The 55,280-nt window shown below is 49.5% G+C and carries 63 protein-coding genes, 1 tRNA gene and 1 pseudogene (1 of these 65 running past the window's edge); 32 read left to right on the top strand and 33 right to left on the bottom strand.

Features of this window, described 5'->3' with window-relative positions:
* Nucleotides 1-393: 393 nt before the first annotated feature.
* A complete protein-coding gene (locus A8707_RS14750) occupies nucleotides 394-654 on the bottom strand; it encodes a type II toxin-antitoxin system ParD family antitoxin (RefSeq protein ID WP_231948085.1) in 261 nt (86 codons plus the stop codon).
* 122 nt (nucleotides 655-776) lie between these two features.
* On the opposite strand from A8707_RS14750, the gene bcp reads away from it, so the two are divergent.
* A complete protein-coding gene (bcp, locus tag A8707_RS14755; protein WP_068818011.1) occupies nucleotides 777-1,235 on the top strand; it encodes a thioredoxin-dependent thiol peroxidase in 459 nt (152 codons plus the stop codon).
* Nucleotides 1,236-1,359: 124 nt separating this feature from the next.
* Nucleotides 1,360-1,815, top strand: a complete 456-nt coding sequence (locus A8707_RS14760; protein WP_068818012.1) for an NUDIX hydrolase — start codon at nucleotides 1,360-1,362, stop codon at nucleotides 1,813-1,815.
* Here A8707_RS14760 and A8707_RS14765 read toward each other — a convergent pair.
* On the bottom strand, nucleotides 1,807-2,574 hold the full coding sequence (locus A8707_RS14765; protein ID WP_068818013.1) for a pantothenate kinase: 768 nt from the start codon (nucleotides 2,572-2,574) through the stop codon (nucleotides 1,807-1,809). The two genes, A8707_RS14760 and A8707_RS14765, sit on opposite strands and share 9 nt — an antisense overlap.
* A gap of 309 nt (nucleotides 2,575-2,883) precedes the next feature.
* On the opposite strand from A8707_RS14765, the gene A8707_RS14770 reads away from it, so the two are divergent.
* Both A8707_RS14770 and A8707_RS14775 read left to right on the top strand, forming a co-directional pair.
* The gene (locus A8707_RS14770; protein WP_068818014.1) at nucleotides 2,884-4,635 is read left to right on the top strand and encodes a diflavin flavoprotein; all 1,752 of its coding nucleotides are present in this window, start codon (nucleotides 2,884-2,886) and stop codon (nucleotides 4,633-4,635) included.
* Between the two features lie 10 nt (nucleotides 4,636-4,645).
* Complete coding sequence (locus A8707_RS14775) at nucleotides 4,646-6,367, top strand: diflavin flavoprotein (protein WP_068818015.1); 1,722 nt, start codon at nucleotides 4,646-4,648, stop codon at nucleotides 6,365-6,367.
* 340 nt (nucleotides 6,368-6,707) lie between these two features.
* On the opposite strand, the gene A8707_RS14780 is transcribed toward A8707_RS14775, so the two are convergent.
* Complete coding sequence (locus A8707_RS14780) at nucleotides 6,708-7,817, bottom strand: squalene/phytoene synthase family protein (protein WP_231948086.1); 1,110 nt, start codon at nucleotides 7,815-7,817, stop codon at nucleotides 6,708-6,710.
* A gap of 20 nt (nucleotides 7,818-7,837) precedes the next feature.
* On the opposite strand from A8707_RS14780, the gene A8707_RS14785 reads away from it, so the two are divergent.
* From A8707_RS14785 to A8707_RS14820, 9 genes are all read left to right on the top strand, one after another.
* The gene (locus A8707_RS14785) at nucleotides 7,838-8,107 is read left to right on the top strand and encodes a hypothetical protein (protein ID WP_231948087.1); all 270 of its coding nucleotides are present in this window, start codon (nucleotides 7,838-7,840) and stop codon (nucleotides 8,105-8,107) included.
* A gap of 409 nt (nucleotides 8,108-8,516) precedes the next feature.
* Nucleotides 8,517-9,440: an acetyl-CoA carboxylase, carboxyltransferase subunit beta gene (accD, locus tag A8707_RS14790; protein WP_068818017.1), complete on the top strand. Its 924-nt coding sequence runs from the start codon at nucleotides 8,517-8,519 to the stop codon at nucleotides 9,438-9,440.
* Nucleotides 9,427-9,603 carry a hypothetical protein gene (locus tag A8707_RS29745; RefSeq protein WP_156518594.1) on the top strand — a complete coding sequence of 59 codons (177 nt, stop codon included), beginning with the start codon at nucleotides 9,427-9,429 and terminating at the stop codon, nucleotides 9,601-9,603. Before accD ends, A8707_RS29745 begins: the two co-directional genes overlap by 14 nt.
* 32 nt (nucleotides 9,604-9,635) lie before the next feature.
* On the top strand, nucleotides 9,636-10,127 hold the full coding sequence (gene psbV / locus A8707_RS14795) for a photosystem II cytochrome c-550 (RefSeq protein WP_068818018.1): 492 nt from the start codon (nucleotides 9,636-9,638) through the stop codon (nucleotides 10,125-10,127).
* A gap of 48 nt (nucleotides 10,128-10,175) precedes the next feature.
* A complete protein-coding gene (gene psbV2, locus A8707_RS14800; RefSeq protein WP_068818019.1) occupies nucleotides 10,176-10,664 on the top strand; it encodes a photosystem II cytochrome PsbV2 in 489 nt (162 codons plus the stop codon).
* A gap of 123 nt (nucleotides 10,665-10,787) precedes the next feature.
* Complete coding sequence (gene petE / locus A8707_RS14805; RefSeq protein ID WP_068818020.1) at nucleotides 10,788-11,201, top strand: plastocyanin; 414 nt, start codon at nucleotides 10,788-10,790, stop codon at nucleotides 11,199-11,201.
* 110 nt (nucleotides 11,202-11,311) lie between these two features.
* Nucleotides 11,312-11,641 carry a cytochrome c6 PetJ gene (petJ, locus tag A8707_RS14810; RefSeq protein ID WP_068818021.1) on the top strand — a complete coding sequence of 110 codons (330 nt, stop codon included), beginning with the start codon at nucleotides 11,312-11,314 and terminating at the stop codon, nucleotides 11,639-11,641.
* Nucleotides 11,642-11,806: 165 nt separating this feature from the next.
* Nucleotides 11,807-12,559, top strand: a complete 753-nt coding sequence (locus A8707_RS14815; protein ID WP_068818022.1) for a DUF3891 family protein — start codon at nucleotides 11,807-11,809, stop codon at nucleotides 12,557-12,559.
* A 100-nt stretch (nucleotides 12,560-12,659) separates the two neighbouring features.
* Nucleotides 12,660-13,769, top strand: coding sequence for an ATP-binding response regulator (locus tag A8707_RS14820; protein WP_068818023.1), 1,110 nt, complete (start codon nucleotides 12,660-12,662; stop codon nucleotides 13,767-13,769).
* A 62-nt stretch (nucleotides 13,770-13,831) separates the two neighbouring features.
* Here the strand turns inward: A8707_RS14820 and A8707_RS14825 are convergent, their stop codons facing one another.
* Nucleotides 13,832-14,428 (bottom strand): sulfite oxidase-like oxidoreductase, encoded by a 597-nt coding sequence (locus A8707_RS14825; RefSeq protein ID WP_068818024.1) that lies wholly within the window; start codon nucleotides 14,426-14,428, stop codon nucleotides 13,832-13,834.
* 115 nt (nucleotides 14,429-14,543) lie between these two features.
* Nucleotides 14,544-14,717, bottom strand: a complete 174-nt coding sequence (gene rpmF / locus A8707_RS14830) for a 50S ribosomal protein L32 (protein ID WP_068818025.1) — start codon at nucleotides 14,715-14,717, stop codon at nucleotides 14,544-14,546.
* Nucleotides 14,718-15,052: 335 nt separating this feature from the next.
* On the opposite strand from rpmF, the gene A8707_RS14835 reads away from it, so the two are divergent.
* Nucleotides 15,053-15,439 carry a hypothetical protein gene (locus tag A8707_RS14835; protein ID WP_068818026.1) on the top strand — a complete coding sequence of 129 codons (387 nt, stop codon included), beginning with the start codon at nucleotides 15,053-15,055 and terminating at the stop codon, nucleotides 15,437-15,439.
* Nucleotides 15,440-15,560: 121 nt separating this feature from the next.
* Entirely contained in the window at nucleotides 15,561-16,496 is a 936-nt protein-coding gene (locus tag A8707_RS14840; protein WP_156518596.1) for a hypothetical protein, read from the top strand.
* 16 nt (nucleotides 16,497-16,512) lie between these two features.
* Here the strand turns inward: A8707_RS14840 and A8707_RS14845 are convergent, their stop codons facing one another.
* Nucleotides 16,513-16,746 (bottom strand): hypothetical protein, encoded by a 234-nt coding sequence (locus tag A8707_RS14845; protein ID WP_068818069.1) that lies wholly within the window; start codon nucleotides 16,744-16,746, stop codon nucleotides 16,513-16,515.
* Nucleotides 16,747-16,834: 88 nt separating this feature from the next.
* On the opposite strand from A8707_RS14845, the gene A8707_RS14850 reads away from it, so the two are divergent.
* The 4 genes from A8707_RS14850 to bioF are packed head-to-tail and all read left to right on the top strand — an operon-like array spanning nucleotide 16,835 to nucleotide 19,363.
* On the top strand, nucleotides 16,835-17,203 hold the full coding sequence (locus A8707_RS14850) for a DUF1823 family protein (RefSeq protein ID WP_068818028.1): 369 nt from the start codon (nucleotides 16,835-16,837) through the stop codon (nucleotides 17,201-17,203).
* 33 nt (nucleotides 17,204-17,236) lie between these two features.
* Nucleotides 17,237-17,959 (top strand): Uma2 family endonuclease, encoded by a 723-nt coding sequence (locus A8707_RS14855; RefSeq protein WP_068818029.1) that lies wholly within the window; start codon nucleotides 17,237-17,239, stop codon nucleotides 17,957-17,959.
* Nucleotides 17,960-17,984: 25 nt separating this feature from the next.
* Nucleotides 17,985-18,206: a hypothetical protein gene (locus A8707_RS14860; protein ID WP_068818030.1), complete on the top strand. Its 222-nt coding sequence runs from the start codon at nucleotides 17,985-17,987 to the stop codon at nucleotides 18,204-18,206.
* The gene (bioF, locus tag A8707_RS14865; RefSeq protein WP_231948088.1) at nucleotides 18,203-19,363 is read left to right on the top strand and encodes an 8-amino-7-oxononanoate synthase; all 1,161 of its coding nucleotides are present in this window, start codon (nucleotides 18,203-18,205) and stop codon (nucleotides 19,361-19,363) included. Before A8707_RS14860 ends, bioF begins: the two co-directional genes overlap by 4 nt.
* On the opposite strand, the gene A8707_RS14870 is transcribed toward bioF, so the two are convergent.
* The 4 genes from A8707_RS14870 to A8707_RS14885 form a co-directional block, all read right to left on the bottom strand.
* The gene (locus tag A8707_RS14870; protein WP_068818032.1) at nucleotides 19,343-19,816 is read right to left on the bottom strand and encodes a low molecular weight protein-tyrosine-phosphatase; all 474 of its coding nucleotides are present in this window, start codon (nucleotides 19,814-19,816) and stop codon (nucleotides 19,343-19,345) included. The genes bioF and A8707_RS14870 overlap by 21 nt on opposite strands.
* An 81-nt stretch (nucleotides 19,817-19,897) precedes the next feature.
* Nucleotides 19,898-20,245, bottom strand: a complete 348-nt coding sequence (locus A8707_RS14875) for a YbaB/EbfC family nucleoid-associated protein (protein ID WP_068818033.1) — start codon at nucleotides 20,243-20,245, stop codon at nucleotides 19,898-19,900.
* A gap of 203 nt (nucleotides 20,246-20,448) precedes the next feature.
* Nucleotides 20,449-22,401 carry a S9 family peptidase gene (locus A8707_RS14880; RefSeq protein ID WP_197484781.1) on the bottom strand — a complete coding sequence of 651 codons (1,953 nt, stop codon included), beginning with the start codon at nucleotides 22,399-22,401 and terminating at the stop codon, nucleotides 20,449-20,451.
* An 82-nt stretch (nucleotides 22,402-22,483) separates the two neighbouring features.
* Entirely contained in the window at nucleotides 22,484-22,771 is a 288-nt protein-coding gene (locus A8707_RS14885) for a Nif11-like leader peptide family natural product precursor (protein WP_068818034.1), read from the bottom strand.
* A gap of 375 nt (nucleotides 22,772-23,146) precedes the next feature.
* Here A8707_RS14885 and A8707_RS14890 point away from each other — a divergent pair, with 375 nt between their 5' ends.
* Both A8707_RS14890 and A8707_RS14895 read left to right on the top strand, forming a co-directional pair.
* Complete coding sequence (locus A8707_RS14890) at nucleotides 23,147-23,983, top strand: alpha/beta fold hydrolase (RefSeq protein ID WP_068818071.1); 837 nt, start codon at nucleotides 23,147-23,149, stop codon at nucleotides 23,981-23,983.
* Between the two features lie 87 nt (nucleotides 23,984-24,070).
* Nucleotides 24,071-24,652, top strand: a complete 582-nt coding sequence (locus A8707_RS14895) for a hypothetical protein (protein ID WP_068818035.1) — start codon at nucleotides 24,071-24,073, stop codon at nucleotides 24,650-24,652.
* A 218-nt stretch (nucleotides 24,653-24,870) separates the two neighbouring features.
* On the opposite strand, the gene A8707_RS26900 is transcribed toward A8707_RS14895, so the two are convergent.
* The 6 genes from A8707_RS26900 to A8707_RS14920 all read right to left on the bottom strand — a co-directional run bounded on the left by A8707_RS26900 (nucleotide 24,871) and on the right by A8707_RS14920 (nucleotide 28,679).
* Entirely contained in the window at nucleotides 24,871-25,056 is a 186-nt protein-coding gene (locus A8707_RS26900; protein ID WP_231948089.1) for a DUF4926 domain-containing protein, read from the bottom strand.
* 19 nt (nucleotides 25,057-25,075) lie between these two features.
* On the bottom strand, nucleotides 25,076-25,756 hold the full coding sequence (locus A8707_RS14900; protein ID WP_082906372.1) for a glycoside hydrolase family 24 protein: 681 nt from the start codon (nucleotides 25,754-25,756) through the stop codon (nucleotides 25,076-25,078).
* Nucleotides 25,757-25,848: 92 nt separating this feature from the next.
* Complete coding sequence (locus A8707_RS14905; RefSeq protein ID WP_068818036.1) at nucleotides 25,849-27,483, bottom strand: dipeptide ABC transporter ATP-binding protein; 1,635 nt, start codon at nucleotides 27,481-27,483, stop codon at nucleotides 25,849-25,851.
* A gap of 38 nt (nucleotides 27,484-27,521) precedes the next feature.
* Nucleotides 27,522-28,121 (bottom strand): TFIIB-type zinc ribbon-containing protein, encoded by a 600-nt coding sequence (locus A8707_RS14910; RefSeq protein WP_068818037.1) that lies wholly within the window; start codon nucleotides 28,119-28,121, stop codon nucleotides 27,522-27,524.
* Nucleotides 28,122-28,195: 74 nt separating this feature from the next.
* A complete protein-coding gene (gene patD, locus A8707_RS14915; protein WP_156518600.1) occupies nucleotides 28,196-28,573 on the bottom strand; it encodes a heterocyst frequency control protein PatD in 378 nt (125 codons plus the stop codon).
* A gap of 34 nt (nucleotides 28,574-28,607) precedes the next feature.
* Nucleotides 28,608-28,679, bottom strand: a tRNA-Gln gene (locus A8707_RS14920).
* 188 nt (nucleotides 28,680-28,867) lie between these two features.
* Here A8707_RS14920 and A8707_RS14925 point away from each other — a divergent pair.
* A complete protein-coding gene (locus tag A8707_RS14925) occupies nucleotides 28,868-29,284 on the top strand; it encodes a hypothetical protein (RefSeq protein WP_068818039.1) in 417 nt (138 codons plus the stop codon).
* Nucleotides 29,285-29,394: 110 nt separating this feature from the next.
* Here the strand turns inward: A8707_RS14925 and A8707_RS30645 are convergent, their stop codons facing one another.
* Complete coding sequence (locus A8707_RS30645; protein WP_156518601.1) at nucleotides 29,395-29,571, bottom strand: hypothetical protein; 177 nt, start codon at nucleotides 29,569-29,571, stop codon at nucleotides 29,395-29,397.
* Nucleotides 29,572-29,605: 34 nt separating this feature from the next.
* Here A8707_RS30645 and A8707_RS30650 point away from each other — a divergent pair, with 34 nt between their 5' ends.
* Complete coding sequence (locus A8707_RS30650) at nucleotides 29,606-29,764, top strand: hypothetical protein (RefSeq protein ID WP_156518603.1); 159 nt, start codon at nucleotides 29,606-29,608, stop codon at nucleotides 29,762-29,764.
* Nucleotides 29,765-29,926: 162 nt separating this feature from the next.
* Here A8707_RS30650 and A8707_RS29755 read toward each other — a convergent pair whose 3' ends face one another.
* The 6 genes and pseudogenes from A8707_RS29755 to A8707_RS14945 all read right to left on the bottom strand — a co-directional run bounded on the left by A8707_RS29755 (nucleotide 29,927) and on the right by A8707_RS14945 (nucleotide 35,047).
* The gene (locus A8707_RS29755; RefSeq protein ID WP_231948090.1) at nucleotides 29,927-30,091 is read right to left on the bottom strand and encodes a hypothetical protein; all 165 of its coding nucleotides are present in this window, start codon (nucleotides 30,089-30,091) and stop codon (nucleotides 29,927-29,929) included.
* Between the two features lie 35 nt (nucleotides 30,092-30,126).
* Nucleotides 30,127-30,231 (bottom strand): annotated as a pseudogene (locus tag A8707_RS30655) (hypothetical protein); the annotation flags it as partial.
* 196 nt (nucleotides 30,232-30,427) lie between these two features.
* Nucleotides 30,428-32,467: a single-stranded-DNA-specific exonuclease RecJ gene (recJ, locus tag A8707_RS14930; protein ID WP_231948091.1), complete on the bottom strand. Its 2,040-nt coding sequence runs from the start codon at nucleotides 32,465-32,467 to the stop codon at nucleotides 30,428-30,430.
* 57 nt (nucleotides 32,468-32,524) lie between these two features.
* Nucleotides 32,525-32,989 carry a hypothetical protein gene (locus tag A8707_RS14935; RefSeq protein WP_082906371.1) on the bottom strand — a complete coding sequence of 155 codons (465 nt, stop codon included), beginning with the start codon at nucleotides 32,987-32,989 and terminating at the stop codon, nucleotides 32,525-32,527.
* A complete protein-coding gene (locus A8707_RS14940; RefSeq protein ID WP_068818040.1) occupies nucleotides 32,989-33,465 on the bottom strand; it encodes a CRR6 family NdhI maturation factor in 477 nt (158 codons plus the stop codon). The genes A8707_RS14935 and A8707_RS14940 overlap by 1 nt, the downstream gene beginning before the upstream one ends.
* Before the next feature lie 88 nt (nucleotides 33,466-33,553).
* Nucleotides 33,554-35,047 carry a DICT sensory domain-containing protein gene (locus tag A8707_RS14945; protein ID WP_068818041.1) on the bottom strand — a complete coding sequence of 498 codons (1,494 nt, stop codon included), beginning with the start codon at nucleotides 35,045-35,047 and terminating at the stop codon, nucleotides 33,554-33,556.
* A gap of 312 nt (nucleotides 35,048-35,359) precedes the next feature.
* Between A8707_RS14945 and A8707_RS14950 the strand changes: the two genes are divergently transcribed.
* Together A8707_RS14950 and A8707_RS14955 are read left to right on the top strand one after the other, a co-directional pair.
* Nucleotides 35,360-35,599: a hypothetical protein gene (locus A8707_RS14950; protein ID WP_068818042.1), complete on the top strand. Its 240-nt coding sequence runs from the start codon at nucleotides 35,360-35,362 to the stop codon at nucleotides 35,597-35,599.
* Nucleotides 35,600-35,643: 44 nt separating this feature from the next.
* Nucleotides 35,644-35,919: a hypothetical protein gene (locus A8707_RS14955; RefSeq protein WP_068818043.1), complete on the top strand. Its 276-nt coding sequence runs from the start codon at nucleotides 35,644-35,646 to the stop codon at nucleotides 35,917-35,919.
* Here A8707_RS14955 and A8707_RS14960 read toward each other — a convergent pair.
* Nucleotides 35,916-36,806 (bottom strand): alpha/beta fold hydrolase, encoded by an 891-nt coding sequence (locus A8707_RS14960; protein WP_068818044.1) that lies wholly within the window; start codon nucleotides 36,804-36,806, stop codon nucleotides 35,916-35,918. The genes A8707_RS14955 and A8707_RS14960 overlap by 4 nt on opposite strands.
* A 103-nt stretch (nucleotides 36,807-36,909) precedes the next feature.
* On the bottom strand, nucleotides 36,910-37,413 hold the full coding sequence (locus A8707_RS14965) for a hypothetical protein (RefSeq protein WP_068818045.1): 504 nt from the start codon (nucleotides 37,411-37,413) through the stop codon (nucleotides 36,910-36,912).
* A 142-nt stretch (nucleotides 37,414-37,555) separates the two neighbouring features.
* Here A8707_RS14965 and A8707_RS29100 point away from each other — a divergent pair, with 142 nt between their 5' ends.
* The 3 genes from A8707_RS29100 to dnaX all read left to right on the top strand — a co-directional run bounded on the left by A8707_RS29100 (nucleotide 37,556) and on the right by dnaX (nucleotide 41,750).
* Nucleotides 37,556-37,972 (top strand): Rpn family recombination-promoting nuclease/putative transposase, encoded by a 417-nt coding sequence (locus A8707_RS29100; RefSeq protein ID WP_068818046.1) that lies wholly within the window; start codon nucleotides 37,556-37,558, stop codon nucleotides 37,970-37,972.
* Between the two features lie 12 nt (nucleotides 37,973-37,984).
* A complete protein-coding gene (locus A8707_RS29105) occupies nucleotides 37,985-38,503 on the top strand; it encodes an RpnC/YadD family protein (RefSeq protein WP_068818047.1) in 519 nt (172 codons plus the stop codon).
* A gap of 67 nt (nucleotides 38,504-38,570) precedes the next feature.
* The gene (gene dnaX, locus A8707_RS30485; protein WP_068818048.1) at nucleotides 38,571-41,750 is read left to right on the top strand and encodes a DNA polymerase III subunit gamma/tau; all 3,180 of its coding nucleotides are present in this window, start codon (nucleotides 38,571-38,573) and stop codon (nucleotides 41,748-41,750) included.
* Nucleotides 41,751-42,009: 259 nt separating this feature from the next.
* On the opposite strand, the gene A8707_RS14985 is transcribed toward dnaX, so the two are convergent.
* The gene (locus A8707_RS14985) at nucleotides 42,010-43,191 is read right to left on the bottom strand and encodes a ferrochelatase (RefSeq protein WP_068818049.1); all 1,182 of its coding nucleotides are present in this window, start codon (nucleotides 43,189-43,191) and stop codon (nucleotides 42,010-42,012) included.
* A 150-nt stretch (nucleotides 43,192-43,341) separates the two neighbouring features.
* On the opposite strand from A8707_RS14985, the gene A8707_RS14990 reads away from it, so the two are divergent.
* The 3 genes from A8707_RS14990 to ilvB all read left to right on the top strand — a co-directional run bounded on the left by A8707_RS14990 (nucleotide 43,342) and on the right by ilvB (nucleotide 47,534).
* Complete coding sequence (locus A8707_RS14990; protein ID WP_197484782.1) at nucleotides 43,342-44,007, top strand: hypothetical protein; 666 nt, start codon at nucleotides 43,342-43,344, stop codon at nucleotides 44,005-44,007.
* A gap of 198 nt (nucleotides 44,008-44,205) precedes the next feature.
* Nucleotides 44,206-45,501, top strand: coding sequence for an MFS transporter (locus tag A8707_RS14995; RefSeq protein ID WP_068818051.1), 1,296 nt, complete (start codon nucleotides 44,206-44,208; stop codon nucleotides 45,499-45,501).
* Between the two features lie 197 nt (nucleotides 45,502-45,698).
* A complete protein-coding gene (ilvB, locus tag A8707_RS15000; RefSeq protein ID WP_068818052.1) occupies nucleotides 45,699-47,534 on the top strand; it encodes a biosynthetic-type acetolactate synthase large subunit in 1,836 nt (611 codons plus the stop codon).
* Nucleotides 47,535-47,586: 52 nt separating this feature from the next.
* Here the strand turns inward: ilvB and A8707_RS15005 are convergent, their stop codons facing one another.
* Together A8707_RS15005 and A8707_RS15010 are read right to left on the bottom strand one after the other, a co-directional pair.
* Nucleotides 47,587-48,405 (bottom strand): C39 family peptidase, encoded by an 819-nt coding sequence (locus A8707_RS15005; RefSeq protein ID WP_068818053.1) that lies wholly within the window; start codon nucleotides 48,403-48,405, stop codon nucleotides 47,587-47,589.
* A gap of 130 nt (nucleotides 48,406-48,535) precedes the next feature.
* Nucleotides 48,536-49,648, bottom strand: a complete 1,113-nt coding sequence (locus A8707_RS15010) for an HAD family hydrolase (protein ID WP_231948092.1) — start codon at nucleotides 49,646-49,648, stop codon at nucleotides 48,536-48,538.
* A gap of 512 nt (nucleotides 49,649-50,160) precedes the next feature.
* Here A8707_RS15010 and ppsA point away from each other — a divergent pair.
* On the top strand, nucleotides 50,161-52,674 hold the full coding sequence (gene ppsA, locus A8707_RS15015) for a phosphoenolpyruvate synthase (RefSeq protein WP_068818054.1): 2,514 nt from the start codon (nucleotides 50,161-50,163) through the stop codon (nucleotides 52,672-52,674).
* A gap of 201 nt (nucleotides 52,675-52,875) precedes the next feature.
* Here ppsA and A8707_RS15020 read toward each other — a convergent pair whose 3' ends face one another.
* The 5 genes in view from A8707_RS15020 to A8707_RS15035 are tightly spaced (at most 53 nt apart) and all read right to left on the bottom strand, a layout consistent with a single transcriptional unit that may run on beyond the window.
* Complete coding sequence (locus tag A8707_RS15020) at nucleotides 52,876-53,082, bottom strand: hypothetical protein (protein WP_068818055.1); 207 nt, start codon at nucleotides 53,080-53,082, stop codon at nucleotides 52,876-52,878.
* A 4-nt stretch (nucleotides 53,083-53,086) separates the two neighbouring features.
* Complete coding sequence (locus tag A8707_RS15025) at nucleotides 53,087-53,464, bottom strand: GIY-YIG nuclease family protein (protein ID WP_068818076.1); 378 nt, start codon at nucleotides 53,462-53,464, stop codon at nucleotides 53,087-53,089.
* A gap of 53 nt (nucleotides 53,465-53,517) precedes the next feature.
* Nucleotides 53,518-53,688 (bottom strand): GNAT family N-acetyltransferase, encoded by a 171-nt coding sequence (locus tag A8707_RS30660; protein WP_074382511.1) that lies wholly within the window; start codon nucleotides 53,686-53,688, stop codon nucleotides 53,518-53,520.
* Nucleotides 53,658-54,008, bottom strand: a complete 351-nt coding sequence (locus A8707_RS15030; protein ID WP_156518605.1) for a hypothetical protein — start codon at nucleotides 54,006-54,008, stop codon at nucleotides 53,658-53,660. The genes A8707_RS30660 and A8707_RS15030 overlap by 31 nt, the downstream gene beginning before the upstream one ends.
* A 14-nt stretch (nucleotides 54,009-54,022) precedes the next feature.
* Nucleotides 54,023-55,280 carry the 3' portion of a four-carbon acid sugar kinase family protein gene (locus tag A8707_RS15035; RefSeq protein ID WP_068818057.1) on the bottom strand. Its footprint extends 80 nt past the window's final position, so only the last 1,258 of its 1,338 coding nucleotides appear in the window; the start codon falls outside the window, past its right edge; it ends in the stop codon at nucleotides 54,023-54,025.

Here is a 55,280-nt window from a genome sequence, read left to right on the forward strand (position 1 = left end):
AGTGACTCGCCCTTTGTCCTCTCGATGACGAGTGTCAAACGGCGGGCGCTCACCGCTCATCTGCTCGACCGATTTATTACTCAGTTAGACTTGGAGCAATACTCCGGACAAAATTTGAGCAGATTTTAAGGCTCAAACCCTTATTCTGCCGTGGACAAGATCTTTTTTTCCAAGTCAGAGGCAGAGCTAACTCTGAAAAAATAGCTCGATCCTTGAACCATAAACTCTGAAAGCCTTGTGGAACCGTTCAAAAAAATGTCCGGAGTATTGACTTGGAGCCGACTGCGATTAAATCTCACCCCAACTATCCAACCCTACTGTCCTACGGCTCTATCGCTGCCTGAAATTGTCCGAACCATTGTCTAATAAAATCAATCCAAAACGATCGGAGAGCTATATTGCCATTTGTGATCGTAATTCCTGCATGAATGTTTCACCCTCGACGACTTCACCTCGATCGAGTTGAGCAATCCCAATCTCTACGTCTCGTCTCAGTTCTTCAAACCGTCTTTGGTAAGTCTGTCGCTTTTCAAGCAGCCTGATTCCTGCATCAACCACTTCGCTAACCGATGAAAATCTGCCCGTTTCAAGTTGCTGCTGGATGAAGTGTTCGGCTTCCGAAATTAGCAAAATATCCATAAGGTCACGAGTCATCTAGATTTTTTACAGTCTATCAATTCCTGTCGGTTGGGTGCGCCCAACCGATTAAAGACCCCAAGATCGGGCATAATCCCCAGCAAACTACAATAAGCCTACTCAATACTGTTAGAAAGTTTATGGCTCTCGAAATTGGCGATGCTGCACCTGATTTTAGTTTGTCCGACACCCACGGCAACCGGGTGCAACTTTCGGACTTAAAAGGCAAGCGCGTCGTGCTTTACTTCTACCCGCGTGACAGCACGCCGGGATGCATCAAAGAAGCCTGTGGTTTTCGAGATGCTTACGCAGAGTATCAAGCGCAAGATGCGATCGTGTTGGGCATCAGCACCGACGACGCAAAATCTCATGCAAAATTTGTGACGAAATATGGTCTGCCGTTCCCGCTGCTGTGTGATCAGGGCGGAAAAGTGGCGGAAACCTATGAAAGCTATGGCTTGAAGAAGTTTATGGGCAAAGAATATTTGGGAATCAGTAGAAATACGTTTGTCGTCAGTGCGGATGGTACGATCGAGCAGATCTACAAAAAAGTCAAGCCAGAAATTCACGCAGCTCAAGTTCTGAGCGATTTATCCTGATCGAGATCATATTCTGGGATCTTTTAAGATGAACTGCTCTACTTTTGAGATTCAGAACGATGGGCTTCTCGATCGGGCTGTGGTTCGTTTCTGCCTCTATAGTTTTGTCGTAACTTTTTAATCCATGCAGCGGTTGTGGCACTTTACTCAAGCTGTTTTAGGGATCATCTTTCGCCATCCCATCACAGGCACTAGCATTATTCCCATCTTGCCCGATGGTCGAATTGTGTTGATCCGTCGTCGCGATAATGGGCTGTGGAGCCTACCCGGCGGCATGGTCGATTGGGGCGAAAATATCCCCACTGCCGTGCGGCGAGAATTGACGGAAGAAACGGGACTAGAGTTGGCTCAGATTCGTCGCCTCGTGGGGGTTTATTCAGCGCCCGATCGTGACCCCCGCATTCACTCAATCTGTGTCGTCGTCGAAGCCGATGTTCAGGGAACAATGCAGATTCGCGATCCGCTCGAAGTCTCTGATGTGCAGGCATTTGACCCCGATTCAATTCCTGAAGGTCGTCTGGCTCACGATCACCGACAGCAGTTGCAAGACTACTTTAAGGGGCAAACCACGCTAGACTGAGCGCTTTCTAATTGATCGCAGTCCCCAAACCCATAAATTTGAGTCAACGATCATCTGACTTGCAAGTTTTGGCGATCGCGGCTGCATACATCTATCCAGAAGATGACCGTCTCCCCCCGTGAAGACGATGACGCTTTGAGGAAACCGGGTTTGCCAATCTTCGATAAAACTTTGAACGCCCGCTAAAACCGTGTGCAGAATGCCGCTCTGAATCGCCTCGATCGTGGTCATCGCCCAACGATCGGGCAACGTCATCTCCTCGATCACAGGCAACGCAGAGGTTTTTTGCCCCAACATCCGAAACTGTAGCTGCAACCCTGGTAAGATTGCCCCGCCTACAAACCGCTGTTGCTCGGCTCCAGTAAACGTCAGGGCTGTGCCGCCATCAATGACTAAAATCGGAGAGCCGTAAGTCTCGATCGCGCCCCAAACCGCCAAAGCCCGATCAACACCCAAGGTAAAGTAAGTGTTTTGGAGCGGAATCTGATCCAGCGCGATCGTCCTGAGGTGGGGATACGTCTCCCACAGTTGTGCCTGTTCAGCCACCACGGATACGATCCAGAGTTCGGGTAGCACCTCCCAAGTGGGCAAATTTGCTGGAGAAACGTCCTCAAAAGTGAACCGACTCTCAGTCAGCAACTCAATTGTTTCTATTGAACAATGAGGGGTATTCCAGGTTCGTCGCAGCGTGTCATCGGTCATCCAAGCCCAGTGCAACCGAGAATTTCCGACGTTCAACGCCAGCCAATTTTGAATCATACCAAATTAACCAACAAACCCGACCCCGTAGAGACGTTTCGGTGAAGCGTCTCCCAAACGATCGTGCCATAACCGACCCTCGATCACATTCAAACATCGAAAACATCTCCCCGATCGTCCCACCCTCGATCGCCTTCAGAAACCCAAAGGGTTCCCCATTTCCTCTATTACTTTGATAGAGAAAGTTCTGGGTATAACATTTTTTGATAGGTACCTTTACTTATTAGAACTTTACAAAGTCGCGTTTTCTAAGGGAAGATTAGAATCAGAGGGAAATATAATTTCACAAAACGTTGTCGGGAGGCAATTATGGTAGCACTCATTGATCGCGCAAGCGCTAGCCAGCCCGGTCGTCCTTTGCGACGGCTGACCATTCAGACCGTGGATGTTGTAACCGACACGACGACCCTACGATCGCTCGATTGGGATCGCGATCGCTTCGACATTGAGTTTGCCTTAGAGAATGGCACCACTTACAACTCGTTTCTAATTCGGGGCGAGAAAATTGCCCTCGTCGATACCTCTCACGAAAAGTTTCGTCAACTCTATCTCGATGCCCTGCAAGGGCTGATTAACCCTGCTGACATCGACTATCTGATTATTAGTCACACCGAACCCGATCACAGCGGATTGGTGAAAGATGTTCTGCAGCTTAATCCTGAGATTACGGTGGTCGGCGCGAAAGTTGCGATTCAGTTTTTAGAAGAACTCGTGCATCAGCCGTTTAAGCGTCAGGTGGTCAAGAACGGCGATCGCCTAGATTTGGGCAACGGTCACGAGTTAGAATTTGTCGCCGCACCCAATTTGCACTGGCCTGACACCATTTTCACCTTCGACCACAAAACTCAGACCCTCTATACCTGTGACGCGTTTGGGATGCACTTCTGCGACGATCACACCTACGACGAAGACCTAGAGTTACTTGAGCACGACTATCGCTACTACTACGATTGTTTAATGGCACCCAACGCCCGATCGGTGCTGGCTGCCCTCAAGCGGATGGCGGCACTGCCCGAAATCACGACGATCGCCACAGGTCACGGTCCTCTGCTGCGTCACAATCTTAAAGAACTCGTCGGACGTTACCAGGAATGGAGCCAGACCCAGGCGAAAGCGGCGACAACAGTTGGCATATTCTACGTGGCGGAGTATGGCTATAGTGACCAAATTGCGCAGGCGATCGCCAACGGCATCACTAAAACGGGTGTGTTGGTCGAACTGATGGATCTGCGCGTTGCCGACCCTCAAGAGGTGCGGGAATTAGTCGAAACCTCTACAGGTCTCGTGATCGGCATGTCGCCTCAACTGGGAGACTTTGCTGCCAACGCAAAAGCCGGACTCAGCACAATCTTTGCTGCGACGACTGCCAAACAATCCGTCGGCTTATTTGAGGCGGGTGGCGGCGATGATGAATCGGTCTATCCGATTCGCAATCAGTTTCAGGAAATTGGGTTAACGGAGGTGTTTCCTCCAATTCAAATTAAAGAACTGCCCAGCGAGGCAACCTATCAACTCTGCGCTGAAGCCGGGACTGACTTGGGACAGTGGCTCACCCGCGATCGCACGGTCAAACAAATGAAGTCTCTTGATGGTGAACTCGATAAAGCGCTCGGTCGCCTCAGTGGTGGGCTTTACATCATCACTGCCAAAAAGGGCGATATTTCTAGCGCCATGTTAGCCTCCTGGGTGTCTCAAGCCAGCTTCGAGCCGTTGGGGATCACGATCGCCGTTGCCAAAGATCGCGCGATCGAATCGTTTATGCACTTGGGCGATCGCTTTGTGCTCAACGTCTTAGAAGAAGGCAACTATCAGATGTTGACGAAGCACTTTTTAAGGCGATTTGCGCCCGGTGCCGATCGCTTTGCCGATGTGAAAACCTATCCCGCGACCAATGGTTCCCCCATCCTGGCAGACTCTTTGGCATACATTGAGTGCGAAGTCGTCAGCCGGATGGAATGCAGCGATCACTGGATCGTTTACAGCACAATTAACGCTGGGCGGGTCGCTAAATCTGAAGCGCTAACTGCCGTTCACCATCGCAAAGTCGGCAACCACTACTAACTTCTTTTTTATGGCTGACATTAGACCTAAAGACGTTCAAGTTGCTGAGATTGGAGCAGAAACCCTGGTGCTGAGATCGCGCACCTGGGATCGGCTCAAATTTGAGATCGAGTACTCTCGCCAACGAGGAACGACCGCAAATTCTTACTTGATCCGGGGAGAAAAAACGGCGCTGATTGATCCGCCGGGTAGCTCTTTTACGGACATTTTTCTCAAAGAACTGCATGATCACCAATATTTTCAGAAGCTGGATTATGTGATTTTGGGGCACGTCAATGCCAATCGGCTAACGACGCTGAAGCGATTGATAGAGCTTGCGCCACAAATGACGATCGTCTGCTCAAAGCCCGCCGCGATCGCCCTCAAAGCCGCCTTCCCAGATCAAGACCTGCGGATCAATGCCGTCCGAGGTGAAGAAGTTTTAGATTTGGGCAAAGGGCACGAGCTACAGTTTGCCTTTGTCCCGACTCCTCGCTGGGTTGACGGACTCTGCACCTTTGACCCCGCGACTCGCATTCTTTACACTGACAAGCTGTTTGGTGCCCACCTTTGCGACGATCCCATCCTCGACGAAAACTGGAAGCAGCTAGACGAAGATCGTCACTATTATTTTGACTGTCTCCACGCGTCGCAGTCACGGCAGGTCGAAGCTGCCCTCGACAAAATCGCTGCTTTCCCCGCCAAAATCTATGCCGTAGGTCACGGTCCGTTGGTGCGCTACAGTTTGAGCCGCTTTAACCTCGACTATCGGCAGTGGTGCGAGCAGCAAAAAACTCAAGAACTCTCGGTTGCGATTCTCTTCACATCCGCCTATGGCAACACTGCAACCGCAGGGCAAGCGATCGCCAAAGGACTGACTCAAGCCGAGGTCGCGATCGAGTCGATTAATTGCGAATTTGCTGCCCCGTCTGAAATTGTGGCGGCGATCGAGCAGTGTGACGGCTTCATCATTGGGTCGCCCACCCTCGGCGGACATGCTCCGACCCAAATTCAGACCGCACTAGGGCTAATTCTCTCAACTGCCTCCAAGACAAAACTGGCAGGGGTGTTTGGCTCCTATGGCTGGAGTGGAGAAGCGATCGACCTCCTCGAAAGCAAACTGCAAGATGCCGGATATGGTTTTGGGTTTGACTCAATTCGCGTCAAGTTTAAGCCGAGTGACGAAGTGCTAGAACAGTGTGAAGCCGCAGGTGCCGAATTTGCTCAAGCGTTGAAACGAGCAAAAAAGGTGCGGGCACCGCGTCAAGTGGCTTCGGCAGGGCAGGGCGATCGCACCGAGCAAGCCCTGGGGCGAGTCGTCGGTTCGCTCTGTGTGGTTACAGCCAAACAGGGAGACAGCGCTGCTGGAATGCTCACCTCTTGGGTTTCGCAAGCAACGTTTAGTCCGCCGGGGGTAACGGTGGCGATCGCTAAAGATCGGGCAGATGGCGTTCTTGATCATGCGGGCGATCGGTTTGTTCTCAACATTCTCAAAGAAGGGCGATCGCTCAGACGGCACTTTACCAAACCTGCTGCACCAGGAGAAGACCGATTTTCTGAAATCGAAACTGAGGAGGCGGCAAATGGTTGCCCTATCTTGCTAGATGGGTTGGCTTATCTGGAATGCACGGTGCAAAACCGCATGGAATGCGGCGATCACTGGTTACTTTATGCAGTGGTTGAAAGTGGCAAAGTTTTAGAGCAAAAAGGGGTCACTGCGGTGCAGCATCGTAAATCTGGCAGCTTTTATTAGAGATCGGGCTGTGCGATCGTGCGTAAGGATCGTGAATTAAATCAAACTAAATTCTCCCTCACCCCAACCCTCTCTCTAAGGAGAGGGAGCAAACGTCTAGTTTCCCTTCTCCCCAGGGAGAAGGGGTTAGGGGAGGGCTTGCCCCACTTCGTGAGGAGGGCAACCCCGTTTTGCAATGACCGACCTTATTTAGTTCACGATCCTCAGAATAAAATCCTCGATCGCCGTTGTCTATAGGTTTCGGCTCCGCTCACCTCACTTGATCTCTATCGACCCACTCACTGAACGTCGAGGGTTAAGCGAAGCCCGATCAGTTAAGAGTTTGTTAAGCTGCAATTTCCTAGCTAACCTGCTGTAGCGATCGGAAAAACCGTGAAAAAGGCACTTGCTTAAACTTGACTTCAGGAGGCATTTTGAGTTGAGCAATCTGAAATAGCTTATTCGTGCGAGCTAGATAAGACATCGGGATAGAGTCTCGCTCACCTTGCAGTTGCTGACCATATAAGCCCGGCAGCATCAACACTAAGTCTCGTTTGACTTCTTGCCAATAGAGTTCAGGAAACTGCACATAGTCGTAGTCACAGCGCCGAAAGATTCGCTGAATGCGCTGATAGCGATTGAGTGACCAGTCGCGCAACATTTGCCAAGATGGATGCAAATCAGGTGCCAAAATGAATGGATAAGACTTTCGCTCTAGCTGCGGCAAATAGTCGTGAATCCAAAACTCCATCATTGGGCGATAACCCGGATTGTCACACGCCCGCAGTTCTAGAATTTCGGCTCGGCTGACCTTAAACCGATCGAGCAATTCAGTCGGCAAATAACAGATTCCCTGTTCGGCATCTTCTCGCAGGTCGCGCAAAATATTGTAAAACTGATCCACTGCACCAAACGAACCAACCGCTTGCCACTGGTGAGGTTCTAAAAACGGCAGCATTTGAAAAAATGACCCCGCTAACTCTCTGAGCATCGTCTCAAAGTCAGCCATGTGCTCGATCGTCAGATGGTCTTGATGATAATCATCAATCGCCGTCAGATAGTGATCCCACGACTGAATCGAGAGCCGACTGACCGAATCAGACGGGTGGGCAAACCAGCGATCGCGCATCCGACAAAATTCTTTTCGATGACCACAACCGGGCTGCACTTGACCCGTTGCCATCATCCATTTCCAATTGTTGTGAAATCGCTGAAACTCTGAGCTAGCCGATTCGAGCAATTCGTTTTCGGCAAGTCGATCGGCGAGCCTGATCCAGCCAATTCGCTCAATCCAGGCATCTCTAATAGGCGGTTCAAGTTCCATGACCCAAGCCGCGTTATCTTCATCTTTAAGCGCATCATCTGCGATCGCGCGATAGTCAGAAGAGCAAACCAGATGGGAAATAGTCGAGATAGTCATAAAAACGGCAAAGACGCGTGTGGACTGACTTAGAGCGGGTGATAGATTCATGATTCCCACAATCTCTCAAGATGCTCGAAGTAAAATTACGGTATGTCTCAGACCTCATCTACGTGAATTGGATTACGCTAAAAACGGCTTCTACCCGCTGGGAAGCCGAGTTAATGGAGCAGGTTTTGCTGGCGCATGACATCCCCGCGAGAGTTTTGGATCTCGGCGCAATGTCCTATTTTGGGGTTGGCAGTCCTACTGCTTTGCAGGTTCGCCCCGAAGACCAGTGGATGGCGCTGCTGTTGCTCAGTGCGATCGACGAAGAATCTACAGAATCTGAAGCAGACTGAGAAACGCTAACCTTGTACAATGGATGCTGATTTAGGAACATGGATTGATTAAGGTGCAACTTCTCACCCTCACCCTAGCCCTCTCCCCAAGGAGAGGGAACAAGACTCTCACTCCCTTCTCCTGGGGAGAAGGGTTGGCTAGGGCTTGCCCCACTTTTTGAGGAGGGCAGAAGACGCTCACAAGTCTTATAGGTTCTTTAATCCACGATTCTTAGTGAACGTTCAGTGACATCCAAATTTCAATCAACTGTTCAATAGTGCAATCTGACTAATCAAAAATCACTATCATGAATGATGCTACTAGGCATTTTTTCGCAATCCGACTCTTTGAGAATCGTCTCCTCATCCCCCTTCTCAGCCTGAGTTGATCAGACTTTTCATCCCCCACTTCAAAACATAAATTTTTACCATGTCACTATTTGATTGGTTTGCAAATCGACAAAAATCAGGCTCCACTACTCCACAAGGACAAGAACGAGAAATCGCTGACGGGCTATGGACAAAGTGTGAAGCCTGTGGAGCTTTGACCTACACCAAAGACTTGCGATCGAATCAAATGGTCTGCTTAGAGTGCGATCACCACATTCGCATCTTCAGCGACGAGCGGATTAGTCAAATGATTGATGCCGATACCTGGGTGGCGATCGACGAAGGACTCCAGCCCGTCGATCCGCTCAACTTTCGCGCTCGTAAGGCATACATCGACTATATCCGCGACACCCAAGAGAAAACAAAGCTGGCAGATGCCGTGCAGACCGGATTGGGGCAGATCGAAGGACACCCGATCGCTCTCGGCGTAATGGATTTCCGATTTATGGGGGGCAGCATGGGTTCTGTGGTCGGCGAAAAGCTGACCCGGCTGATCGAACGAGCCACTCAACAGCGTCTCCCCGTCGTGATTGTTTGCGCGTCGGGTGGAGCCAGAATGCAGGAAGGAATGCTGAGTTTAATGCAAATGGCAAAAATCTCTGGTGCATTGCAGCGACACCAAGAAAACCGTCTCCTCTACATTCCCGTGCTGACTCACCCCACCACAGGCGGAGTCACCGCTAGTTTTGCCATGCTGGGCGACATCATTCTGGCAGAACCCAAAGCCATGATTGCCTTTGCAGGTCGTCGCGTCGTCGAGCAAACGCTGCGAGAAAAACTCCCCGACGACTTCCAAACCTCTGAATATCTGCTGCAACATGGGCTAGTCGATGCGATCGTCTCTCGCACCCAACTCAAAAAGACCCTTGCTCAACTGATCCGCCTGCATCAGCCCGTTTCTTCAACGTCTCATGTTGTTCCGCGATCAAGCATCAAAGCCCTCACTAAGATTGCGCCTGATTAAGTTTCTAGACGGTGATCCTGCGACTCGCTATCAATCTCAGAGATTGGCAGAGGATTGGGACATCAACATGATATTGGTATTAAGGAGGGTAATCCTCACCATCAGCAACCATCATCGCTGGAATGCTGAGGTCGCCATCATCGACCGATTTGTTGTGTTGTGAATTCAACAACCGAGCTACCTTTAAGGAGAACTATGCTTAAAAGATACGTCTGGTTTGCCATAGCCACTGTATTCTTTGCGTTTCAAATCTTTGTTCAAGATGTCAGCGCCGCAGAACTGGATAAAGCCATTCGCACAGTGCCCCTCAATGAGGGCGGCGACACCACCGTCTTGAGCCTCAAACAAGTCAAAGAAGGCAAGCGTCTGTTTCAATATGCCTGCGCTCAGTGCCACGCAGGTGGAGTCACTAAAACTGACCCTAACGTCGGTCTTGACCCCGAATCGCTGTCATTAGCAACCCCCAACCGCAACAACATCGACGCTCTGGTGGACTATATGAAAAACCCCACCAGCTATGATGGCACCACCGAGATTTCTGAGATGCACCCCAGCCTCAAGAGCAAAGACACCTTCCCCACAATGCGGAACTTGACCAATGATGACCTCGTGGCGATCGCGGGTCACATCCTACTGCAACCTAAAGTGGTAGGGGACAAGTGGGGCGGCGGCAAAATCTACTACTAAATCCTGATCTCGGCTGATCACTGCTGTTTTCTCGCGCAGAATTATCGAATGCTAAATCGAGTTTCGTGGATTCGAGGCGTCGTTCTCTTGACGATCGTCTGTCTAGGAGCGGTGGTCAGTTTCCCGGCTCACGCTGCCGACACGTATGTTGCGCGCTATTTGCAAGTGACCGATCCCATTTCTTTAGAGTTAGACAAACAGGGGAACACCCGATCGTTTAACCTGCAAGAACTGACCGCCGGGAAAAAGCTGTTCGAGCAAAACTGCCTGAGCTGTCACGTAGGAGGCGCGACCTTGCCTGACCCTTCGGTGCCTTTGTCGCTAAAAGCTCTGCAAGGAGCGACTCCCTCACGAGACACCATCAAGGGTCTAGTCGCTTATTTGCGTCAGCCGATGACCTATGATGGCAGCGAAGAAACCTTCTCATGCCGGAAAGTCTCTGAAAATTGGCTCTCTCAGTCTGAAGTAGAAACCGTAGCAGGATTTGTCTTACGGGCGGCTCAAAAGGCTCCTGGCTGGGGCACTGAAGAGTTTTAGATTTCTAGCAACTGGTGGAGCGACCGCCAAGTTGGGAGATCCGTCCTGAGGAAATTCTCTGTGTGGGTAACTACTGGTTTAAAATGTGAAGTAACTGGAAAATCTAGAATTCCACAGAAAAATATGAAACTTGTTGCTTCTGTTACGCGTCGTTTCTCTCTATTGCTCTGCACCGTTCTGCTGGTAGTGGGCAGCTTCTTTTTAGTAGCTAACCCTGCGTCGGCTGACACATACACCGTCAAGATGGGTTCTGCTAAAGGGTTGGTGTTTGACCCCAAGGTAGTTACCGTTAAGCCGGGTGACACTATTAAGTGGGAAGTGGGCAATCTGCCTCCCCATAACGTCGTCTTTGATGTCAGCAAAATTCCGACTCAAGACAAAGCGTTAGCCGATAGCCTGTCACACAAAAAGCTAGAAGGCGCTGGTGGCTCATTTGAACTGATCATTCCGGCTGACGCTCCAGCGGGTGACTATTCCTACTTCTGTCTGCCTCACCGGGGCGCTGGCATGGTAGGCAAAGTCGTCATTGCAGTCTAGTCTCTCTTAAGTCTCTCTGATCAGACGGTGATTAGAAACGCCTGGTAAAGCCCTAAAATGGTTTTATGGACGGATTGTTCATAACCTACGTTTGATCAGGGAGAACTGCCTTGCGAAAATTATTGCCTGCGCTGATGCTGGCGATCGCAATTCTGACCTTTACGTTTAACCGTCCCGCTCTAGCTAACAAACCTGACGGTCAACAAATTTTTACCGCCAGTTGTTCGGCTTGTCACATCGGCGGCAACAACGTGATCGTTGCAAATAAAACTCTACGAAAAGAAGCACTAGAGAAATATGGAATGAACTCTCTAGCAGCGATTAAAAATCAGGTCACGAACGGCAAGAATGCTATGCCAGCGTTTGGTAGTCACCTTCAAGACGATGAGATCGTCGCAGTAGCCACCTATGTATTAGGTCAAGCTGAAAAAGGCTGGTAGCTCGCAAAACCTGCCGAATCAGTAGACCCTCTAATGTTTCTGGAGGGTTTTTTAGTGACTTCATAAAAATTCAACAATTCACACGCACGATAGATTTGTTTGTCTAAGCACTTAGGTTATGTTTTTTTAGGAAAGAATTACTGTCCTCGAATAGGAGACTCGATCGTGATTGTTAACCCTGCAAAAGACGGATGGAACGTCATTTACCACCGTGCCCATGCACTACTCGCGGCTCAAATGGGTGGACAGTGGCGCAGAAAAGATGCCCCACCTCGCTTATATGAAACGATCGCGGCGATTTCTCATCATGACGACCTTGAGAAAGAGTGGGAGGAACAAAACCTCTCAGACGTAGGTACCCCAATGGATTTCACTATGAACGAGGGCACCGACTACACTCTGTTGCGAAAGCACCTAGAAGGAGCGCTTTATCGCGGACGGTGGGTAGCTTTGATGAACTCGATGCACCAAAGTCGTTTAGGAGAAAGCAGTCGCGGCGAATCGGCAGAAGGCGATGCTTTTTTAGATGAACAGCTAGACAATCAAAAGCGCTGGCGCAAAGAATTGGGGATTGCCAAGGAAGATGCTGAAAGTGCTTATGACTTTATGCAATGGTGCGATCGACTCTCACTCATTCTCTGTCAACAGCAGCTTCCCGATGATGAACGAGCGCTGGAAATCAGTAAAGGTCCCGACGGGCAGCGATATGACATTCGGCAGTTTAGCGACGGAACAGTAACGGTCGAGCCGTGGTGTTTTGAGGATGATACGTTTGTAGTGAACGTCGAGGTATCTCACTTATCACAAGCTAAGTTTGATGACAATGCCAGTCTAACGGCGGCGCTCAAAGCGGCTCCCCGCAGCCTCTTTGAGTGGAATTTTGTGAAAAGTAAAGAGAAGTCAACCACAGCGAGATAAAATAATATCTCTCGTAGGAATGATGTAAATCTACTGTTAGTAGTCTTTATTAGATCAGTCGTTCTCGTAATTTGATAACTCGCGACTTCAGTTAAACTGCATGAATCACTCGTCCTCCACAAGGTCAACGAAAGTCGATCGCATCTTAGTAGTAGACGACACGCCTGATAACTGCTTGCTGATCCAGGCAATCTTGCAAGACGAGGGTTATGACGTTGAGCTTTCTGAGAGTGGTCAAGATGCGTTAGCTAAAATCGATCGATCGCCTCCTGATCTCATTTTGTTGGATGTGATGATGCCCGGAATGGATGGCTATGAAGTGACGCGTCGCATTCGTCAAAACGCTGGGTTGCCCTTCATGCCCATTCTGCTTACGACCGCTTATGATCAGCCAAGTGTGGCTCAGGGGCTAGATTTAGGCGCTGACGATTTCATTCGCAAACCCGTTCACTTTGATGAATTGCTGGCGCGGGTGCGGGCGTTGTTGCGTCTGAAGCACAGCGTTGACGAACGCGATCAGACTGCCCGTCAGCGAGAAGATTTTGTCTCGCGACTCACCCACGATTTGCGGACTCCTTTAGTCGCTGCCGATCGGATGCTGGTTTTGCTGATTCAAGGCGCGATGGGTGAGTTGTCGGAAGACGTGCTCGAAATCATGGCGACAATGGTTCGCAGTAACCAAAATCTGTTAACGATGGTGAACATGCTGCTAGAGGTCTATCGCTATGAGGCAGGGCGCAAGTCTCTAGTCTTCTCGCCTGTTGACCTATCAGCGATGATGGGTGAAGTTATCCAAGAGCTTTCATCGTTGGCGATCGACAAAGGGCTGGCGCTCAATTTTGAGGCTCAATCGGACAATAAATTTGAGATTAAGGGCGATCGCATCGAGCTACATCGAGTCTTTACCAACTTGATCGGCAATGCCATCAAATTCACCGATCAAGGCTTTGTGGACGTTCGTTTGTTTCTCGTTGATGAAAATAACAACTCTCAGGTTGAAGTTAAAATTCAAGACACCGGACCCGGAATTCCGCTAGAGGAGCAGTCTACGCTGTTTGAAAGCTTCTCTAGTGGAAAGCACAAGCGCGCTGGAAGCGGGCTGGGTCTGCAACTGTCTCGTCGCATTGCAGAGGCTCATGGCGGTACGGTCAGCGTTCAGTCAGAGGTAGGTCAGGGAAGTTGTTTCATCGTCCGTCTGCCTGTTGATTAAACAAAGATGGGGATGTTCCGTTGAGCATTCCCCATTCTGGATGTGAAAGTTTTGGTGGACAATTAGCGATCGCTATACCGTTCTTCTGCCCAGGGTTCTCCGCGACGATGATAGCCGTTGCGCTCCCAAAAGCCGAGTTCTTCGTGCGTGAGAAACTCTAGTCCGTTAATCCATTTGGCACTCTTCCAGGCGTAGATGTGAGGCACTACGAGTCTCATCGGTCCGCCGTGTTCTGCTGGAAGCGGTTCGCCAAATAGGGTGTGGGCGAAAAAGTTTGCCTCTCTCAAGAAATCATCCATCGAGATGTTGGTCGTATAGCCGCCGTAGCAGTGTTCTAAAACGTACTTAGCAGCGGGGTCAACCTCAATAGACTTCATGAAGTCTGTTACCTTAACCCCTGTCCACTGCACGTCAAGCTTTGACCAAGTAGTGACGCAGTGAAAATCGGCAGTGAAGTTGCTTTGAGGCAGATTCATAAAATCTGACCAGCTAAAGGTTTTTTCTTGAGCCAAGCCCCAAACCTTAAACTGCCAGGTTGCCCGATCGACACTAGGCGTATCGCCATACGTCAAAACCGGAAATCCATTCGTCAAATGTTGACCGGGAGGAACCCGATCAGCATATTCTGCTTCTGGTTTGCGAAAAAACTTCCCTACCATTGATGTTGTCCTACAAAGTCTTGTTCTAACTGTGTAGCAAACGGGCTGCAATTATGGGTCTTCTCAAAGGCTGATGAATGATGAATTAACGGTTTCGCATTCATCATCCATCGCATTATTCTTCTTCAGTCTCTTCGTCGGTGGGGTAAACAAAGCCTTGAGCGCGTCCGGTCAAAATCGACTTGCCCATCGATAATGCTTTTTGGGCTTGCACTCTAGCTTTCGCTTTCCAGGTGGCTTTGCGTTTGTCACGCTTAGACTTTGAAGTTTTCTTCTTAGGAACTGCCATGAGGTTAAACCGTGGTCGTTTTTGTCAACTTTCCTATCCTACGCTATTTCTCGACTTGTAGCGATCGGGCGTTTGGCAGAAGTTTTTAGAAAATAGGCTTGCTTTTTAGTACTATTGTACTGTTAATATAGAACAAACCTATTACAGCCATCGCCACTTTGCTTAGGACATTTTTGGTAGTGTGCTTCGCGTGCTGCCAAAAATGTCCCTGTCCTAACCTATGTGGCGGTAGCTATAAAACCCTTAACAACTTGAACTCGAAGCCCTTCGCACCACTTCATCACGTTCCTTTGTCCTGTCACGTTCTCACTCCCTAGCCCCACAGGAGAAAGACTATGAAATATCGCCGCTCTCGAAGACAGTCTGTGAAGTATTTGCTAGCAGCAGGCACCTTCGTTGCACTAGCAGGAATGTTAATCAACCCTCGCGATCTTTTAGGAGCCAAAGCGCCCGACGACCCCTGCCAGAGCGCTGTGAAGTCAAAAGTTACTCTCTCTAGAGATCGGCTGGCTCAACTGCTCACCGTTTCAGAAGGAGATCGCAAAGACAAAGTGCGATCGATTCTTAAAGAACCTTACTGCACATTAGCCATAGAGGTGCGAAGCGGGGTGAAGTCCGATCGGGAGGCATATCCCCTCGCGTTTGACCCTCAAACCTGGCTGATTGTTCTTTACGAAGGCAATGAATATCGGGGCTATGCCTTTAGCTTCCGCAAGTCTTAACTAGATTTTCTGCACGAATCAGAGCTGGACGTTGATCTCCTTTGAAATGATTTAGGGAGATTCTCGAATTCATGCAGGAGGTCTACCAATTTGATCGCCCTTATTGTTCTATCTACCAACTATGAAAAAATTTCTCCTGGTTGCGGTGAGTTTAATCACGATGTTCTTCGGCTCTGCGAAGATTGCTCATGCCTCCCAATCTGGACTACTAGACTTTGGAGACGCGATTAGCGCAAAGCCTGCCTCTGTAGGAATCGCTGCTAACCCTCCCTCTAATTCCTCTGCTTCAAGTTCGTCCGTTGCACAAGCCGCCACTCCAGAGCTAAGTTTCAGTCCGCCGAGTCAAAAAACTGCGAGACTGGAGAACAAGCAGCCTGAAAAGAAAGCAGCTCTAGTAACACCGCATCAGTCGTCTCGTCAGTCTTTTGCCTCATCAGCGATCGCAGACTCGATCAACGCAATCTTTGAAGGCGGCAGCAACTCGATCGTAGCTAGAACGGTCGGACACGCGGAAGGGACTCGATCGGTCGATGGCAGCAAAACCCGTGCCTATTATGGACACGTTGACCCCGGCAATGGCGTTTGGAACTTGGGCAGTTTCTCTTATCAGCACTGTGATGCAAGCTGCACACCAGATGAAGCCGACGATCGTCAGCTTCGACGGCTCCGCAGTCAGAGTCAGGTTCTTGCTCAAAGAGCAGACAGCAACGGCATTCGGATGACGCTAGAAGAAAAACTCAACGGCATTGATCTTGCGAATCAAGCACCTTTAGCGGCGTTAGATCAAGGCGGTTATGTCGATTGGCTGAGAGCGGCTCATCAAAAAGGGCTGACTGGCTCCAACGCCGTTCTCTGGGCGCGCACTTATTCGTTTCTCAACCCTAGAACCCAGACGTGGGATGCGCCGGGATTAGGCAATCGCTATGACAGCATTGCGTATGATCAGGAGCGACGGAGAGCCGCGATCGCCAGTGCGCTAGAAAATCACAATCAGCAGCGATCTCAAACGGCGAGATCAGACTCAATGCCATCAACCGTGGCGCAGTTGAAATATTGAAATCAGTCGATCAACGCTAACGAAATTGGGAGGACATCGTAATGCCCATCACGCCCCAGGTGACAAAGAATTGTCGATAGAGTTCTTGACCTGCTTCGGTGAGATCGCCATCGGGGTCGATCGTGCCTCCCTCAATCAGTGTGCCGCGCTCGCTCCGAAAACAAAGTTTCTGTCCCGTTTCGCTGGTTTGAATGAAGAGTCGCCCGATCGCTAACGTTTGCCCAGACCCGCTCGAAATTGTAAATCGCATCGCGTGAGTATTGTGAATGCCATCGTTTATTGTGACAGCGATCGGAGACAACGTTGTATGCTGATCACAGCCTGATTCGCACCTCCTTATGTCTGATCTGCCAGCTTTAACGATCGCTACAATTTGGGCAATTCTCGACGATACGCTGGATGATGACACGGTGAATCGCTTAGTCTGGCGTTCTTTAGGCTATCGCTCTAGTGCCGAAATTTGGACGAGCGAGGGAGTTGACCCATCATGGCGCGAGGCGTATCCTCAGCCTCCCGATTTTATTGCGAGTCGCCCAGCCGTAGTGAAATTGACTCGATCGATTCCGGCTCAAAACAAGCAGTTGCTCAAAGAAAAGCTGGGATTTGCGGGCTATAAATTGGATGAATTGATTCCGCGCAAGACGCGACGAGCGACGATCGCTAACTGGTTATTGAGCGAAATGCAGCTTAACGACATTGACCATTAAACTAGATGCAAGCTTGATCATTGGTGAGCAACTATGGTTCTCAGCAGCCAACCTGATACTCCTATCTTTCCGCCTAGTGAGTTATTGAGCGACGAGCCGCCCTTGGAAACTACGCGACATCTCAGACAGCTAATTTTGTTATTGACCTGTTTAGAACGGCTGTGGAACGATCGCCACGACTTCTTTGCGGGGGGTAATCTGAGCATTTATTACAGCATTCGCCAACGTAAATCTGAAGACGTGCGAGGACCTGATTTCTTCGTCGTTTTAGATACGGAGCGGCGAGAGCGCAAAAGCTGGGTCGTTTGGGCTGAAGATGGCAAGTATCCTAACTTTATTCTTGAAGTTCTCTCTGACAGCACTGCTCAGGTCGATCGCGGCTTAAAAAAGCAGCTTTATCAAGATGTATTTCGCACGCCAGACTATTTTTGGTTTCATCCTTACACGTTGGAATTCAAAGGATTTAAGCTCAACTATCGTCACTATGAAGCGATCGAACCGAACGATCGAGGCTGGCTCTGGAGTAATGAATTGCAGCTATTTCTGGGGGTTTTGAATGAGCAGCTACGATTCTTCACACCAGAAGGAGCGCTAGTCCCAACTCCCGAAGAAGCCGAAATTCAAGAACGTCAGCGAACTGAAGCAGCCCAACAGCAAGTTCAAACAGAGCGTCAACGGGCAGAGCAAGCCGAAGCTCAAGCAGCTATCTTTTTGAGAAAACTCCAAGAATTGGGAATCGATCCGGCTGATTTATAACGTTTATGAAACAGGAGAATGAGTGATGGCGATCGAGCGCAGAATGTCCCGCATGATGTTTTTACCCGGTGAGGAAGTGGTGCTTCGGCAGGTCTGTTTTACACCGGGGCGAGTCTTTCAGCCCGGAAAATATATCACCGGAGATTTACCCGATGTTGCCTTTGACATGGGCTTAGTCGATCGACTGCCTCCAGTGCGAGGTAAAAATGCCGAGATTCGACCTGATGAGCCGCCTGTGGAATCGTGATCAACCCTTACGATTGGATTGAGCAATCGTTGGCAACGATTCATCGGGCTGGCTGGCATCGGGCTGTAACGACGATCGAGAGTCGTCCCGGCGCGATCGTGCAAATTGAGGGGAAATCGTTTCTCAACTTCGCTAGCAATGATTATTTAGGATTAGCAGGAGACGATCGCTTAATTGAAGCCGCGATCGCTGCCACTCAAGCCTATGGAACGGGAAGTACTGGATCTCGATTAATCACTGGACATCGCGAACTGCATCGGCAATTGGAATGCGCGATCGCACGGCTCAAACAAACGGAAGATGCCATCGTCTTTAGTTCTGGCTATTTGGCAAATTTGGGAACGATCGCGGCGATCGTCGGCAAACGCGACTTAATTCTCTCTGATCAGTTTAATCATTCCAGTTTGAGAAATGGCGCGATCGTCAGTGGTGCAACCATCTTAAATTATGCTCACTGCGATATGCAGGATTTGCGAACCAAACTAACTCAACAGCGCTCTCATTTTCAGCGATGTCTGATTCTCACTGACACCATTTTTAGCATGGATGGGAATCTGTGCCCATTACCCCAAATTCTCGACTTAGCAGACGAATTTAACTGCATGGTGTTGGTCGATGAGGCACACGCCACAGGAGTTATGGGACGGACGGGTGCAGGTTGCGTCGAACACTTTGGATGCACCGGACGATCGATCATCCAAATGGGAACGCTCAGTAAATCATTAGGCAGTTTGGGCGGTTATGTCACAGGATCTTCAGCGCTAATTGACTTTCTTCGCAATCGGGCTGCTAGCTGGATTTATACAACCGGATTATCACCCGCAGACACTGCTGCCGCAATTGCCGCGATCGAGATTTTACAACACGAGCCACAACGCCGAGAGAAACTCTGGCAAAACATTGCGTTATTCAAACAACACATCAACCAGCATTCATTGGAGCTTCTGCCGTCAGAGTCGGCGATCGTGTGTTTGCAATTATCAGACGTAGAAACTGCTTTACGAGTTGGTCAAAGCCTTAGAGACGCTGGCATCTTTGCTCCTGCGATTCGTCCGCCCACAGTGCCCACGAGCCGAATTCGACTGACGATTATGGCAACGCACGATCGCCAACACATTGAGCAGTTAAGCAGTTCTTTAAATCGCGTTGTTCAATAGTTCAGCGTTTAGCAACCCGTCACAGGCATCAAACAGCAGATCAATCACTTGATTAAAGCCCTCATCTCCGCCATAGTAAGGATCGGGAACCTCTTTGAGCGTATGGCGAGTGCAGAAATCACACATCAAGCGGACTTTATGCCGATATTGACCGGAACGATCGAGCGCACAAATGTTTTCATGGTTCTCTCGATCCATTGCCAAAATCAGATCAAATTCCTCAAAATCAGCCTTGGTAAACTGACGGGCATGACCGACTAGCTCAATGCCTCGCAGCTTGGCGGCGACATTCATTCGAAGATCGGGCGCACTGCCGATGTGATAGCTCGACGTTCCCGCCGAGTCGCACTGAATCTTATTCTCTAATCCAGCTTGGTGGATCAGATGATTCATAATATTTTCGGCTGAAGGCGATCGACAAATATTACCCAGACACACAAAGAGGAGTTTCATACGCAAAATACAAAAACCGAGCTACCGTGTTTCAGATTAAGCGGTTTGCTCGGTTGAGGAAAGTATTTTTTGCCGAAAGGACTAGCTTAGTCCTGGCAAATTCAATCCACCCGTCAGTTCTTCCATCCGTTCGCGCATGGTGGCGGTCGATTTGCCGTAAGCGTCTTGCATCGCGGCTAACACTAAATCTGCAACAAGTTCGGGCGACTCTTTCATCGCATCTGCTGAGACGGTGACATCGATCGGCTCTTGATTGCCACTCATCACAACTTTGACTAACCCACCGCTCGATTCGCCTTCAATTCTCATCTGTTCGAGTTCTTCTTGAAGGCGCTTTGCTCCTTCTTGAACCTGTTGAGCTTTTTTGAAGGCTTCAGTCAGTTCCTTCATTTTGCCCAAACCAAAGCCAAATCCCTGTCCTTGTGACATAACTTCCTACGTGGGGTTGAGTAGAGTGTGCATCAGACTGCTCTGATTTGATGACGGTTCCATCGGTGCGCCATCCAGCCAATGAGAATAGCACACAATTTCGATGGCGATGGAAGCGAACGCAGTTTTCATTATGACATTGACTGAGACAGTCGGGGTGGAATCTCGATCAAATCCAGGTTGGCAGGCTCGAAGGACACAAGTCATTTGAGCAACGTCTCTTTGACATAGGTCACAGTAGCGTAAAACTGGAAATCGACGTTTTTCTTTTTAGAAAATCCGTGTCCTTCATCTTTCGCCATTAGATACCAGACGGGAACTTGATTCTTTCGCACGGTTGCAACGATTTGTTCGGCTTCGTTGAGCGGCACACGCGGATCGTTTTTGCCGTGAATCACAAACAATGGTTTGCGAATGCGATCGGCGTTATTGACGGGCGAAATCTTCAGCAAAAACTCCCGCATTTTGGGATCGCGTTCATCACCATATTCAACGCGGCGCAAATCTCGTCGATAGCCTTCGGTTCTTTCAAGAAACGTGACGAAGTTTGAGATGCCGACGATATCGATCGAGGCACGAATCCGATCGCTGTAGTGGGTCGCCACCGCTAGCGACATATAGCCGCCATAGCTGCCGCCCGTGACGAGAATTCGGTCGTGATCGAGGTCAGGTTGGGTGGCGATCCAATCGAGCAGTGCGCCGATGTCTTTGACGGAATCTTCGCGCAAAAAGCCGTTGTCTAACGTCAGAAACGTTTTGCCGTATCCAGTCGAGCCGCGCACATTGGGAAAGATCATCGCGACCCCCAACTCGTTTAAGTAATAGTTGGCGCGCCCTAAGAAAACGGGGCGAAATTGTCCTTCAGGTCCGCCGTGGATGTCGATCATCACCGGACGTTTGCCCGTAAATTTGGCGGGCGGACGATAGAGAAATCCAGAGATCGATTTATCGTCAAAACTCTTCCACCGCAACAGTTCGGGTTCTGAAAACTGGGAGGTATTTAACCCGCCTGTCTCGCTTTCTGTCCAGCGATCGACCTTGTTTGTCACCAAATTTAATGAATAGACATCGGCGGTCGATCGAGCCGAAATCAACGTAAAGCCCAAATCTTGGTTGTTGCGGTGCCAGGTGATGCCATACGCCAATCCCACAGGCAATTTTGGCAGCGAAATCTCTTTTCTCGTAGCCGTGTCTAAAACGTGCAGAACGCTGGCTCCGTCTTCATTAGTGACAAAGGCGAGATGTTTGCCGTCTTCTGAGAGGTCAAAATCCTCTACATCCCAAGGAATTTGGCTCGTCAGGTAAGTTGGTTGAGAGGTCGCCAAATCAATGTAAGAAAGACGGGAAAACTCAGAGGCGCGATCGCTGACGACATATAAGCCTTTGCCATCTTTGCTGAATACACCGCCCTCATAGGAAATCTTTTCTTTGCCACCTTTGGGCGTGATCAGCGTTTTCTGACCCGATTGCGTGTCCAATAACCAAAGATAGCTTTCGTTAACCGAGACATATTCTTGAATCAGCAGTTGTCGATCGTCAGGCGACCAACTCAAACCACCCCAGCCGCCGCCTTCGACAGTGGAGAGTAAGCGATCGCTCTGGGGATTGGCGGGATCGATGCTGTAAAAGTCGGTATCTTTGCCCGTCCGTCGCGTGGAGGTATAGATCATGCGATCGCCGCGATTTGACCAGGCACCGCGACTGTTTTTTGATTTGCCATCGGTCAGCAGCGTCACGTCGCCTGTCTTAAAGTCATAGCGATAGTTTTGGTTAAACTCGTTACCGCCGATGTCTTTACTAAAAACAAAATAGTTCCCTTGGGTGGGCTGATAAGTTGCCCCACCTACCCGCTCAGGAAAGAACGTCATCTGCTGTCGGCTTCCGAGCAGAAACTTCACCAAATGCACCTGGGGCGTATCGGCAAAGCGAGTCGAAATCAACATTTCTCGCCGGGTCGGATGCCAACTCGATAAACTCGCCGATCGAAACTGCGTATAGCGATCGACCGTCTCTGCCAAAGCAGCCGGAATCGCAGGAATGCCTTCACTGACTAGATTCTCGTTGGGAGCGATCGCAGCACTTTGAGCAAAAACCATACTAGATGACACCAAAACGACTGCAAGAATAGTGGCTAGGAACGTCGAGAAAAATTTCATCTCTCAATCATCGCAAATTAGGCAATTAGCCAAACGCCGCGCTTCACAAACTGCAACATCTGGCTTAATCTGCGCTCACCGCTTAGACTCCTGCAAAATCTCGCACCTGTGCCTCGTAGGGAGAATTATGGGATTTTTCTATCCAGTTAACGTTCCGCAGCCACTTCCAAACTCCCGTCGATCGTCTCACCATCGCTTCCTGACTCAACTCTCGAATTAAGGCTTCAAGCTCTGTGGTCGTAAAGCAATAGCCCATCTGATCAGAGACTTGGAGAAACTCGGCTGGGGAGTTTGCCGCCGCAAATTTCTCGCGAATCGTTTGGTCTTGAGCCGCTGCTCTTAAAAATCGAGATGCACTTTCTATAGACACCTTTAAAGTCTCCTGAGTCGTAAGTATTTTTGACCTGATGGCTAGTGCGGCAAGCTTGGTTAATGAACTTTTTGAGAACGGTCTACGGGTGCTTCACCAAAAATTGCTTTTGACTATAAGTATAAAATACTACATAACATCAGTGCTTAGGTAAATTTGACAGCAATTCATCGAAATTTATCAGTTGCAAAATGATGTTACAGGAGACGTGGGAGAAAATCATCATCCGTTAAGTCTTAGTCTCTACTCACTCTAGGAGCATTCGATCGTCGCCGCCAACCATTTTGAGCGCGATCGTCATCACCTTGAATCTTCTAGAACTCGGTGAGACTGTAACGTTAAAATTGGATGAAGTTTGGCAAAACCTCCGTAGAAATGTCTGTAACTCAAAAGCACCTGCTGCAAATCCACTTAGACTTTGACTCTCTCGATCGGACTCCTCAAACCGCCGCTTATTTGGAAGCCGGACAAGGCACACCGCTTCTGATGCTGCACGGCTTTTTTGGGAATGGCACCAACTGGCTCCCGTTAATGGAGCAGCTAAACCCTCAGTTTCGCTGCATTGGCTTAGATCTGCTGGGGTTTGGAGAATCTGCCAAACCTGACATCCGCTATGATGTTGCCAAAGAAGTTGCGTTTGTGCAGCAAGTCGTCGAAGCGTTGCAGATCGATCCTTGCTATATCGTGGGGCACTCGTTTGGCGGCTGGGTTGCGTCTGCTTATGCGCTGCGCTATCCCAATGCGGTCAAAGGCTTGTTTTTAGCGGCTCCGGCAGGCATTCGAGACGATAGCTTTGCGGGGCGATATGATCATTTGCGTCCGCTATTGTGGCAGACCCCGATCGTCGATTGGGCACTCGCTCTCGCTAAACCTCTGGTTCGACTAGCCGGACAAAGCCAAGCGCTAGAAACGATTTATTGGGCACGACGCGAGTTAAATGCTCAACCTGCCGCCCGATCGTTCCTCGTCGATCGGATTCGCCCTGAAGATGCGATCGATACGGTCGAGAAAGAAATTCATCGACTGCGGGTGCCAACCTTGGTGATGACGGGCGATCGTGACGAAACCATTCCGCTTTGGCACAGTCAAACTTATGCGACTGAGATCCCAAACGCGCAAATCGCCATTATTCAGAATGCCGATCACGCTCTGCCGCAACACTACTCTTTTGAAATGGCAGAACTAATAACTCAATTTTTGTCAAAATTCTGATACAGAGATTAAAATCGGATCAAAGGGTCTTATCAGTGCAGTTTCTAGCATCAGTAATGATATTTCACAAGTTTTTGAAGTGCTCCTATGAAACTATTCAAGTTATGTTTTTATATCATTTTCCCAACACTAACAGCTTTACAAGGTTGCCAAGAATTTATTAGTTTTGCGAACATTCCTCGTGTTCCTAACAATACTTTGCCAAGTAATTCATCTCTCAATCAAGCTATTGAGAAATATGTGGACAACTACCTCTCAGAGATTATTAGAATCAGAAATTTTAACCCTGAAAGAGTCAAAAAAGTATTTTGTACACATCACACCTTCTATGCTGAAACGCTTGTATCTAATCCTGGTAGCAGTGATGTCTACGTAAAACTGTTATGTGTTGAAGGAACGCCATCAACCTCAAGTCCTCAACTACCTGTAACTATAATTAGTTTTGCTTCTAAGTTGGTTGTGCAACAGTATCCAAATCAAAATCGCTTTCGTGTCATTAGCGATGAAACACCACGCGATACTCCCTTCTATACAGACGATGTTCGCCAGATTTTCCGGGAAGATATTATGAGCCGACTAAATGCTACTGGGTTTGATAATAATACTGATTATGGGGTGATTCGTAGAAAGGAATCGAACTATTATCAAAATAAAAAAGGAACCTGTTAACGTTACGGAGTGACAACACCCTTAAAACCTATTCTTTATTCGCATGTTCTCTAACAAATAGGAGGCAGATGGTGAAAGACCGAAAATCCTACTAGGAGGACATTTTGGGAATGAGGAAAAGGCTGAGGTTCGGGAATTTGCAAGACATTATTCTCAATACTGCGAAGAACGATGAATCGGGTAGCCGAGGAGTTGCGGTATCTAGATTTAGATTGGCATTATCTCAATTTGTGACTCCGACACCTCGATCGTATCTTGAGGGACAATCCTTCAAGGCTATAGCCGTCTTCCTGACCTTCTGGCATAGGATAAAATTCAACAACCGTTCCTACAGATCCTCTACGCAGATTGTATTTGGGGATGTCTTGACTCAATGCCACTCGACTAAATAATGCAAATTTCATCGCAGCTTTAGTAAATTTTTCAAAGCTTTGCCGCTTGACCTAATTCTTCTTTCAACATTTGGCGATAAACCCTGGGTAACTCACTGGTGTTTGCATTATCTTCGATGCCATATCCTAAGCTCGTCCAGGTGCCAGAAAGTCGCTGTAAAACTGTGCTGATTTGTCCTTTTTTTAACGACTGGCGTAAATCAACGCCCCAGGCTTGAGAATCATTCAGCCAACGATAGACGACTTGATCTTGATATTCGGGCGAGAAACTGTAGCCTTGCCAAAACAACAGAGTCGGCGGGTCAAGGTGGTAGCGTCGAGCCTCCTCTAGCCAGGTAGACGTGATGAACTGGTAGCGCCCAGCAGCCGTGGTGCAATTGCCTGTGTTGGGTCCTGCGACGATCGTCACACAGCGATCGGGGTGTTTGCTCAAATCGGCGGCATAGTCTCCCCCATAGAGAACCGCGTAGGGATTGCGAACATTTGACTCACTCGCCGAAATGGTTCGCATCAGTGCTCGAATGTAGGGGTCGCCGCCACGCATCACTAGAGGCGTTTTAGCACCGATCGCCGAGTCAGGCACCCAAAACGAGGGACGTTTATCGAGCAGGTACATCATCAAAAAGACGATCCCGAATAGAATCACACTGCGAACAAGAAGTTTTTCAACAAATTGTTCTAAAAAATCGGGTTTTGACTCAGTATTTGACATAAGTTGCCGTTCTAACATGAGGCACCAGAAAGCATTCTAACCGCAGAAGTTGAGAAACGTTTTGCGATTAGTCATGTTCAACCCAAATTCTTTTATCCGGTCATTCGACTGAGCAGAGGTGCAGCCGCGAGAAGAGTCTTCGTGTAAGGATGCTGAGGATTGCTAAAAATCTCTTTCGTTAACCCCAATTCAACGATCTTTCCGGCATTCATCACGGCAATGCGATCGCAGAAAAATCTCGCCACCCACAGATCATGCGTAATAAACAAATAGGTCAAATCAAAGTCTCGTTTTAACTCTCGCATCAGTTGCAGCACTTGCGTTTGCACGGTCGCATCTAACATACTCACAGGCTCATCACAAATCACCAGGCTGGGACGCGTGATCAGAGCACGAGCGATCGCGACTCGTTGCTGCTGTCCGCCAGACAACTCGGCAGGATAGCGATGATAAAAATCCTCGACGGGCGTTAAGCCAACTCGCGCTAACATCGCCTCGACTTCTGGCTTTGCTTTTTCAGCCGTGGCTAACTGATGAATCAAGAGTGGATCGGCGATGCTTTGTCCGATCGTCATTCTAGGATTCAAACACGCTAACGGATCTTGAAACACCATTTGAATCTGACGACGCTGTTGACGAAGCTGTTGGCGATCGAGTTCTGTCAATTCGTGATCTAAGAATTTGACTTTGCCAGCCGTAGGGCGAAGCAATTGCAAAATCGTCCGCGAGAGCGTGCTTTTGCCGCAGCCAGACTCACCCACCAGTCCTAGCGTTTCACCGGGATAGAGATTTAAATTAATACCGTCAACCGCTCGAATCGTGTGATCGGTTTTATCAAACAGTCGCGAAATAAAATTTTGCTCTAGCGTGTAGTGTTGTTTTAAGTCTTGCAATTGCAAAATCGGCGCGTTTTGCTTGAGGACTGCTCGATCGTCCGTGTCGTCTTTTTGGATATGCAGAGCAGCCGTTAACAACGATTTTGTGTAGTCATGCTGCGGATTTTGAAATACCGATTGCGTGGTTCCCGTTTCGACAATCTTTCCGGTGTGCATCACAGCGATGCGATCGCAATATTCTGACACCATCGCTAAATCGTGAGAAATCAGAATTAACGCCATTTGCCGCTCACTGCACAGACGAGTCAACTCTTGCAAAATCTGAGCCGACACCGTGACATCTAAACTCGTTGTCGGCTCATCTGCCACGATTAGTTTAGGATTCAGCAAAAGCGCTAGAGCGATCGCGACTCGCTGCCGCATTCCGCCGCTAAATTCGTGGGGATATTGTGCCCAGCGGATTGCAGGAATTTTAACCGCTTCTAGTGTCGCGATCGCACGTTCTTTTGCCTGTTTAGTCGAAAGATTTGGCTCGTGAGATTTGAGGGTTTCTAAACAGTGATCGCCGATCGTCATCAACGGATCAAGCCGCGTCATCGGATCTTGAAAAATTAGCGCCACCGCCTCGCCTCGAAACTTCCGCAATTGCGACGGTGACAGCCTAAACACTGATCGCCCCTCAAACGTCACCTCTCCTTCAACCCTAGCGGAGTCAGACAGCAGCCTCATTGCTGCCCGTCCCAACGTTGATTTGCCGCAGCCAGACTCGCCCACCAGCCCCAATCGCTCACCGGGTTGCAGCGTGAATGACACATCATCTACCACCCAACTGGCATAAATCTTTGAATAAGCGACGCGGAGATTTTTAACGCAAAAAAGAGGTTCGTTCATGGTGGCGAGTCTGCTTTCAGCTACTTTAGCAGACTCGATTACGGCTCCTCGATCGCTTTTGATTTCTGCATTTGCACGATCGCCTCAAATCGTCGCATCAAATAAGCGACTCCAAAATCGCCATTCGGATTTTTCTCCAACGCTTCAGCTAGGGCAAAGACTTGCTGGGCGAGGTCTTCACCCAATTTATCTACGGTCGCCTGTTTTTCTTGGGCAAAGTGCTCTCGTTCGCGAGACAGCGACTGCCATTCGCTCGTGAATAGTTGCTCGATCGCCGTATGCAAGCCCATTTTCTCTAACGCATCCCATTCGCCACGATCGCACCAGATACCACCACAGCTTGGGCACCGCTCCACATAAAACGGGGTTTTCATGCCGATTTTGGTTCTCGCCAGATAGCTGCGGCACTCTGGGCAGAGAGACGCTTTTGCATCAAACGGCGACTGCACAAATTCCACATCTAAAACGTTTGGCACTAGCTCTGCTGCCGTGGTGGGGTGTGTTTTTTGGCGTTGCCAAGTCTGATAGTCTTCTGACGGAATCCACGTTCCTTTGCAGTCAGGACAATCTTTGACTTTCAACTGATCGGCTAAAGTGCCGTCTATTAGCGCAATCTTGCGGTCTTTGGGACATTGCACAGCGATGCTCTCAATGCGACAATCTCCATTTAATCAAGCTCTCGTCACGTTTGGCAGATAGCCGTAAAAATTGGCTATTCTTTCTGCAATAGAGCATCGCAGTAGCGGATTAGCGTGTTGACTCGATCGCCAACTTGCTCTAGTCTCTGCTGGCTGGTCGCTGCCTGTTTAGCAGCTTGCAAAAACATCACGTCGGTTGCTAAGAGCCGCAGTTGCTTGTTGATCTCGACGTGGAAAGAGCGCGATCGCTGCCCCACCGCTGCGTCCAGTTCGTCTAAGTCGAGACATCTCACCTGGTCTTGAAAAAACTGCTGTGCTAGAGAAATCTCTGCTTTTAGCAAGGCTTTCTCACAGTTGGGTTGAGAAATTAGACGGCGCAGCCGCTCTAAAATCTGCTGAAAGTCTTGATATCGGTGACGATGAATCTCCGGCAGCATTGTGGCACCCGTCAAGAAATCTGCCTTAACGTCGATAGCTTGTCTAAAACTGGGGCGCTAGGATTCGAACCTAGGAATGCCGGGACCAAAACCCGGTGCCTTACCACTTGGCGACGCCCCATCGCGTTACCGATTTGTATTCTAGCAGCTTATCGCCCAAGTCTGTCAAGCAAATGATTACGTTGGCGATTTAACCCAGCTCTATCGCTGTATCAATCGGTACTGCTGATCGAGGTAGAGTCGATTATGATCATGAAAAAGATTAAGTTCCAGAATGTGTGAGCATCTCAACCAAGGGTAAGAAGTGGAGTGAACGCAGCAGACCAAGCAACCACCCTTGAAACGACAAGCAAAATCGCAACGGTGGTCAATCTCTTTAAGTCTGAGTTTCCTGATGTGCGGGCAGACTTAAAACCGTGGGCAAACGACGCAGACACGCGAGAACTCGTTGATCCCGACTCGATCGACATTGGCTTTCACTTTCCAGGTCGCAGTCGCCTGTTTCAAAGTCGCAGCATTTTGGTGCAAATTCGGTTTCACCAAGATTTAGACAGTCAGACTCGTCGAGCGATCGGAGTCGAGGCAGCGGGTTTTGATCACGAGGGCAACCAGTGGCGATTTTCAACTGTGCAAGACTGGGGTTTTGAAGGCATGAGCAGCCCGACTCCAGACATTTGCGATCGCCTGAGAGGATTTTGTCGCAAAATCTTAGACGTGTTTAACTGACAGCCGTTTGGCTAGACCTCCTGCACGAATACTTCGCCCTCGCCCTCTCCCCAAGGAGAGGGAACAAGAAGTTCTAGCTGCCTTCTCCTTGGGGAAAAGGCAGGGTGGTTTCATACAAGGAAATGAAAGACCTGATGCAGTTGATTCGCCCAAGACCTGAGGGCTTGTGGAACGGTGCGCCACCGCTGCCGTCTTGCCAAGGTGATGCAGAACGTATTGAGAACTGCCCAATTCACGGGCGCATGTCCCCCTTTGCGAACCGGATCATCTTCCTCGAAGGTGAACATCTTTGACCCAATGTAAGCTACTTTCAATTTGCCAATGCTGACGGGTAGCTTTGAGCAAGTCCGAAGCCGACCAACGGCGACTGCTGAGATAGCGAACCGTCTCGCAGAAGGGCTGCTGGGCGCGGATGCCATCTCACGTCACGACCCCGATCGAGGCGAGGCGGGCGTATTTCGCTTGCAGGGTTGGGGGTGAGGTAAACAACTTGCACAGGGCGCTGGACGCTGCGCCCATGAGAGTGATCTTGCTCTACGGCGACTGCCAAAGCGGGTTCAGTTTAGGTCAGAGTCTCAACGGCGGCATCGGTCTCGGCTTGACTAGATTTGAGTGCCAGAAGATAGTCCTGTTCGATGGCATTCACCTCGTTTCGGGCAAGGTTGCCAGTGCCCACTGATTAAACGTCTCAATCCATCCCTGAGGCTCGACTTGCAGAAAACTGTGCCGAAAGGTCGAATAGGACGGCATCGCTTGCCTATTGGGTAAGTCCAGCAGATGACCAAACTCGATTGATGGTGCCAGCAAAAGTCTGCCAAGGGGCGATACCCGCGGTAGCCGCACAGAAACCCCAGGAGGCTGAGAAATAGAATCATCCGCCAGGGATGTCGACGACCTTTGATCTTTCGAGGGTCGGGAATTTGCTTTAATTGCTCTATGAGGGTCATGGACTGAATCGATGAATCACTACTCAGTCCATCCTCATTTTCCTACGACTGAGCAGTATCTATTCAGTTCATTCTCATTTCCTTGCTCTTATATGAAACCACCCTGCTTCTCCTTGGGGAGAAGGGTCGAGGGTGAGGGCTTGCCCCACTTCGTGAAGAGGGCAATTCATAGTTGTGTTCAGCAACGCCAGAATCTTTAAACATTCTCTAATGCTTGCATCGCAGCCCTAATTAAGTGGTAGAACTGCGGCTGAGACACGTCTATCTCCTTCGAGGTTTGGGGAGTTTTACCCAACGTTCCAATCCTTTGACCTTTTTGAATCGCTAGAATCTCGCCTTTGAAATTGCGGATTCTGAGTTCTTGAGTGTTGTCTCGCTCCACGATCGTGCAAGTGTAGTTTCGCTGGCTGTGGGAAAACTCAACGCCAGACCCAGACTGAGACGGCAACCTCACCCCAATAATTTCTAACTGCACCGAAACATCGCCGTTCCATTCATTAGTTCTGACTCGGTAGGCAATGTCTAGATATTTCGGGAAAGGATAATATTCGCCCCAACGCCACGCGATCGCGGTCAGTTTGTGACCGACTGAAAACTCATCTGCCGCCAAATCTTCTTGACACACCATTAACTTGAGGTGCCCTTTGCCAATCAATTTTTGGTCACTAATGCGAACGTTGGGAGTCCAAAAAACAGGATCGGGGTTCTCCATCCCGCACGGGTGAAGGGCATCAATTTGAGTATAAAAACTGAGATCAATTTGATTGAGATTTGCTTGAGCATCGACGGTGACGAGGGGCTTGAGATGTTCGACTTTGAGAGATTGGTGAGCAAACGTGCGGAGGCGCGATCGAATCGCATCCAACTGACTCGCCTCAAACGAAAATCCTCCGGCTGCCTTGTGTCCGCCCGACTTGATCATCAGATCTTTGCAAAACTCCAGCGCCTCGAAAACGTGAAACTCTGGAATGCTGCGCGCTGACCCGCGAATGTGCTGTTGGGCTTCGTCTTCGTAGGTGCCGATAAACACCGGAACGCCATAGCGCTCGACTAATCGAGATGCCACGATGCCAATCACGCCGTGATGCCAGCCAGGTTGCACAAGCAGCAGCACCCGATCGTCCTTAGCATCCAGCGACCCGTGTTCATATGCCTCGATCGCGTCTCGCTCAATTTGTTCGCAGAGTTGCTGACGCTGTTTGTTGATCTGTTCGCACTTCATTGCCTGTTCTAAAGCAACGCCATCATCGTCTGTGATCAACAGTTCAATCACAATCTGAGGATCAGCTAGCCGACCGACTGCGTTAATGCGAGGACCTAAGCGGAACCCGATCGCTTCGGGCTTGAGATTTTTCTCACCGCTCAATCCCGCGACTTGAATGAGTGCCTGAACGCCTGCGAGTTTGGATTTTGGCAATAGCTGCAAGCCACGTTTGACCCAGCGACGATTTACGCCTAACAGTGGAGCAAGATCCGCGATCGTGCCCAGGGTAAAGAGTTCGAGTAAGATGTCTCGCAGTTCTCGCGTTTGGTCAAAGCTTTGTGCCAATGACAGCGCCAAAACATACGCCACTCCGACTCCTGCCATGCTGCGATAGGGAGACGTTTCGGCGATCAGTTTGGGGTTGAGAATGGCGTTTGCGTCGGGCAATATTGGCGGTAAATCGTGGTGGTCGGTGATGATCACCGCTAACCCAAGCTCGCGCGCTCTGGCGATCGGTTTGTGAGCCGCAATGCCGTTATCGACGGTGAGAATCAGCGAAACGCCTTCATCGTGAAAGTCTTCAACAATTCGCTCATTGATGCCGTAGCCTTCATTCATCCGACTGGGGATTGCATAATCAACTCGCGCCCCCAAAAACCGCAGCGCCCGCAGCAGCAGCGCCGTACTGGTCATGCCGTCTGCATCATAGTCTCCACAAATGGCGATGCGCTGTCGTTGATTAATGGCGTTGATCAACAGTTCTAAACTGATGGGCAAATCGGGAAAATCTTCGAGCGGCGAGGGCAACTCTTGAGAGTCGGGATCTAAATAAACCCTGATCTGCTCTGGGGTTTCGATGCCGCGGTTGAGCAACACCTGAGTCAACAAGGGAGACAACCCCGTCGTTTGAGCCAGTTGTTCTGCCCGCTCTGCCTGACTCGCAAAAATATTCCAACGTTGGTCAGGAATCGCAGGACGGGAAGACGAACTCGATCGAGAAACAGGAAGCTCTAACACAGGCGATCGATCCAAAAAGACTCAAATCATCTTACAGATATAAGTGGGCAAACGGCAGAATGTCGTTACCCTTTAGAAAACGTCGACTCGACCATCATTGCGAATATAGACAGAGCGATCGCCCGGTGGATAATTGCGCTCTGATTTGAGTTCGATTCGCAAAGTGTTGGGGTTGGGCTTAGAAAGAGACGATTTTATCGCCAGCGACGTGATATCCCAAAACACCACAGAAAGATTGGGAGTGGTGCTGCTATCTCGCTCAAATTCGATCTGCTGCCCTGGTGAAACCGAGAGAGGTTGAGTACCCGCCACCTTTTCGACTTCAACTCGGTTCTCGGTTCGGTTTAACACTTGCACTTTAATGCGCTGCCCCGGCGTGAACTGAAGGACTGGGGCAGGACAGGTATTTTGACAAGTCCGGGCGTTGACGGTAAAGCCGATCGAACCTGCAAATAGGGTCGTTGTCAGGACGATCGTCACCAGCTTAAAAGACATGGCAGCCATTTTGGGTAGAGTGTGCAGGTTGGAGTCCGTCATTAGTTTCCGACTAATACATCAAAAAACGCATCATCTAACTCATAGCCCAGCATTTGAGTCAGCGATTTCAGGCGTGACTTGCTCTCAATGCCCTGATGTTTCAGCCAATTCATCAGCACGAATGTTTTGTTCATCACAAAAATCTCCAGCGCTTCGGGATTGTATTGAATCCCCTCTTTGGGCTGAAACTGATGAGGCACTAGCATCGCCGTATAGCGTCCTAATTCCCCAGCTTTCCAATCGACCAAAAACGGCAGCCAGGGATACAACGCATCTAGTCGAATAAACCATAGACGCACCTCTGGAATCTCGGACAACTCTCTGGGATCGTCGGCTTCGAGCGGATAGTCGATCGTGAATTGAAGCTGCTGTTCGTGGGCAAGAATCTCAGGCAGAACTGGGTTGATGATGGCGATCGCAGGAGAAAGATCTAACGTATTGATCTGATCGGCAGTGAGGATGATCGAGATAGCCATAAATAATGATGAGTTTTGAGTCAGCGAATCCACCCTTCAATAGTCTCACTGTTCTCAGCCGACAGACTCATTTCAAAACTCAAAATTCTTACAGATCTTCCTTCTCGACCTGTGCGCGATAGATCGGAAACAATACATTAAAAGTGGACCCTTCACCAATTCGACTTTTGACCGAGATTGAGCCGCCACAGTGCAGCAAGAGTTGTTGAACGATCGTCAGCCCCAAACCCGATCCGCCAGTGTCTTCTGCGATCGTTTGGCGCACCCGATAGAAGCGATCGAAGATTTTAGGAATCTCATTTGCCGCAATCCCGATCCCCGTATCGCGAAATTCAAGCTGCACATAGTCACCCTGCTGTTTTGCTCGCACCCAAACCTGTCCACCTGTGGGAGTAAATTTGACTCCATTGTGCAAGAGGTTAATGACGATTTGCTTGAGCCACATACTCAAACACGCCACGGGCGGCAGATCTTCTGGCACCGTGTAAGCCAATCTCACACCTTTTTCTTCTGCCAGCGGCTGGTAGGTGCTGACGACCCCCGGCACCACATCGCTCAGTTTGAGCGACTGAATCGTCGTTTGTTCTGCCATTTGGTCGAGGCTCACCAAGTCGAGCAGACTCGTGATCAGAGAGCTTTGACGATCGCACTCCTTCACTAGCAGATCCATATATCGCTGCTTTTGAGGTGCTTTGAGATTGGGCGAATTGAGCAGCGTCATCGCCGTTTTCATGTTGGTCAAGGGTGTTCTCAGCTCTTGCCCGACATTGTTGAGAAACTCATCCTTTAGCCGAATTGCCGTCAACAGCTCCTCGTTTTGCATTTGCAGCAGTGAGGCGAGTTCTGCCTGTTTACGATAAGTGGTCGATCGCTGCCAGAGTTCGTCTTGACGCTGCATTTGCTTTGTGAAAATCTGCCCAATCAGCGCTGCATTCAAAGCGGAGGGTTGAATCTGATTGATCAACGTCTCCCAGGATGCCCGCTTGTCGATAGACCCATCTGCATCGGTTGGTAATTCTAGACTCAACTGAGCTAGAAACTGCTGGATCATCTCCTGATCGAGTGAGAATAGAACCTTTACCTTTGGTAACTGTTTTTTGTCGGGAGACTCTTCTTGCCCGTTAGAAGGCTCGATCGCGCTTTGAGACGATCGAACGCGGTGCGCCATTAGCAAACAGCAAAGCTGCTCTGACCAAATCAGCAAGAAATATTCGCGTCTAAGCTGATTTTCAGGAGCCAGCGCGATCGAGTGAATAAGGGGATGCTCTGCGAGATCATACTCACTCTGCTCAGATAGCTGAAGGCTGCTCTTCTCAGAGGCTTCTTCTCGCTGATTTTTTAATAAGTAAACGGCTTGAGGAAGGTCATCAAGCTCACAGTAGCGATCAATCTCAGCTTGCCAAGCTTTACCATGAGGCACCTTTGCCCAAACCACGGCAGAAATCTGCTGCTCAATCAATAGATTGAGTAGGTTACCCATCATCGACTTGAAGGTAGCCGGACTAACTTGAAGAGCAAAGGGGGTGTGCTCAGAGTTAGCCGCTAATTCATAGAGAGACATTGGGGCGACTAATGGAGTCATAAGATTGGGAAAGGGCAGGGTATACGATCAATACTTAAATTTTTCTACGATTACATCCGGGCTTCTCGGTATATTGACTAGATAAATCGCCATCCTTAATCTGAGTATCCCGTTTACTCAGTAAATTCACTGAAGCGCCTCGCGATCGGTAGACTTCTCAATCTATCTTTAGAGGAATTCTCTAGCTACACAAGTCTGTCTTTTTATCAATTCACTTTAACAAAGAGTTACATATTCTAGGCATAACTCGATCGTAGCCCTGTGAAGTTTAGGATAACGCTCGGATTATATCTCTAGAAACCAAGTCACTCCATGAATCAGAAACACTCATTAGAAGTCGCTGCATTTTTAGCCAGCTTGAGAAAGGGAATTTGGATACTCTGCATTCCAGCATGGCTCTTTGGCGCGTTAGAACGAGGGGCAACGGTTTTCTCTGACCACATGATTACCCCACCAGAGTTGCTTCAAATTTTGACCGCTGTCTTTTTTCTCGTAGGTTGGCTGCTTTTGAGACCCAAAAACTTCACCCAGCCTTTGACGCAAGCTGAATAATCGGGGTCAGAAAGAATTTGTCGAATACTTTAAGGAGAAAAATTATGAATGGACAAATGTGTTGGCTATCTGGCTTGGGTGGCGGAAACAAAATCCTGCACCTGAGAGAACACGCCAATAGACCCTGGCAGCCCTACAGCGCGTTCCCTCATTATCGAGTCCCTGATTTAACGATCCCTGGTGCTTCTAAAGGTTGGACCACTTATCAGCGGCTCCGACAAGCAGGCTGGACTCTTGTACCCACTGCACAGGCACACGCGATCGCTCCCACACAAGCAGCCTCAGCGATCGTAGAGCGCCAAGGGTCTCTGAATTTCTAATGCTCTATCTTTTTAAGCCAGTTCAGAATCAAAGGGTTGACCACTTCAGGTCGCTCATCGTGAGGACAGTGCCCCGTGTTTGGAATTCCGACAAACTGAACGTCGTGGGTTTCGGTCATTTGTTGATAGACTTGCGCTCCGGCGATCGGAGTCCACGGATCGGCTTCTCCCCAGAGAACCAGAAGCGGAACCTGAATGCGGGGTAACAACTCGGTGGGTCTAGGTCCGGCGGGGGCAGTCAAGATAGACGCAAACACGGCTTGAGCACCCGGATCACACGAGGGAGCGTGCAGCAAATCGACCAACTCATCGGTAATGGCTTCAGGATTTTTGTAAACCTGTTTGAGACTGCCGCGGATTCGAGCTTTTTGACGAACTCGATTAAACAGCCAGGGTCCCAGCGTTTTAGAACTGACCAGTTTGGCAAAGCTGCCCATCACAAACCGCAGGGGCAAGTTTAATTCATCAGGACGATGATTGAGTCCTCCGGCTGAGTTGAGCAAAACTCCTCCTGCCGCGATTTCAGGGTGTTCTGCGAGAATCATTAGGCAGATCAGACCGCCGATCGAGTTGCCGACAAACACCGCAGGTCGCTGAATCTTGGCTACCCAAAAGTCACGAATCAGTTCTACCCAGACATCTAGCGTGTACTCTAAGGCAGGTTTTGCAGAGCCACCAAACCCCAGCAAATCAAGCGCAAAAACCTGATAGCCAGCGGCAGCAAGAACGGGAATATTTTTACGCCAGTGCCCGATCGAGGCTCCAAAGCCATGAATCAACACCAAAGGTTGCCCAGTACCAACAGACGCATATTGAATCTGGTGCCCTTGCCATTCCCAGATTTGCGTCTCTAAGGGAACTGAGGTTGGAAGTTGCTCTACAGTCACGGCAGTTGTGTGAAGTTTTTTTAAGATAACTTCATCATAATATTTTAATCCTCAGAATTTCCAGATCTCGTCAAAAACTAGCTCTCGTCAGAAAGAGTTAGCCTTACCCTTTGCCCTTTTGAGACTTTGGCTCTGGCGGTGATTGCAGCGCCTGGTCTAACACCGCACGAGCTTCTTCTGCCTGAGCGCGCGCTTCTCGATAGCGCAAGTTGACTTGAGCATAGGCTTTGAGAACTTTGAAGCCATCCTTGAGTTGAGTGACTTCTTCCTCGCTGACGAGATCGTCTGAAAACAAAATATCAATCTGCTCACGGACTTGCATCGCCTCGTTGCGTGACTCTTGAGCCTTTAGCTTCAGCGTCGCGAGACTGCTCAAAATCTGGACGGCTTGATTGAGCGAATCGTCATCTCCGGTGGCGATCGCTCCTGGATCTTTGACTTCAATAAACTGTTTTGGACTGAACCCATCTGTGAGATCAGTTGGGAGTTTGCCGTCATCCATCAGTTCCATGAGTTGATCCATCGCCTTTTCACGGGCTTTTGCAGAATCTTTACCTGGAACGGTAAGAATGACTTCGGGACTTTGGGCAAGCGTGTATTGAACCATTGGAGAATCTAATCAGCAAAGCACTGACTCGATCTTAGAACGTGAGTCAGAAATATCGACAGAAAATTACGTTCAGACACAAATATAGAACATTTGTATTGAAAAAAGGCGATAAGATTAGTTCGCTTGAACTATTTGATTTATGTCAAAGAAACGTGCTGATTTAGACTCGCCCTGGAAGAAAATTCTGCGGCAATATTTTCCAGAAGCGATTCACTTTTTCTTTCCTCTAGTGGCTCAAGTGATTGATTGGGAGAAACCATATGAATTTCTCGACAAAGAATTCCAGCAAATTGCTCCCGATGCAGAACAGGGCAAACGCTATGCTGACAAGCTCGTTAAAGTTCGACTTAAAAGCGGCAAAGCGACCTATTTGTTGGTTCACGTCGAGATCCAAGCTCAGAAGGAAGACGAGTTTGCGGAGCGGATGCTGACCTATAGTATTCGGATCTTCGATCGCTTTCAGACCCTAGCGACCAGTTTGGCAATTTTGTGTGACGAAAACTCAGCTTGGCGACCTCAGGCTTGTGTTCTCGAACGTCCGGCGACTCGGCTATAGTTTGAGTTTGGCATGGTTAAACTATTGGATTATCGATCTCAGTGGTCAGAACTCGAAGCCAGCGATAACCTGTTCGCAACGGTTGTAATGGCGCATCTCAAAACTCAAGAGACGAAACGGCATCCGCAACGACGCAAAGAGTGGAAGTTTGGTCTGCTGCGTCGCCTATATGAGCAAGGCTGGAGTCGGCAAGACATCCGCCATCTCTATGAATTTACCGATTGGGTTATGATCTTGCCAGAGGCTCTAGAGGAAGAGTTTTGGAAAGAACTAAAGCAATTTGAGGAGGCACAAAGGATGGCTTATGTCACAAATGCTGAACGAATTGGAATGCGTAAGGGACTAGAACGAGGACTAGAACGAGGACTAGAACGAGGACTAGAACGGGGACGACAGAGCGCGCAATTTGGTATTGCTCAGAAGATGTTGCAAGAGGGGATGCCGATCGAGACGATCGCTCGAATAACCGATCTCTCGATCGAGCAAATTCAGCAGCTACAGACCTCGCAATCTCAAGGTACTGACGACTGATTTAACTAGTGCGTTTGTTCTACTACAATCTCGCTTACTCTAAAAGATAGGAATCTGATCTACACCGATGACCTATCAACCGCTCCATCACAAATATCGTCCACAAACCTTTGCCCAACTGGTCGGGCAAGACGCGATCTCGACCACGCTTTCTAACGCACTTTGCCAAAGACGAATTGCACCCGCCTACTTATTCACCGGGGCACGAGGAACGGGGAAAACGTCCAGCGCTCGAATCTTTGCAAAATCGCTGAACTGCGTCGCTGTAAACGAGCCGACCGATGCCCCTTGCGGCGTGTGTGAAACCTGTCGAACTATCACCAATGGCTCTGCGTTGGATGTAATTGAGATCGATGCGGCAAGTAACACTGGGGTTGATAACATCCGCGAATTGATCGAGAGAGCGCAGTTTGCCCCAGTGCAGTGTCGATACAAAGTGTATGTGATTGACGAATGTTTAACGGGAGACACTTTAATCGAGACGAGCGAAGGACTGGTCAGAATTGATGATGCAAGTCTTAAGGGTAAGCAAGTTCTCAGCTACAGCGATGTATCAAACAAGTGGGAGTACAAAAAAGTTCTGAGATGGCTAGACCAAGGAGAGCGGCAAACCCTGGTTATTAAAACTACACACCGTGAGATTCGCTGCACTGACAACCATTTGATTAGAACTGACAACGGATGGATAGCCGCAAAAGACGTGAAAGAAGGAGTGAAGATACTATCCCCTGTGAATGTGGCTGTGGCACCTCCATCTACAGATACGGGATGGATGGCAGAATCCGCAGATTTTACACAGGTCATCAATTCAAGAGAAACGCTTACGGGCGGAAAGAGTACAACTTGGATGCAATCCTTGACCAAGCTGAAGTCTTTTGCCCATTTTGTGCCTGTGGCTGCGGTGACAAACTTGACTTGCCTGCCTTTCTCCAGAAAAAAGGGGCAGGAATTCTCACCATCAAATCTTATTGGCAGAAGCATCCCTACAAAAAAGGGCATGGAGTTTGGGACTACCGAACCACGCAGTTTATTGCAAACTCTGAAGAACTGGATGCAGAAATCTTGGGGCTTGTTTACGGAACTCTCTTGGGAGATGGTGCCATCACTTATCCAAACCCTCGCAGCAGATTTCCTAGATTATCTTGGACACACGGGATTAAGCAGCAAGATTGGATGGTATATAAAGCCTCTCGCCTTTCAGCCTTACGCCCTATCCTCCGCATCGTCCCTAATGCTGGATACGGGGATGTCTCCGTTTGCTGCCAAACCTTTTGCCACCCCAGTCTCAAACCAATCTCTGACGTTATTAAATCTACCTACGATCGCAAGATCGTTTCAGAGAAATGGCTTCGCCAGATTACGCCTGAAGGATTGGCTTGGTGGTATATGGACGACGGTTCTCTCTCACTCACACCCCACGGATGCCCTCAAATTCAATTTCATACAGAAGGATATTCTGCTGAAGAAAATCAACTCATCGCTGATTGGGTTACTGGGTTGGGATACTCTACCAAAGTCCGATCGTACAAAAGGGCAAGTGGAGGAAAGACCTATTTCTACACTGCTATGGGAGCAGACGCGTCTAAAAACTGGTTGTCAGACCTTAAACCTTTCTCAATCCCCTCAATGGAATACAAGTTTGGAGACGATCGAGTCTGTTCACCTCGCTGGAGTTGAGCGGGTGTATGACATTGAAGTCGAGGATAACCATAACTTTGTCGCCAATGGTCTGCTCGTTCACAACTGTCACATGCTTAGTTCAGCGGCATTCAATGCGTTGTTGAAGACATTAGAAGAGCCGCCCGATCGCGTCGTTTTCATCTTGGCAACCACTGACCCTCAGCGAGTGTTGCCGACCATTATTTCTCGCTGTCAGCGCTTTGACTATCGCCGAATTCCGTTAGAGCCAATGGTGCAGCATCTAGCGATGATTGCCGAAAAAGAGGACATCTCGATCGCGGACGATGCCCTACACCTAGTGGCTCAGATTTCTCAAGGCGGATTGCGCGATGCCGAAAGTCTGCTGGATCAGCTTAGTTTGTTAGCAGGCGAAGTTACCGTCGATCGAGTCTGGGATTTAGTCGGTGCGGTGCCAGAACAAGACTTGATGGCATTGGCAGAAGCGATCGCGACGAGCCACTCAGAAGCCGTTCTTGACCACACGCGTCGGTTAATGGATCGAGGACGAGAGCCGCTTATTGTGCTGCAAAACCTCGCGAGTTTCTACCGAGATTTGCTGATTGCTAAGACTTCACCCACTCGCAGCGATTTAGTGGCGCTCACGTCGCCCACTTGGAAAAAGCTCTGCACTTTTGCCCAAACGCAAGACTTAGGAACCATTCTCGTGGGGCAGCAGCATTTACGCAGCAGTGAACTACAGCTTAAAAATACGACTCAGCCCCGCTTGTGGTTAGAATTGACGCTGCTGGGGTTGATGCCTGCCGCGATCGTCGGTCAATCCAGTGAGACTTACCCAGTTCAGCCGTCGATCGTGCCTACCGCTCAAGAGCCGCTGCCACAAATCTCTAAGCCTATCGTGCGAGAAGCCGCTCCCGAATTTCCTCAGGCTGCTGCGACTCTGCCTGAAACCACAGCAACTCCGAAGGATGCTGATGACGAACTAGCCGGAACTTGGCAGCAGATTCTCAGCTATGTTGACATCCCGTCTACAAAAGGGATTGTCAGTGCAAATTGTCACCTCTTAGCCGTGAGCAAAGACGAGGTGATAGTCGGCGTTCGGGGCGAGTCGATGGTTAAAATGATTCAACGGATGTTGCCGCAGATTGGCAAGGCATCGGCTAAGGCGCTTAAGAGAGCCGTGAAAGTGAGCCTGCAAGTGTCAGAGGTCGGCACATCAAATTCTGCGTGGTCGATCGCCGATCAAGATGCTTCTAGAACACCTGAGCAGCCTTCGACCAATCGCCCTCCAGAACCTAATCGGCAACCCCAGCCTGAAGTGTCTCCAATTCCTACCGTCAGCGAGATTGTTGAGACAGCTCCTGCCGTGGTCAAGCCGCCTGAAGAAGTGACTGCGCCTGATTTGACTCAAACAAAGGGTTGGGAAGAAGATGAAGCCACCAAAGGTGCAAAAAGCCTTGCCTACGCGTTTAACGGTGCCGTTGTCAACCTAGACGATGACCTAGAGGTGCCTATTGATTCTGATTTGACGGTGATTAGTCCTCTAGCAGCAGACACGATCGAGCCAGAAGAACCCGAAGATGACGACGAGGAAGATGTCGATTTCTAATCTTCGGAATACATTGTGGACATCGCTGACAAAAGCGTGTGGAAGTAGATTTCTTAGCGTTGCTGAATGCAGATGTGAAATGCCCTCCTCACGAAGTGGGGCAAGCCCTCCCCAACCCTTCTCCTCAGGAAGAAGGGAGCCAGAATTCTCGTTCCCTCTCCTTTGGGGAGAGGGCTAGGGTGAGGGTCAATCTAGAAGAAGTTTATCCACCAGTTCAGCAACGCCGTTACTTCTATCCATCATCCAGCGTTAGAAAATCCTAGTGGTGATGATGTCCATGATCGTGACCGTGATCGTGCTCTGCGTGACTATGACCGTGATGATCATGATGATGGGGCTGCGAACCCGCCAACGATGGATTCACCGCCATTGCTTGCTCTGACATCAGCGCCTCAATTTGCGGATGCGCCCAGTCTGCCACCATTTGCAAGAATTCAGGGTCGTCGTTTGCGCACGCCATCTGCACATAGGTCACATCAGGACGCTTTTTACGCAGCCCGTGAATGATGTGATCGACATCTAACAGCGTCTCGTGATTTTCGGTGGCAAACCCGATCGGCATAAACACCAGCGCAGTTGCTCCCAAATCGATCAGGTTTCGTGCCGCTAAGTCTGCGTTGGGTTGAGTCCAATCGATCAGGGGAGTTTGGTGGTTGAGCCAGCCCACCGAGATTAAAGGATACTTGTAAAGTAGACGTTCGCGAACCCGATCGTAGAGTTTTTGACTCTCATCAATGCCTGACGTAAAGCCTTTCGCCTTGTGCGGACACCCGTGATTCATCAGCACGATCCCGATTTGAGAGGGCAGGTGCGCCACCGCTAAATCAGACTTAATTTTGTCTTCGACAAGCTTCGCCATCAAATTGATATACTCTGGCTCTGCATAAAAAGAAGGAATGTAGCGGGTTCCTTTCAGCCAGTGTTCTTGACCCGGATCTGCCAGAGATGACAGGGCATTATTGACTTGCTCAACGGCAATTCCACTGGTAAAAATCGAATCTACGACCAAAAGCGGGTAGATCAGAATCTTGTCAAATCCTTCTGCTTTGACTTCTTCTAAAACTTGATCAGGTAAGAAAGGCTTACAGAAGTTGAAGGCTTTAAAGACTTTGACGCGATCGCCCCAACGCTCTTGCAGCGCTTTCTCAACGCCTGCTCGCTGCTGCTCAAAAATGGCGTTGTGGGGCGAAATAAAGTGATCGTGTTGGTGGCTCCATTCGTGCAGGTCAAACACCGCTAAAAGCTTTGCCAAAGGTGGATAAACCCAAGTCGGAACTGGAGCAAATTTGGCGGTCAACAGGTTTAGCGCCTGCTCGTTATAGTTGGCAAAATCTTCATAGCTCTCGACCTCGCCGTAGCCCATTAACAAGACGGCAACGCGATCGCTAGGGGTCGAGGCTTCTAATTTAGATTGGTAGATTTTTTCGGGGGTAGCGACCACTTTTGATTCCTCAAATAAACGTAGATGGTACTAACTTGTCATGACGCGAAATATGGTGCAAATCTTCACCTATCCAAGGCTAACATTCCCCATAGGGCGTTAAAATCACCTTAAAGCGAGAGAAATGATGATTCAGCACAGATGCACCTGATGAATATTGTGATCTGTCCGGGGATTCATTCATCAGAACTCACTCAATGCTTTATTGCAGACTTGCAGTTCAGCCACAGTCCTCTTATTTTTCCAGCCGAAAAAGCGCCTGCCTATTCTCCTCTCCACATTTTAAAGTTTTTGTTAGATGCGGATTCGATCGAGCCTTTGCTTTTCGTGGCATTTAGCGCTGGGGTTGTGGGCGCGATTGGGGCGGCTCGTCTCTGGCAAAACCAGGGTGGCAGAATTAAAGCATTGATTGCGCTGGATGGATGGGGCGTTCCTCTCGCTGGAAACTTTCCGATTCATCGCGTCAGTCACGATCGCTTGACGGCTTGGAGTTCGGCGCTGCTTGACGGAGATAGCTCAGACAATTTCTATGCTGACCCTGCCGTGGATCATTTGACATTATGGCGATCGCCCCAGACCGTTCAAGGGCAATGGACACCTGCACACAAAGACTCCCGCTCAATCTCAACTACTGCCGCCAGTTTTATAACTGCGCTAGTGCAGCGATATGAGACCTCTGAACTAAGCGCAACATTAGACCTTCTGCGTGAATCTGGACAGCCCTCCTCACGCAGTGGGGCAAGCCCTCGCCAACCCTTCTCCCTGGGGAGAAGGGAGCTAGAACCTCCTGTTCCCTCTCCTTGGGGAGAGGACTAGGGTGAGGGCGAAGTATTCACGCAGGAGGTCTATTACAACGTATCTCGGCTTTACGTCCTCTTCAAGAGTCATCTGGGCAGACTGTCGCTAGAGTGTATTTCAGATACAGTTGTGATGGGTCTAACTAGACACTGCATAATGTTTAGACTTGACCCACAGAGAGGGGTTTCACCTGATTTTTAGGCGATTATTGATTCTATGCTTCCCACTCGTTCTCAGCCCTCTCGAACTGGCTTTTTAGCGCTGCTTCACAATCGTCCCTTCATGCTGTTGTGGACTGGTCAAATCTTGTCTCAACTGGCAGACAAAGTATTTTTTGTGTTGTTGATTGCGTTGCTAAATGACTATGGCTCTTCTCCCGAAACCGCCAACTCAATGCGCTCTGCGGTGATGATTTCAGCCACGTTACCCGCCATTTTTTTTGGATCTGCGGCAGGCATTTTTGTCGATCGTTACGATAAGAAGGCAATCTTGAGCGGCTGCAACATTTGGCGCGGAGTGATGCTGTTGTTGCTACCCCTACCATTTTTGCCAAAAGCATTCGGGATTTTATTGGCGATCGCCTTTTTAGAGTCGGTGCTGACTCAGTTTTTTGCACCAGCCGAACAAGCGGCGATTCCCTTATTGGTCAAGCGAGAGAATCTGCTAACAGCGAATGCAGTCTTCACCACGACAATGATGGGTTCGTTGATTGTAGGATTCGCGATCGGTGATTCTCTGCTAGTCAAGGCGGTTGAGTTTAATGCTGATTGGGGGCGAGAAATTTTAGTCGGTGGGCTATATTTCTTGGCTGGAACTGTGCTTTATTTGGTTCCTCTCAAAGAGGGAAAGCGGCAAACCGAGACGGCGGTTGTGCATCCGTGGAGCGACTTTAAAGAGGGGTTAGCCTACTTGAGGAAAGATCGGTTGGTCAGCTATGCGATGCTGCAACTCATGATTCTTTACTCGGTGCTGGCGGCTCTAGTGGTCTTAACGGTCAACTTGACGAGCAAAATTGGGCTAGAGCCAACGCAGTTTGGGCTATTGCTGGCTGCGGCAGGCGTAGGCATGGTGTTTGGGGCAGGAGCACTGGGTCATTGGGGCGATCGCTTCCGCCACAAGCCGCTTCCTCTGGTGGGGTTTGTCTGCATGGCATTTGTGCTGACGATGTTTTCGTTTACCTCCAACAAAGAGCTGAGTTTCATACTATCTAGCTTCTTTGGGTTAGGAGCCTCCTTGGTTGCGGTGCCAATGCAGACTGTAATTCAGCAACGCACTCCAGAGGCGATGCGCGGCAAAGTATTTGGCTTTCAAAATAACATTGTAAATATTGCACTCAGCCTGCCTCTGGCGATCACAGGACCGCTCATTGACGCGATTAATAATCTGGTTGCCCGAAATCCTCAAGCTGAACTGGGGCTACGATCGGTGCTGATTGGTATGAGTGTTGTCGTGACGATCGTGGGCGTTTGGGCATGGCGCAGCACTCGACAAGTTTTGCGAGATGTAGTTTGAGATGATGAGAATGTCAGCATAATTTGACACAATCACCAAAGCATAAATTGACTAGACTGTAGAGGTAGGTAGGGTCGTGGCTCGATCGTCCACAATGAGTCTCGACAGGGATCAGAATCGGCACTACACTGGATCTCTATCTATTGCATCTTTAAGATACAAAATTATCCACTTAGACGGTTTGGCGAGGTTCCCCAGTGCAATTGCAACGAGTGGCAGTACAGCGGGTGACAGGTGGCTTTGCGCTCATTGACAGCCTTAGACGGCACGGCGTTAAGCACATCTTCGGGTATCCAGGTGGAGCGATTCTGCCGATTTATGATGAGCTTTATAAGGCAGAAGCGATCGGCGGCATTCAGCACATCTTGGTTAGACATGAGCAGGGGGCAGCCCACGCCGCCGACGGATATGCTCGTGCAACAGGGCAGGTTGGCGTGTGTTTTGCCACGTCAGGTCCCGGTGCGACCAATCTGGTTACTGGAATCGCGACCGCACACATGGATTCGATTCCGATGGTGGTAGTGACAGGGCAAGTGCCTCGATCTGCGATCGGCAGTGATGCCTTTCAAGAAACGGATATTTACGGAATTACGCTGCCGATCGTCAAACATTCCTATGTGGTGCGTGACCCTAGAGACATGGGGCGGATTATCGCAGAAGCGTTCTACATCGCCAGCACAGGCAGACCAGGACCTGTGTTAGTCGATATTCCTAAAGATGTCGGCACTGAGATCTTTGACTATGAGCCTGTTGAGCCGGGTTCTGTGCGACTGCCAGGATATCGCCCGACGGTAAAGGGCAACCCGCGCCAGATTGGACAGGCATTGAAGCTGATTCGGCAGGCTAAACAGCCGCTGCTGTACGTAGGGGGTGGCGCGATCGCTGCCAATGCTCACGCTGAAGTCAAAGAACTCGCGGAACGCTTTCAGCTTCCCGTCACGACTACTTTAATGGGCATTGGTGCGTTTGATGAGCATCATCCACTCGCCGTTGGAATGCTGGGAATGCACGGCACTGCTTACGCCAACTTCTCGGTGACAGAGTGTGATTTGCTGATTGCAGTTGGGGCGCGATTTGACGATCGAGTCACAGGCAAACTCGACGAATTTGCTTCGCGTGCCAAGGTGATTCACATCGACATCGACCCGGCAGAAGTGGGCAAGACGCGATTGCCCGACGTGCCGATCGTCGGCGATGTCCGTCAGGTTCTGCTCGATTTGCTGGAGCGCAGTCACGAAGACGGTGACCCTGCTACATCCGATCACACGAGCCAATGGTTGGAGAGAATCGATCGCTGGCGCGAAGATTATCCGCTCGAAGTGCCTCGCTACCCTGATAAACTGTCTCCTCAAGAAGTCATTGTCGAATTGGCGCAGCAGGCTCCCAACGCGTTCTACACGACCGATGTTGGGCAGCATCAAATGTGGTCGGCGCAATTTCTCAAAAACGGTCCTCGTCGCTGGATTTCTAGCGCAGGTCTGGGCACAATGGGCTTTGGGCTTCCGGCGGCGATGGGTGCCAAGGTTGCGGTCGGGGACGAGCAGGTCATCTGCATTAGCGGCGATGCCAGTTTTCAGATGAACTTGCAGGAGTTGGGCACGCTGTCACAGTATGGAATTGCTGCCAAAATTGTGATTATCAACAACGGCTGGCAGGGCATGGTGCGTCAGTGGCAAGAAGCTTTCTGGGAAGGGCGCTATTCGTCGTCGAATATGGAGCCGTCAATGCCTGATTTTGTCAAGCTAGCAGAGGCGTATGACATTAAAGGCATGATGATTAGCTCTCGCGACGAGTTGAGCAGTGCAGTTGCCGAAATGCTGGCGCACGATGGACCTGTGCTGATGGATGCACGAGTCAAGCGAGACGAAAACTGCTACCCGATGGTGGCTCCGGGCAAGAGCAATGCTCAGATGTTGGGGTTGCCCGATCGCAAGAGTCTAGAACGCGCTACTGAACTGATGTATTGCAGCAGTTGCGGGGCAAAGAATGTCACCAGTAACAAGTTCTGCCCTGAGTGTGGCACCAAACTATAGGGAGTTTGAACCGCCCTAGCTCTCAGCAATTGGGAACTCAGGGCGGTTTGGGTCAGGCTTTGGTAAGTCGATGCAGCCACATGAAATTTACGCCTTCGGGTGAACTTTTGCTTTGAATCAGATTATTTGAGTAGTGCAAATTCTCGCCCGTGAGGTCTTTGCGATATCCGTAGGCTGTCCACTCGCCGTAGGGATCGTTGACAAAAAATCCAGTGCGATCGTAGCCTCGAATCACGATGATATGACCAAAACTGGTGAAATATCCGTGGAGGATGCAAGGGCGACCTTCGGCGATCGCTTTGCGAATATCGGAGAGTCTGCCCTGCGTCGTAAAGTCGTCTCTAACCCCGTAAGCGCGTGCCATTCTCGCCAAATCTTCTGGGTCGTGGCGACTTAACCGATTTTGCTCCATATAGCGATAGAGTTCGTCTTCAAACTGCACCGCATTGGTCTTCTGCCGAATCTGAAGATAGCGCATCACCATTGCAAAACTGGTGACATTACACGCGCCCCCCGGATTTTCAGCATTGTCTAACTGACTTCGATAGGGCACGTTTAAACGCTTGGCTGCGGGAAGCCCGATCGTCGGCAGGGCGATCGGCAGAGACGGTCTGCGCGTGGCGGTTGTGACCTGTCCCTGACTGTTAATCAACTGAACGTGGGGCAGATAGACAAACCAGGTATTGCGCGGCGGATTGCTCAAAAATTCAATGACTAGCGCAATCTTGAGGTGATTGTTGCCCACCAGTTTCCAAGAGTGAATCTCGAAGACCCGTCCCGCTTCGATATTGACTTTATCTTGAGCCGATAGCCGTGCGGAATCTTCGGTAGACTGCTTGAATGTGGTGGTTTGGAGAACTTTCAGCTTCATAGTGTAACCGTTGATCCAATAGAATGCCTCAAAGATTTTGTCAAAGAGGACTGAGAGTACAGATTACCCGATTGGCAACTGCGATGTTGAGGAGACGTTCCGCTGGAAAGTCTCTGCGGGGTTTGGGGGGTTATGACTCGATCGAGCTAGCCGCTAACTGTTTGAGGGGCGATCGCTCAAATTGCGCCAACAAATCTGCGGGATTGTCGTAAATCGCTAGTGCGCCCGCTAGTTGAGAATCGTCGAAACCGCCACACCGGAACGCAATTACATCTACGCCTGCCGCGTTTGCAGCTTGGATATCGTAAGGGGTATCTCCTAACATAATTGCCCGATCGGAGTCTAATTTTGCTTTTTTTAACGCCGCTTGCACCAAATCAGGAGCAGGCTTTGAGGTATCAGTATCATCCGACGTTGTAATCGGTTCCTCTTCTAATAAATCATCCACTTGGGCAGCTTTGAGCAACACTGAAAGTTCCTCGCTAGTTGCCGAGCTGGCAACGACCAGCTTAAATTCTTCTTGCTTGAGTTTTAGAATCAAATCCCGTGATCCGGGTGCAGGAGACAAGCTAGAACCGAACTTGTGGATGATCAGTTCTTTGCGACGATCGGCGATTTGTTTTCCTACGCCTTCGTCACCCGAAAGTTCTGAAGCCATACGCGGAACCACCTGATCGGCACCCATACCAATCAATGGACGCACCTGCTCAAACGAAATGTCGTAGCCAAATGCGGCAAACGCCTCGACCCAAGCGTGGGCGTGAGCATCGTTGCTGATCACCAGCGTGCCATCAACATCGAGAAGAATGCCTTTTTTTGAGCCTGTGAGATCTGAGAGATTGTCGCCCACTTTAGCGATCGTCGCCTTAGCATTTGAGGCAAGATCCGATGCCCCTTGCTGAATCCCGGCGGCAACTCCGCTAGTATCTTGAGTCAGTTCTTTTTTGACATCTAGTAAAGCATCTAACGGTTGCCCAGACTGCATTGAGCCGATTCTGCTGCGGGTGGTGTAGTAACCTGATTTATGGGATTTTGTGTTTTCGAGAGATGCCCCATACGCGCTCAGCGTGCCGCCCAAAATCGCGCCGATCGGACCTGCCACTAGCGCACCGAGAAATCCTCCGATCGTGCTGACTCCTGCGACTCCAACGACTGGATGAACAGGAGGAGTTTTGACTTCTTCGACCGTAGAATCAACCGTTGTGTCGATGGAGTTTGTGATAGTTTCAGTCTCATTGGTCATGCCGCCCTCCAGATGTTCAACATCTCATTCTAGAACGCCTCATTTTAGAAAGTCTGACCGAATACGATGTCTACTTTAGGAGCGATCTTGTCAGATCTGTTGAGAGGCATTCAACGATCGGGAATACAATAGACCTAGATGACGCTGGCAAAAGCGGCGTTAGAGGATGTTTTAAAAGTAGTCGTTGGTGGCATGACCCGCCCGTGATTGAAAATCACGGTCTAACGGTGCGAAGTCCACCAAAGGGACTAAAAGCTTAATGTCGTCTCGATTCAACCCGTTTCAACGGGTTTCGCACCGTTAGCCCCGACTTTCAGTCCGGGGCGGAACGCAATCGTAGCGAAGAGACTTTCCATACTTTTCAAATATCCTCTTAGACTCGCAGATATTAAAGAGTTATTTAGGTCACAAGATTTAACGCTTGCAATCCTCCTCGTAAAGCTAGCGTGCACCTCTATTTCGCTCCATCAAACTCTACAAACAATTAGATTCAATAATTGGGAGAGCCTGCAATGTTTACTGCCAAAAAATTAGAGATTTCTACTATAAATTCAGATCTTAAAGAAAAAGCATTTGTGCTGTGGTTTGAGCAAGTAGGAATTGCAGATGTGCCGTTAGTGGGCGGTAAAAATGCCTCACTGGGAGAAATGATCCAACAGCTAACTCCCAAAGGTGTGAATGTCCCGACTGGGTTTGCGACGACTTCCTATGCGTTTCGCCACTTCATCGAAAAAGCAGGATTGAAAATCCGTCTTCAGCGGCTCTTAGCAGATTTGGATGTATCGGATGTCAACTTGTTGAGAGAGCGAGGCAGACAGGCGCGAACTCTGATTTTAAACACCCCTTTTTCGTCAGAGTTAAATGAAGCGATCGCCGCTAGCTATGTGCAGTTATCTCAACGCTATGGGGTTGAGGTTGAGATGTGCGACGCGTCTGACGATTTAGAAGCCTGTCTCAGTCGCCATAGCGGAGTTGACGTGGCAGTCCGATCGAGCGCAACGGCTGAAGATCTCCCCGACGCAAGCTTTGCCGGACAGCAAGAAACCTATTTGAACATCAACGGCATCGATCGTGTTCTCAAAGCCTGTCATCTGTGCTTTGCATCGCTGTTTACCGATCGGGCGATTTCTTATCGCGCCACTAAAGGCTTTGATCATTTTGAGATTGCTTTATCGGTCGGTGTGCAAAAAATGGTGCGATCGGACTTGGCAGCATCGGGCGTGATGTTCTCGATCGACACCGAAACTGGATTTAGAGACACGGCTCTAATCACAGCCGCTTATGGTTTGGGCGAATCTGTCGTGCAAGGAGTCGTTAACCCCGATGAGTATGTCGTGTTTAAGCCTACGCTCAAGCAGGGATTCCGTCCGCTTTTAGAGAAGCGGTTGGGCAGCAAAGAGATCAAAATGATCTATGACATCGGCGGCGGAAAATCGACAACCAACGTTTTAGTGCCCAAATCAGAACAGATAAAATATGCGCTGCAAGATGACGAAATTCTCAAACTGGCAGCGTGGGCGTGCATCATCGAAGATCACTACGCCAACGTGAGAGGAACGGATAGCCCAATGGATATTGAATGGGCAAAAGATGGCGAAACAGGCGATTTATTTATCGTGCAGGCTCGACCTGAAACCATTCATTCTCAAAAAACTGGGAACGTCCTTAAAACATACAAATTAACCAGTAAACAAACAGTTGAACCTCTGTTAGTCGGTCGCGCTGTTGGTGAAATGATTGGACAGGGAAGAGTCAGAACGATTGTCGATCTTCGCAAACTCGACGAATTTCAAGAAGGCGAAATCTTAGTCACTACGCGCACCGATCCCGATTGGGAACCGATCATGAAAAAAGCTAGTGCGGTGATTACCAATCAAGGCGGACGCACCTGTCACGCTGCGATCATTGCGAGAGAATTGGGCATTCCGGCGATCGTCGGCTGTGATAACGCCACAGACATCCTCAAAAATGGACAAGCAGTCACCGTTTCGTGTGCTGAAGGCGAAGACGGGCGTGTGTATGACGGGTTATTACCTTTCGCGATCGAGCACCTCGAACTCGATGCCCTGCCTCCTACCCATACTAAGATCATGATGAATGTGGGCAACCCGCGTGAGGCGTTTAGACTCTCACTCATTCCCAACGATGGGGTCGGGCTAGCGCGCACTGAATTCATCATCGCCAATTACATTAAAGTGCATCCCCTAGCGCTGCTGAATTTCGACACCCTCAAAGACAACGGGGCAAAATGGGAGATCAGTCAGTTGACTTCTCAATATCGCGACCTCTCCGACTATTTTGTAGACAAACTCGCATCGGGAATCGGCATCTTAGCCGCCGCGTTTTATCCCAAACCAGTGATCGCGCGAATGTCAGATCTCAAAAGCAACGAATATGCAAATTTGATCGGCGGCAGCGAATTTGAGCCACACGAAGAAAACCCGATGATGGGCTGGCGAGGAGCATCGCGCTACTACGATCCTAAATATCGAGACGCATTTGGGCTAGAGTGCAAAGCCTTTAAACGAGTCCGCGATGAGATGGGGTTGACGAATATAATTCCGATGATCCCGTTTTGCCGCACCCCGGACGAGGGGCGAAAAGTCTTAGCAGAGATGGCAAAACACGGACTGATTCGGGGCGAAAATGGGCTGCAGGTTTATGTTATGTGTGAGATTCCCAGCAACGTCGAACTCGCCGATCGCTTCAGTGAGATTTTTGACGGTTTCTCGATCGGGTCAAACGATCTCACCCAGTTGACGTTAGGACTCGATCGCGATTCTGCCCTAGTGTCTCACTTATTTGACGAGCGCGACGAAGCCGTTAAACGCACATTACGGCGAGTGATTGCTACCGCTAAAGAATTCGATCGCAAGATTGGCATCTGTGGACAAGCACCCAGTGACTATCCTGAGTTTGCAGAGTTTTTGGTCGAGTTGGGCATCGACTCGATGAGCTTAAATCCCGATTCGGTGCTGAAGACGCGACTGGCGATCGCTAAAACCGAAGCGGCAATTCTCAAATAACACTTGCATTCTGAACAGCTAAAGTTTGTAGAGAAACCACTCTCTAGAAGTGACTATCTGAAAGTCAGAAAATAAACTCGGAAGACCTCGCTCTACAGATAATCTAGCGATCGAACGGTACTGTTGCAGCCAATGTGACCAAATCGAAGCACAAAAACTATGCTTGCCGCTCCAACAGAATTGTTAGACAAAGCCTCGGTTTTACTGCCCACGCCCCGGTTTGCAATCTACAAAACCTAATGCTTCCGTATCGAGAAAACTGGCAATCGCCATCTCAACCACCGCTTCGATCGGGTATTCAATTTCCGCAGCACGAGAAACGAGAGCCGCTTGAATGCGTTCTGGCAAACGCGCCAAAATGACTTCAGCATCAGCGGAAGAAAGTTGCTCTTGAAGTTTGGCTTGCATGGCTTTACCTCTCGGTTGGAATTTGAACGTTGTATGGGGGTTCAGTGGCTCTCAGTATGATGGCTTCTAGCTCCAATACTAACGCGGGGTTTTCCCAGTAAGAGATAAACTGCGCCGCAATCCGTACATCTTCATCGTTGTACTTATCGAGCCAAGCCCACAAAAAAGCCTTGTGTCCACCGCCGAACCGTCCTTTTAGGCTCTTGGTTTTACCGATATAAAGTGATCCATCAGTTCTGTGCCTGACTGCATAGATGCCGGGACGAGCAGGAATGGTATCAAATTCACGGGTTAGGGGATGGCATTGCTCAAAAGGAATGAACGCGATCGCATCCAAAATCTTCCGAGCTTGAGCCTGAAGTTCAGCATTGTTCGTTGGCATGAAAGCAAGAAGGCGAATTGAACAGAAATCAGGCTCCCACAAGTTCTGCAAATTCATAATTTGCGTCGCATCTCGATTTGAAAGGTCTCAAATCCCAAATCCTCATAAAGCGATTTTGCTGATGAATTTTGCAAGACATGAAGATCAGCTTCTGTGCAGCCCTTGTCATGTTCCCATTTGAATGCTGCTTCTATCAGCGATCGCGCAACTCCAGAGCGGCAAATTCAGGCTCACCGTAAATCGCGTGGATATGGATGGATAATTTTGGTAGGAATACAGGAGGTAAATTGGCAATGCTGGCTTCGAGGATGCCAATCATTTGGTTTGATGGAGCGTTGAGTTCTACACCCAGAAAAAGATGATCAGGAGATTCGATCTGGACTTGGATGCGATCGCGGAACCATTTTGAACCAGAATCCGAGTTTTGCAAAACATGACCGCCGAAGGATGCCATCTCGTCTAGCATTGCTTGAAGAAATTCAATAACCGCATCGATTTCCTGATGAAAGAGCGTTCGGATCTGCATATCGAGCATTGACTTCATAAATATCGGTCTAACTATTTACTTAGCCGTTGATAGACTGTTGCGAGCGCCGTTTCATCGCCGACATTGCCAGGAAACAACACCACAGGCAAATTGGGGAACTGAGGATGATCGGCGGGAGTCCTCACCATCGAAACGCCTGCTAACACTTGCCCTAAAAGACTTGCCGTTCTCAATGACAACCCCTGACTCAAGGTGTCATTTGACGTGATGCCGCCTTTGCTGATCAAAAAGCCCACATCCGACGGAAGTTGACGCAGCACTTTCATCAACAGCTTAGAAACCGCTTCGCCAAACTCTAGCCGCGTCTGAACGCTGCCAAACGTGAGTTCTTGCCGACTCGTAAAAATCACAGGCGTTTTGCCAGCCCGATGAATCTCATGGACTTTTTGAACCGTTTCGGTCAGCAAGCCAGAATCATCCGATTGGTTGAGCAGTCGCGCCACGTCTATCTCAACGCCCACGGTTCCCGGCTGCTGTAAAAGCGTCTGCAACTGTCCGGTCGTTTTTTTGACGTGAGAACCGACGATCACCGCTCCCGGCTTGCCTCCTCGCACATATTGCGCCATCGCTTCAGGCGACACTGGCTGAGGCGGCAAGTTTGCCAACGCAGTCAACAAACTGGCGGCACTGCGAAACAGAAATCGTTTGCCCTCAGATGCGGCAGCCAGCACCTCGATCGCAAATCGGTTCAAATCGTCTTGCGTCTCAGCATCGACCACACAGCATTGATTATTGTGCAAGTGCATCAGCCGATCACGAAGCAAACTGTCTTCAGAATTGCCTCCGCTCGATCGCAGATCTGCCAATAAAAATCGCGTCACCTGAGATGCTTTAATCTTGCCGTGAGTCTTCTCTTCGACATAGTTGGGGAGATAGCTATGCTGATATCCAAACACCGAGTCTCGCGCAAACTCCGTCTCATGCACTGGAATATCGACTCCATTCACCTTGAGATAGTGCACACTTTCGCGGGTGGTGCGTCCTCCTTCAAAAAAGGCGGGAACCAGAAAATGAGCGTCAAACGAGCCGAGTTCTTCGGCGATCGCATCGGTCTCGATCGGATAGTGTCCACGTAAAGTCGAGTCTGATCTGCTGACGACTAGAAAATCTTGAATGTCTTCTAAAGCCAATGCCTGCTTGAGGTTGTGACAAACCTCTCGTGTGATCGCTGCGGCTTTATCAGGTGTCAGCGCCCGCGTATTAGTGAGGATAAAGAAAATCGGCGCTTGGTCTGCCAGCCCTAATCGAAGGGTTTCGACATCCCACTGC

Origin of the sequence: Phormidesmis priestleyi BC1401, assembly GCF_001650195.1 — a bacterium.
Classification (GTDB): domain Bacteria; phylum Cyanobacteriota; class Cyanobacteriia; order Leptolyngbyales; family Leptolyngbyaceae; genus Phormidesmis_A; species Phormidesmis_A priestleyi_B.

Bases quoted from the DNA above. Each gene is read 5' to 3' on its own strand.
- A8707_RS14750 (WP_231948085.1), bottom strand. From the start codon at position 654: ATGACTCGTGACCTTATGGATATTTTGCTAATTTCGGAAGCCGAACAC.
- bcp (WP_068818011.1), top strand. From the start codon at position 777: ATGGCTCTCGAAATTGGCGATGCTGCACCTGATTTTAGTTTGTCCGAC.
- A8707_RS14760 (WP_068818012.1), top strand. From the start codon at position 1,360: ATGCAGCGGTTGTGGCACTTTACTCAAGCTGTTTTAGGGATCATCTTT.
- A8707_RS14765 (WP_068818013.1), bottom strand. From the start codon at position 2,574: ATGATTCAAAATTGGCTGGCGTTGAACGTCGGAAATTCTCGGTTGCAC.
- A8707_RS14770 (WP_068818014.1), top strand. From the start codon at position 2,884: ATGGTAGCACTCATTGATCGCGCAAGCGCTAGCCAGCCCGGTCGTCCT.
- A8707_RS14775 (WP_068818015.1), top strand. From the start codon at position 4,646: ATGGCTGACATTAGACCTAAAGACGTTCAAGTTGCTGAGATTGGAGCA.
- A8707_RS14780 (WP_231948086.1), bottom strand. From the start codon at position 7,817: ATGAATCTATCACCCGCTCTAAGTCAGTCCACACGCGTCTTTGCCGTT.
- A8707_RS14785 (WP_231948087.1), top strand. From the start codon at position 7,838: ATGCTCGAAGTAAAATTACGGTATGTCTCAGACCTCATCTACGTGAAT.
- accD (WP_068818017.1), top strand. From the start codon at position 8,517: ATGTCACTATTTGATTGGTTTGCAAATCGACAAAAATCAGGCTCCACT.
- psbV (WP_068818018.1), top strand. From the start codon at position 9,636: ATGCTTAAAAGATACGTCTGGTTTGCCATAGCCACTGTATTCTTTGCG.
- psbV2 (WP_068818019.1), top strand. From the start codon at position 10,176: ATGCTAAATCGAGTTTCGTGGATTCGAGGCGTCGTTCTCTTGACGATC.
- petE (WP_068818020.1), top strand. From the start codon at position 10,788: ATGAAACTTGTTGCTTCTGTTACGCGTCGTTTCTCTCTATTGCTCTGC.
- A8707_RS14820 (WP_068818023.1), top strand. From the start codon at position 12,660: ATGAATCACTCGTCCTCCACAAGGTCAACGAAAGTCGATCGCATCTTA.
- A8707_RS14825 (WP_068818024.1), bottom strand. From the start codon at position 14,428: ATGGTAGGGAAGTTTTTTCGCAAACCAGAAGCAGAATATGCTGATCGG.
- rpmF (WP_068818025.1), bottom strand. From the start codon at position 14,717: ATGGCAGTTCCTAAGAAGAAAACTTCAAAGTCTAAGCGTGACAAACGC.
- A8707_RS14835 (WP_068818026.1), top strand. From the start codon at position 15,053: ATGAAATATCGCCGCTCTCGAAGACAGTCTGTGAAGTATTTGCTAGCA.
- A8707_RS14840 (WP_156518596.1), top strand. From the start codon at position 15,561: ATGAAAAAATTTCTCCTGGTTGCGGTGAGTTTAATCACGATGTTCTTC.
- A8707_RS14845 (WP_068818069.1), bottom strand. From the start codon at position 16,746: ATGCGATTTACAATTTCGAGCGGGTCTGGGCAAACGTTAGCGATCGGG.
- A8707_RS14850 (WP_068818028.1), top strand. From the start codon at position 16,835: ATGTCTGATCTGCCAGCTTTAACGATCGCTACAATTTGGGCAATTCTC.
- A8707_RS14855 (WP_068818029.1), top strand. From the start codon at position 17,237: ATGGTTCTCAGCAGCCAACCTGATACTCCTATCTTTCCGCCTAGTGAG.
- A8707_RS14860 (WP_068818030.1), top strand. From the start codon at position 17,985: ATGGCGATCGAGCGCAGAATGTCCCGCATGATGTTTTTACCCGGTGAG.
- A8707_RS14870 (WP_068818032.1), bottom strand. From the start codon at position 19,816: ATGAAACTCCTCTTTGTGTGTCTGGGTAATATTTGTCGATCGCCTTCA.
- A8707_RS14875 (WP_068818033.1), bottom strand. From the start codon at position 20,245: ATGTCACAAGGACAGGGATTTGGCTTTGGTTTGGGCAAAATGAAGGAA.
- A8707_RS14880 (WP_197484781.1), bottom strand. From the start codon at position 22,401: ATGAAATTTTTCTCGACGTTCCTAGCCACTATTCTTGCAGTCGTTTTG.
- A8707_RS14890 (WP_068818071.1), top strand. From the start codon at position 23,147: ATGTCTGTAACTCAAAAGCACCTGCTGCAAATCCACTTAGACTTTGAC.
- A8707_RS14895 (WP_068818035.1), top strand. From the start codon at position 24,071: ATGAAACTATTCAAGTTATGTTTTTATATCATTTTCCCAACACTAACA.
- A8707_RS26900 (WP_231948089.1), bottom strand. From the start codon at position 25,056: ATGAAATTTGCATTATTTAGTCGAGTGGCATTGAGTCAAGACATCCCC.
- A8707_RS14900 (WP_082906372.1), bottom strand. From the start codon at position 25,756: ATGTCAAATACTGAGTCAAAACCCGATTTTTTAGAACAATTTGTTGAA.
- A8707_RS14905 (WP_068818036.1), bottom strand. From the start codon at position 27,483: ATGAACGAACCTCTTTTTTGCGTTAAAAATCTCCGCGTCGCTTATTCA.
- A8707_RS30645 (WP_156518601.1), bottom strand. From the start codon at position 29,571: ATGTTCACCTTCGAGGAAGATGATCCGGTTCGCAAAGGGGGACATGCG.
- A8707_RS30650 (WP_156518603.1), top strand. From the start codon at position 29,606: ATGCTGACGGGTAGCTTTGAGCAAGTCCGAAGCCGACCAACGGCGACT.
- A8707_RS14935 (WP_082906371.1), bottom strand. From the start codon at position 32,989: ATGACGGACTCCAACCTGCACACTCTACCCAAAATGGCTGCCATGTCT.
- A8707_RS14940 (WP_068818040.1), bottom strand. From the start codon at position 33,465: ATGGCTATCTCGATCATCCTCACTGCCGATCAGATCAATACGTTAGAT.
- A8707_RS14945 (WP_068818041.1), bottom strand. From the start codon at position 35,047: ATGACTCCATTAGTCGCCCCAATGTCTCTCTATGAATTAGCGGCTAAC.
- A8707_RS14950 (WP_068818042.1), top strand. From the start codon at position 35,360: ATGAATCAGAAACACTCATTAGAAGTCGCTGCATTTTTAGCCAGCTTG.
- A8707_RS14955 (WP_068818043.1), top strand. From the start codon at position 35,644: ATGAATGGACAAATGTGTTGGCTATCTGGCTTGGGTGGCGGAAACAAA.
- A8707_RS14965 (WP_068818045.1), bottom strand. From the start codon at position 37,413: ATGGTTCAATACACGCTTGCCCAAAGTCCCGAAGTCATTCTTACCGTT.
- A8707_RS29100 (WP_068818046.1), top strand. From the start codon at position 37,556: ATGTCAAAGAAACGTGCTGATTTAGACTCGCCCTGGAAGAAAATTCTG.
- A8707_RS29105 (WP_068818047.1), top strand. From the start codon at position 37,985: ATGGTTAAACTATTGGATTATCGATCTCAGTGGTCAGAACTCGAAGCC.
- dnaX (WP_068818048.1), top strand. From the start codon at position 38,571: ATGACCTATCAACCGCTCCATCACAAATATCGTCCACAAACCTTTGCC.
- A8707_RS14990 (WP_197484782.1), top strand. From the start codon at position 43,342: ATGAATATTGTGATCTGTCCGGGGATTCATTCATCAGAACTCACTCAA.
- A8707_RS14995 (WP_068818051.1), top strand. From the start codon at position 44,206: ATGCTTCCCACTCGTTCTCAGCCCTCTCGAACTGGCTTTTTAGCGCTG.
- A8707_RS15005 (WP_068818053.1), bottom strand. From the start codon at position 48,405: ATGAAGCTGAAAGTTCTCCAAACCACCACATTCAAGCAGTCTACCGAA.
- A8707_RS15010 (WP_231948092.1), bottom strand. From the start codon at position 49,648: ATGACCAATGAGACTGAAACTATCACAAACTCCATCGACACAACGGTT.
- ppsA (WP_068818054.1), top strand. From the start codon at position 50,161: ATGTTTACTGCCAAAAAATTAGAGATTTCTACTATAAATTCAGATCTT.
- A8707_RS15020 (WP_068818055.1), bottom strand. From the start codon at position 53,082: ATGCAAGCCAAACTTCAAGAGCAACTTTCTTCCGCTGATGCTGAAGTC.
- A8707_RS15025 (WP_068818076.1), bottom strand. From the start codon at position 53,464: ATGCCAACGAACAATGCTGAACTTCAGGCTCAAGCTCGGAAGATTTTG.
- A8707_RS15030 (WP_156518605.1), bottom strand. From the start codon at position 54,008: ATGAAGTCAATGCTCGATATGCAGATCCGAACGCTCTTTCATCAGGAA.